The organism is Dryocola sp. LX212 (genome assembly GCA_041504365.1).
Lineage (GTDB): Bacteria > Pseudomonadota > Gammaproteobacteria > Enterobacterales > Enterobacteriaceae > Dryocola.
Genome location: CP167917.1, coordinates 3,622,833 through 3,680,503, shown reverse-complemented (window position 1 = coordinate 3,680,503; position 57,671 = coordinate 3,622,833). Strand labels below are relative to the sequence as shown.

General features: G+C 55.7%; 48 protein-coding genes and 3 tRNA genes (2 of these 51 cut by a window edge). 32 read left to right on the top strand and 19 right to left on the bottom strand.

The genetic code is table 11. From position 1 onward, the window contains the following. Window positions 1-519: the 5' portion of an HTH-type transcriptional regulator GalR gene (gene galR / locus ACA108_17665; protein ID XEX95156.1), read on the bottom strand. Its footprint begins 489 nt before the window's first position; only the first 519 of its 1,008 coding nucleotides appear in the window; the start codon lies at window positions 517-519; the stop codon falls past the left edge of the window. Between the two features lie 487 nt (window positions 520-1,006). On the opposite strand from galR, the gene aas reads away from it, so the two are divergent. Both aas and lplT read left to right on the top strand, forming a co-directional pair. Then, on the top strand, window positions 1,007-3,157 hold the full coding sequence (aas, locus tag ACA108_17660; protein ID XEX95155.1) for a bifunctional acyl-ACP--phospholipid O-acyltransferase/long-chain-fatty-acid--ACP ligase: 2,151 nt from the start codon (window positions 1,007-1,009) through the stop codon (window positions 3,155-3,157). Next, window positions 3,150-4,358 carry a lysophospholipid transporter LplT gene (lplT, locus tag ACA108_17655; GenBank protein ID XEX95154.1) on the top strand — a complete coding sequence of 403 codons (1,209 nt, stop codon included), beginning with the start codon at window positions 3,150-3,152 and terminating at the stop codon, window positions 4,356-4,358. Before aas ends, lplT begins: the two co-directional genes overlap by 8 nt. Window positions 4,359-4,442: 84 nt before the next feature. On the opposite strand, the gene ACA108_17650 is transcribed toward lplT, so the two are convergent. The 4 genes from ACA108_17650 to mutH form a co-directional block, all read right to left on the bottom strand. Continuing rightward, window positions 4,443-5,483, bottom strand: coding sequence for an NADP(H)-dependent aldo-keto reductase (locus tag ACA108_17650; protein XEX95153.1), 1,041 nt, complete (start codon window positions 5,481-5,483; stop codon window positions 4,443-4,445). A 144-nt stretch (window positions 5,484-5,627) separates the two neighbouring features. Continuing rightward, window positions 5,628-5,846: a YgdI/YgdR family lipoprotein gene (locus ACA108_17645; protein ID XEX95152.1), complete on the bottom strand. Its 219-nt coding sequence runs from the start codon at window positions 5,844-5,846 to the stop codon at window positions 5,628-5,630. A gap of 127 nt (window positions 5,847-5,973) precedes the next feature. Continuing rightward, window positions 5,974-6,684, bottom strand: a complete 711-nt coding sequence (locus ACA108_17640) for a TerC family protein (protein ID XEX95151.1) — start codon at window positions 6,682-6,684, stop codon at window positions 5,974-5,976. Between the two features lie 73 nt (window positions 6,685-6,757). Beyond that, window positions 6,758-7,444 carry a DNA mismatch repair endonuclease MutH gene (gene mutH, locus ACA108_17635; GenBank protein ID XEX95150.1) on the bottom strand — a complete coding sequence of 229 codons (687 nt, stop codon included), beginning with the start codon at window positions 7,442-7,444 and terminating at the stop codon, window positions 6,758-6,760. Window positions 7,445-8,130: 686 nt separating this feature from the next. Between mutH and rppH the strand changes: the two genes are divergently transcribed. The 12 genes from rppH to recD all read left to right on the top strand — a co-directional run bounded on the left by rppH (window position 8,131) and on the right by recD (window position 26,517). Continuing rightward, window positions 8,131-8,661 (top strand): RNA pyrophosphohydrolase, encoded by a 531-nt coding sequence (gene rppH, locus ACA108_17630; GenBank protein XEX95149.1) that lies wholly within the window; start codon window positions 8,131-8,133, stop codon window positions 8,659-8,661. A gap of 12 nt (window positions 8,662-8,673) precedes the next feature. Next, on the top strand, window positions 8,674-10,920 hold the full coding sequence (ptsP, locus tag ACA108_17625) for a phosphoenolpyruvate--protein phosphotransferase (GenBank protein ID XEX95148.1): 2,247 nt from the start codon (window positions 8,674-8,676) through the stop codon (window positions 10,918-10,920). Between the two features lie 171 nt (window positions 10,921-11,091). Next, window positions 11,092-11,967, top strand: a complete 876-nt coding sequence (gene lgt, locus ACA108_17620) for a prolipoprotein diacylglyceryl transferase (protein XEX95147.1) — start codon at window positions 11,092-11,094, stop codon at window positions 11,965-11,967. Window positions 11,968-11,973: 6 nt separating this feature from the next. Next, window positions 11,974-12,768: a thymidylate synthase gene (gene thyA, locus ACA108_17615; protein ID XEX95146.1), complete on the top strand. Its 795-nt coding sequence runs from the start codon at window positions 11,974-11,976 to the stop codon at window positions 12,766-12,768. 176 nt (window positions 12,769-12,944) lie between these two features. Further along, a complete protein-coding gene (locus ACA108_17610) occupies window positions 12,945-13,415 on the top strand; it encodes a prepilin peptidase-dependent protein (protein XEX95145.1) in 471 nt (156 codons plus the stop codon). Next, window positions 13,406-13,966: a prepilin peptidase-dependent protein gene (locus ACA108_17605; protein ID XEX95144.1), complete on the top strand. Its 561-nt coding sequence runs from the start codon at window positions 13,406-13,408 to the stop codon at window positions 13,964-13,966. Before ACA108_17610 ends, ACA108_17605 begins: the two co-directional genes overlap by 10 nt. After that, on the top strand, window positions 13,963-14,394 hold the full coding sequence (locus ACA108_17600) for a DUF2509 family protein (protein ID XEX95143.1): 432 nt from the start codon (window positions 13,963-13,965) through the stop codon (window positions 14,392-14,394). The genes ACA108_17605 and ACA108_17600 overlap by 4 nt, the downstream gene beginning before the upstream one ends. Continuing rightward, window positions 14,376-14,696, top strand: a complete 321-nt coding sequence (locus ACA108_17595; GenBank protein XEX95142.1) for a prepilin-type N-terminal cleavage/methylation domain-containing protein — start codon at window positions 14,376-14,378, stop codon at window positions 14,694-14,696. Before ACA108_17600 ends, ACA108_17595 begins: the two co-directional genes overlap by 19 nt. Before the next feature lie 23 nt (window positions 14,697-14,719). Beyond that, window positions 14,720-18,094: an exodeoxyribonuclease V subunit gamma gene (recC, locus tag ACA108_17590; protein XEX95141.1), complete on the top strand. Its 3,375-nt coding sequence runs from the start codon at window positions 14,720-14,722 to the stop codon at window positions 18,092-18,094. A 154-nt stretch (window positions 18,095-18,248) separates the two neighbouring features. After that, window positions 18,249-21,134, top strand: a complete 2,886-nt coding sequence (gene ptrA, locus ACA108_17585) for a pitrilysin (protein XEX95140.1) — start codon at window positions 18,249-18,251, stop codon at window positions 21,132-21,134. Between the two features lie 11 nt (window positions 21,135-21,145). After that, window positions 21,146-24,688, top strand: a complete 3,543-nt coding sequence (recB, locus tag ACA108_17580; GenBank protein ID XEX95139.1) for an exodeoxyribonuclease V subunit beta — start codon at window positions 21,146-21,148, stop codon at window positions 24,686-24,688. Continuing rightward, entirely contained in the window at window positions 24,685-26,517 is a 1,833-nt protein-coding gene (gene recD / locus ACA108_17575) for an exodeoxyribonuclease V subunit alpha (protein XEX95138.1), read from the top strand. Before recB ends, recD begins: the two co-directional genes overlap by 4 nt. 50 nt (window positions 26,518-26,567) lie before the next feature. On the opposite strand, the gene argA is transcribed toward recD, so the two are convergent. After that, window positions 26,568-27,899 carry an amino-acid N-acetyltransferase gene (gene argA / locus ACA108_17570; GenBank protein XEX95137.1) on the bottom strand — a complete coding sequence of 444 codons (1,332 nt, stop codon included), beginning with the start codon at window positions 27,897-27,899 and terminating at the stop codon, window positions 26,568-26,570. Window positions 27,900-28,134: 235 nt separating this feature from the next. Between argA and amiC the strand changes: the two genes are divergently transcribed. Next, window positions 28,135-29,385, top strand: a complete 1,251-nt coding sequence (amiC, locus tag ACA108_17565; protein XEX95136.1) for an N-acetylmuramoyl-L-alanine amidase AmiC — start codon at window positions 28,135-28,137, stop codon at window positions 29,383-29,385. Between the two features lie 189 nt (window positions 29,386-29,574). Here amiC and ACA108_17560 read toward each other — a convergent pair. From ACA108_17560 to ACA108_17550, 3 genes are all read right to left on the bottom strand, one after another. Beyond that, window positions 29,575-29,651: transfer RNA gene (locus ACA108_17560), tRNA-Met, on the bottom strand. Between the two features lie 61 nt (window positions 29,652-29,712). Beyond that, window positions 29,713-29,789: transfer RNA gene (locus ACA108_17555), tRNA-Met, on the bottom strand. A gap of 61 nt (window positions 29,790-29,850) precedes the next feature. After that, window positions 29,851-29,927 (bottom strand) — tRNA-Met (locus ACA108_17550). Window positions 29,928-30,135: 208 nt separating this feature from the next. Here ACA108_17550 and mltA point away from each other — a divergent pair. Next, complete coding sequence (gene mltA / locus ACA108_17545; GenBank protein ID XEX98150.1) at window positions 30,136-31,236, top strand: murein transglycosylase A; 1,101 nt, start codon at window positions 30,136-30,138, stop codon at window positions 31,234-31,236. Between the two features lie 104 nt (window positions 31,237-31,340). Continuing rightward, window positions 31,341-32,153, top strand: a complete 813-nt coding sequence (gene tcdA, locus ACA108_17540; protein XEX95135.1) for a tRNA cyclic N6-threonylcarbamoyladenosine(37) synthase TcdA — start codon at window positions 31,341-31,343, stop codon at window positions 32,151-32,153. 26 nt (window positions 32,154-32,179) lie between these two features. Here tcdA and csdE read toward each other — a convergent pair whose 3' ends face one another. Both csdE and csdA read right to left on the bottom strand, forming a co-directional pair. Continuing rightward, on the bottom strand, window positions 32,180-32,620 hold the full coding sequence (gene csdE, locus ACA108_17535; protein XEX95134.1) for a cysteine desulfurase sulfur acceptor subunit CsdE: 441 nt from the start codon (window positions 32,618-32,620) through the stop codon (window positions 32,180-32,182). After that, a complete protein-coding gene (gene csdA, locus ACA108_17530) occupies window positions 32,621-33,826 on the bottom strand; it encodes a cysteine desulfurase CsdA (GenBank protein ID XEX95133.1) in 1,206 nt (401 codons plus the stop codon). Window positions 33,827-34,022: 196 nt separating this feature from the next. Between csdA and ACA108_17525 the strand changes: the two genes are divergently transcribed. The 4 genes from ACA108_17525 to rlmM all read left to right on the top strand — a co-directional run bounded on the left by ACA108_17525 (window position 34,023) and on the right by rlmM (window position 37,052). Beyond that, window positions 34,023-34,250 (top strand): YgdI/YgdR family lipoprotein, encoded by a 228-nt coding sequence (locus ACA108_17525; GenBank protein ID XEX95132.1) that lies wholly within the window; start codon window positions 34,023-34,025, stop codon window positions 34,248-34,250. A gap of 343 nt (window positions 34,251-34,593) precedes the next feature. Further along, complete coding sequence (gene gcvA, locus ACA108_17520; GenBank protein XEX95131.1) at window positions 34,594-35,511, top strand: glycine cleavage system transcriptional regulator GcvA; 918 nt, start codon at window positions 34,594-34,596, stop codon at window positions 35,509-35,511. Window positions 35,512-35,560: 49 nt separating this feature from the next. Continuing rightward, window positions 35,561-35,956 (top strand): DUF423 domain-containing protein, encoded by a 396-nt coding sequence (locus ACA108_17515; GenBank protein ID XEX95130.1) that lies wholly within the window; start codon window positions 35,561-35,563, stop codon window positions 35,954-35,956. Beyond that, on the top strand, window positions 35,949-37,052 hold the full coding sequence (rlmM, locus tag ACA108_17510; protein XEX95129.1) for a 23S rRNA (cytidine(2498)-2'-O)-methyltransferase RlmM: 1,104 nt from the start codon (window positions 35,949-35,951) through the stop codon (window positions 37,050-37,052). The genes ACA108_17515 and rlmM overlap by 8 nt, the downstream gene beginning before the upstream one ends. A gap of 77 nt (window positions 37,053-37,129) precedes the next feature. On the opposite strand, the gene xni is transcribed toward rlmM, so the two are convergent. Further along, the gene (gene xni, locus ACA108_17505; protein ID XEX95128.1) at window positions 37,130-37,900 is read right to left on the bottom strand and encodes a flap endonuclease Xni; all 771 of its coding nucleotides are present in this window, start codon (window positions 37,898-37,900) and stop codon (window positions 37,130-37,132) included. A gap of 186 nt (window positions 37,901-38,086) precedes the next feature. Here xni and ACA108_17500 point away from each other — a divergent pair, with 186 nt between their 5' ends. Further along, window positions 38,087-39,271 (top strand): PLP-dependent aminotransferase family protein, encoded by a 1,185-nt coding sequence (locus tag ACA108_17500; GenBank protein ID XEX95127.1) that lies wholly within the window; start codon window positions 38,087-38,089, stop codon window positions 39,269-39,271. Window positions 39,272-39,468: 197 nt separating this feature from the next. On the opposite strand, the gene kdgT is transcribed toward ACA108_17500, so the two are convergent. Next, a complete protein-coding gene (gene kdgT, locus ACA108_17495; protein XEX95126.1) occupies window positions 39,469-40,458 on the bottom strand; it encodes a 2-keto-3-deoxygluconate transporter in 990 nt (329 codons plus the stop codon). Window positions 40,459-40,815: 357 nt separating this feature from the next. Between kdgT and kduI the strand changes: the two genes are divergently transcribed. Further along, window positions 40,816-41,652 (top strand): 5-dehydro-4-deoxy-D-glucuronate isomerase, encoded by an 837-nt coding sequence (gene kduI, locus ACA108_17490; protein XEX95125.1) that lies wholly within the window; start codon window positions 40,816-40,818, stop codon window positions 41,650-41,652. Between the two features lie 96 nt (window positions 41,653-41,748). Here the strand turns inward: kduI and ACA108_17485 are convergent, their stop codons facing one another. From ACA108_17485 to queF, 4 genes are all read right to left on the bottom strand, one after another. Beyond that, window positions 41,749-43,113, bottom strand: coding sequence for an L-serine ammonia-lyase (locus ACA108_17485; protein ID XEX95124.1), 1,365 nt, complete (start codon window positions 43,111-43,113; stop codon window positions 41,749-41,751). A gap of 70 nt (window positions 43,114-43,183) precedes the next feature. Beyond that, a complete protein-coding gene (locus ACA108_17480; protein XEX95123.1) occupies window positions 43,184-44,473 on the bottom strand; it encodes an HAAAP family serine/threonine permease in 1,290 nt (429 codons plus the stop codon). 460 nt (window positions 44,474-44,933) lie between these two features. Beyond that, window positions 44,934-46,298 carry a nucleotide 5'-monophosphate nucleosidase PpnN gene (ppnN, locus tag ACA108_17475; GenBank protein ID XEX95122.1) on the bottom strand — a complete coding sequence of 455 codons (1,365 nt, stop codon included), beginning with the start codon at window positions 46,296-46,298 and terminating at the stop codon, window positions 44,934-44,936. A 115-nt stretch (window positions 46,299-46,413) separates the two neighbouring features. Beyond that, on the bottom strand, window positions 46,414-47,256 hold the full coding sequence (gene queF, locus ACA108_17470; protein XEX95121.1) for an NADPH-dependent 7-cyano-7-deazaguanine reductase QueF: 843 nt from the start codon (window positions 47,254-47,256) through the stop codon (window positions 46,414-46,416). Between the two features lie 68 nt (window positions 47,257-47,324). Here queF and syd point away from each other — a divergent pair, with 68 nt between their 5' ends. From syd to ACA108_17430, 8 genes are all read left to right on the top strand, one after another. Then, window positions 47,325-47,873 (top strand): SecY-interacting protein, encoded by a 549-nt coding sequence (syd, locus tag ACA108_17465; GenBank protein XEX98149.1) that lies wholly within the window; start codon window positions 47,325-47,327, stop codon window positions 47,871-47,873. A 658-nt stretch (window positions 47,874-48,531) separates the two neighbouring features. After that, the gene (locus tag ACA108_17460) at window positions 48,532-48,861 is read left to right on the top strand and encodes a YqcC family protein (protein XEX95120.1); all 330 of its coding nucleotides are present in this window, start codon (window positions 48,532-48,534) and stop codon (window positions 48,859-48,861) included. After that, window positions 48,861-49,643, top strand: coding sequence for a tRNA pseudouridine(65) synthase TruC (truC, locus tag ACA108_17455; protein XEX95119.1), 783 nt, complete (start codon window positions 48,861-48,863; stop codon window positions 49,641-49,643). Before ACA108_17460 ends, truC begins: the two co-directional genes overlap by 1 nt. Window positions 49,644-49,659: 16 nt before the next feature. Then, a complete protein-coding gene (locus ACA108_17450) occupies window positions 49,660-50,109 on the top strand; it encodes a flavodoxin (protein XEX95118.1) in 450 nt (149 codons plus the stop codon). Window positions 50,110-50,428: 319 nt separating this feature from the next. Next, window positions 50,429-51,790, top strand: a complete 1,362-nt coding sequence (locus tag ACA108_17445; GenBank protein ID XEX95117.1) for an MFS transporter — start codon at window positions 50,429-50,431, stop codon at window positions 51,788-51,790. Next, window positions 51,787-53,127 carry an enolase C-terminal domain-like protein gene (locus ACA108_17440; protein XEX95116.1) on the top strand — a complete coding sequence of 447 codons (1,341 nt, stop codon included), beginning with the start codon at window positions 51,787-51,789 and terminating at the stop codon, window positions 53,125-53,127. Before ACA108_17445 ends, ACA108_17440 begins: the two co-directional genes overlap by 4 nt. Window positions 53,128-53,154: 27 nt before the next feature. Then, window positions 53,155-54,495 (top strand): glucarate dehydratase, encoded by a 1,341-nt coding sequence (gene gudD, locus ACA108_17435; protein XEX95115.1) that lies wholly within the window; start codon window positions 53,155-53,157, stop codon window positions 54,493-54,495. Window positions 54,496-54,554: 59 nt separating this feature from the next. Further along, window positions 54,555-55,694, top strand: a complete 1,140-nt coding sequence (locus tag ACA108_17430) for a glycerate kinase (GenBank protein ID XEX95114.1) — start codon at window positions 54,555-54,557, stop codon at window positions 55,692-55,694. 23 nt (window positions 55,695-55,717) lie between these two features. Here ACA108_17430 and ACA108_17425 read toward each other — a convergent pair whose 3' ends face one another. Next, the gene (locus ACA108_17425; GenBank protein ID XEX95113.1) at window positions 55,718-56,059 is read right to left on the bottom strand and encodes a helix-turn-helix domain-containing protein; all 342 of its coding nucleotides are present in this window, start codon (window positions 56,057-56,059) and stop codon (window positions 55,718-55,720) included. Between the two features lie 192 nt (window positions 56,060-56,251). Between ACA108_17425 and ACA108_17420 the strand changes: the two genes are divergently transcribed. Then, a complete protein-coding gene (locus ACA108_17420) occupies window positions 56,252-56,824 on the top strand; it encodes a TetR/AcrR family transcriptional regulator (GenBank protein XEX95112.1) in 573 nt (190 codons plus the stop codon). On the opposite strand, the gene barA is transcribed toward ACA108_17420, so the two are convergent. Continuing rightward, window positions 56,808-57,671: the 3' end of a two-component sensor histidine kinase BarA gene (gene barA / locus ACA108_17415; GenBank protein XEX95111.1), read on the bottom strand. Its footprint extends 1,908 nt past the window's final position; only the last 864 of its 2,772 coding nucleotides appear in the window; its start codon lies off the right edge, out of view — the gene reads right to left on this strand; it ends in the stop codon at window positions 56,808-56,810. The two genes, ACA108_17420 and barA, sit on opposite strands and share 17 nt — an antisense overlap.

Here is a 57,671-nt window from a genome sequence, read left to right as displayed (position 1 = left end):
CTGGATAAGGTGACGGGTGGCAAGCCACGCGCCGTAGCGGTCGTCCAGCGCCACGCAGCGCTTTTCAAAGCCCGGCAGCGTGCGGTTAATCAGCACCATGCCCGGCATTTGCTGCATCAACGAGATTAAATCGGCATCCGGGATCTTCTTTGCATGGACTACCAGCGCGGCGCAGCGGTGGCGGATAAGCTGCTCAATGGCCTGACGCTCTTTTTGCTCGTTATGATAGCCGTTGCCGATAAGTAAAAAGTTGCCGGTGTGATAGGCGACCTGCTCGACGGCTTTTGCCATCGCGCCAAAAAAGGGGTCCGAGACGTCGCCGACGACAAGGCCAATTGTTTCCGTCGTTTGCTGGGCAAGCGCGCGGGCATTGGCGTTAGGATGGTAGTTCAGCTCTTCCATGGCGCTGTTGACCGCAAGTCTTGAGGCGTCGCTGGCTTTTGGAGAACTATTAATGACACGGGACACCGTGGCGACAGAGACCCCCGCCAGTCGTGCTACATCCTTAATCGTCGCCATAGAGAATATTCCTGTGAGGGTAAACGTTTACACAGGCTTAAGTGTTACGGAAAAACCGCGCCACTTCAAGGGCGCAACTGTCGTCGCGCTCGCAAAGCGAATGAAAATATGCGGCGCTATAGCCCGTAAGTTACACAGGCGTTTACTTGAAAATGAGACGCAGCGGCAGGAAGCGGCATGTTGAGGATTTTTAATGATTTCAGGCTAAATCTTTGCTTACAGTTTGCAGTGCGCTGTTGCGATTTCGCCATGGCGTACCTGGCCTGACGACTGCTACATTTTAAGTCCCAGAGGTATTGATTGGTGAGAATTCTTCGTGCGCTTGCGTACAAATCTTCTTGCACCGACCTGCGCAGATGCGCAGGTTTTTTTTGCCTTTTTTTCAGGCTTATCCTCTCTCCGTCCTCTCGCTCCCTGAAAGCTAGTCGTGTAATCTGCAGCCACTACACTTAAGTGTCTGAGCTGATTAATGACAAAGGGAGTTGATATGGTTTTAAGTTTCTTCCGCTGGCTGTTTCGCGTGTTGTTCCGGGTGCGCCTGTATGGCGACACGAATGCGCTTAACCTGCCACGTGTGCTGATTGTCCCCAACCATGTCTCGTTTATTGATGGTATTCTGCTGGCGCTGTTTCTACCTATTCGCCCGGTGTTCGCTGTCTATTCATCCATTAGCCAGCGCTGGTATATGCGTTGGCTTAAGCCGATCATTGATTTTGTGCCGCTCGACCCGACCAAACCCATGTCGATAAAAAATCTGGTGCGGCTGGTGGAGCAGGGGCGTCCGGTGGTTATCTTCCCGGAAGGGCGCATTTCCGTTTCCGGTTCGCTGATGAAAATCTACGAAGGGGCGGCGTTTGTGGCCGCAAAAGCCAATGCCACCGTCGTGCCGGTGCGCATTGAAGGTGCGGAGCTGACTTTCTTTAGCCGCCTCAAAGGGCTGGTTAAACAGCGGCTCTTTCCGCGCATCACACTGCATCTTCTTCCGCCAACGTCTATTGCAATGCCGGATGCGCCACGCGCCCGTGACCGCCGTAAAATAACCGGCGAAATGCTTCATCAGATTATGATGGAAGCCCGTATGGCGGTACGCCCGCGTGAGACTTTGTACGAAGCTTTGCTCTCGGCACAGTATCGCTACGGCGAGCGTAAAAACTGCATCGAAGATATTAACTTCAAGCCTGATACCTACCGCTCTTTGCTGACCAAAACGCTGTTCGTTGGCCGTATTCTCGATAAGTACAGCGCTGCCGGGGAGACAATCGGCCTGATGTTACCGAATGCGGGCATCAGCGCGGCGGTGATCTTTGGTGCCTCGTCCCGTGGACGGATCCCGGCGATGATGAACTATACGGCGGGCGTCAAAGGGCTGACGAGCGCGATTACCGCCGCGCAGATCAAAACGGTATTCACCTCCCGGCAGTTCCTCGATAAGGGCAAGCTTTGGCACCTGCCCGAGCAGCTCACCCAGGTTCGCTGGGTTTTCCTTGAAGATCTTAAAGGCGATGTCACCCTCAAAGATAAGCTGTGGATCTTCGCCCACCTGTTAGCACCTCACCTGGCGCAGGTTAAACAGAAGCCGGAAGATGCCGCGATGGTGCTGTTTACCTCCGGTTCGGAAGGAAACCCGAAAGGCGTAGTGCACAGCCACAAAAGCCTGCTGGCAAACGTCGAGCAGATCCGCACCATCGCCGACTTTACCGCTAACGATCGCTTTATGTCGGCGCTGCCGCTGTTCCACTCCTTTGGCCTGACGGTGGGCCTGTTCACGCCGCTGCTGACCGGGGCGGAAGTGTTCCTCTACCCAAGCCCGCTGCATTACCGCGTGGTGCCGGAGCTGGTCTATGACCGCAACTGTACAGTGCTGTTCGGGACTTCGACCTTCCTCGGCAACTATGCGCGCTTCGCCAATCCTTACGACTTCTTCCGCCTGCGCTACGTGGTGGCCGGGGCAGAAAAACTCCAGGAGAGCACGAAACAGATCTGGCAGGACAAGTTCGGCCTACGCATCCTTGAGGGCTACGGGGTAACGGAGTGCGCGCCGGTGGTGTCGATTAACGTGCCCATGGCGGCGAAGCCAGGCACCGTAGGCCGCATTCTCCCGGCAATGGATGCGCGCCTGATGGCGGTGCCGGGCATTGAAGAGGGCGGGCGTTTGCAACTGAAAGGGCCAAACATCATGAACGGCTATCTGCGCGTTGAAAACCCTGGCGTTCTGGAAGTGCCGACGGCGGAAAATGCCCAGGGCGAAATGGAAAATGGCTGGTATGACACGGGCGATATCGTCAGGTTTGATGAGCAGGGCTACTGCATTATCCAGGGCCGCGCAAAACGCTTTGCCAAAATCGCGGGCGAAATGGTGTCGCTGGAAATGGTCGAGCAGCTGGCGCTGAGCGTGTCGCCGGACAAAATGCACGCCACCGTTATTAAGAGCGATGCGTCGAAAGGTGAAGCGCTGGTGCTGTACACCACCGACAGCGAACTGAACCGCGAGAAGCTGCTGCGCTACGCCCGCGAGCACGGCGTGCCGGAGCTAGCGGTCCCACGGGACATCCGTTTTATGAAGCAGCTGCCGCTGCTGGGCAGCGGCAAACCTGATTTCATCACCCTTAAAGCACAGATGGAGAGCGAGAATGCATGATAACGCGCTAAACGATACCTCCCTGTGGTCAAAGGGGATGAAGGCGGTGACGGCGGCGCAGTTTTTGTCCGCCTTCGGCGATAACGCTTTGCTGTTCGCCACCCTTGCCGTACTTAAACAGCAGTTTTATCCCGACTGGAGCCAGCCGGTGCTGCAGATGGTGTTCGTTGGCGCATATATCCTCTTTGCCCCGTTCGTGGGCCAAATTGCGGACAGCTTCGCGAAGGGACGCGTGATGATGTTCGCCAACAGCCTGAAGCTGGTGGGGGCGGCGGTCATCTGCTTCGGCCTGAATCCTTTTGTGGGCTACACGCTGGTAGGCGTGGGCGCAGCGGCCTACTCGCCAGCTAAATACGGCATTCTGGGCGAGCTGACAACCGGCGATCGTCTGGTGAAGGCCAACGGCATCATGGAGTCTTCGACCATTGCGGCGATTTTGCTGGGGTCGATGGCGGGGGGCGTGCTTGCTGACTGGCGCGTCATAGCCGCGCTTGCTGTCTGCGTACTGGTTTATGCGGGGGCCGTTGTCGCTAACTTCTACATTCCTAAGCTTGCTCCGGCACGCCCCGGCCAGTCCTGGCGCATTACGCCAATGACCCGCAGCTTCTTCTCGGCCTGCCGCACGCTGTGGAATAACGGCGAAACGCGCTTCTCGCTGGTTGGCACCAGCCTATTCTGGGGCGCTGGGGTGACCCTGCGTTTTCTGCTGGTGCTGTGGGTGCCGGTTGCTTTGGGGATTGTGGATAATGCGACGCCAACCTATCTTAACGCAATGGTAGCCGTAGGGATTGTCGTTGGCGCAGGCGCAGCTGCGAAGCTGGTGACGCTGGAAACGGTGGCGCGCTGCATGCCCGCAGGCATACTTATCGGCGTGGGCGTTCTGTTCTTTGCAATGCAGCACGCGCTGCTGCCGGCTTACGGGTTACTTCTGCTGATTGGCGTTCTCGGCGGCTTCTTCGTGGTGCCGCTCAACGCGCTGCTCCAGGATCGCGGCAAGCGCAGCGTCGGAGCGGGTAACGCGATTGCGGTACAAAACCTGGGCGAGAACACCGCAATGCTGCTGATGCTCGGACTGTATTCGCTGGCGGTTAAAACCGGCGCGTCGATTATCGGCATCGGCATCGGTTTTGGCGTGGTGTTCGCGCTGGCGATTAGCGCACTGTGGATCTGGCAGATTCGGGGCAGGGCGGCAGCGCGTTAGTCTTAACTCACTGGCGGATGACGCCGCTGGCCGCGTAGCGCGGATCAGCGCAGCGTCATTCGCCATTTTTACCTCATCTGAATTTTAAGGCGCCGGGTAGGTATAAACCCGGTTCACCGCTTCAATCTCCTCAAGCACATCTTCGCTCAGATCCAGATGCAGGCTCTCCAGGTTGGTTTTCAGCTGTTCCATGGTGGTTGCGCCCAGCAGAGTGCTGGCAACGAACGGCTGGCGGCGAACGAACGCCAGCGCCATCTGGGCCGGATCAAGATTGTGGCGTTTCGCGATATCCACATAGGCGGCCACTGCCAGGTTGGTTTGCTCGCCGCTGTAGCGCGTAAAGCGACTGAACAGGGTATTACGCGCGCCGGCTGGTTTAGCGCCGTTCAGATATTTCCCCGTTAACGTCCCGAACGCCAGGCAGGAATAGGCGAGCAGCTCAACGCCTTCGCGCTGGGTTATCTCTGCCAGTCCCACTTCAAAGCTGCGGTTAACCAGGCTGTATGGATTCTGGATTGTCACGATGCGTGGCAGGTCATGCTTTTCTGCCAGCTGAAGATAGCGCATCACGCCCCACGGCGTTTCGTTCGACACGCCGATATAGCGGATTTTCCCGGCGCGCTGATGTTCTGACAGCGCCTCCAGCGTTTCCAGAAGCGTCACCGGCACCGCGTTATCGGTCCAGGTATACCCCAGCTTGCCGAAGCAGTTGGTAGCGCGCTGCGGCCAGTGCACCTGATACAGATCGAGGTAATCGGTTTGCAGACGCTTAAGGCTGGCATCCAGCGCGTCGCGGATATTTTTGCGGTCGAGATTTTGATTCGGGCGGATGCCGGCGTCGTTATTACGAGTCGGGCCGCTAACTTTGGAGGCGACAATAAGTTTGTCCCGATTGCCGCTTTGCTTAAGCCAGTTTCCCACGTAGGTTTCTGTCAAACCCTGGGTTTCCGGGCGTGGAGGGACGGGATACATCTCTGCGACGTCAATCAGGTTAACGCCCTGGCTAATGGCGTAATCGAGCTGGGCGTGGGCATCGGCTTCACTGTTTTGTTCACCAAATGTCATGGTTCCCAGCCCGAGGGTGCTGATTTCGAGCGAGCTATGGGGGATACGATGATAGTGCATTGCCGGCTTCCTTATTCTTATAACAGACCACATCAGGCAGGAGCCCGATAAAAAACGGACTATTAACATGGCAGAGGGGAAGCAAAAGCGAAAGGGGGACGTTAAGAAAAGTATTCAGGCCAGCAGGGCGCTGACCCTCAGGGGCTAGCGTTCAATGATCTGTGACACGTCGTCGCGGTTGATTTGCATCTCGTTGCCCTGGTTGTCGCGATAGCTCACCAGACCCGTTTCGTCATCAACCTTCGGTTTGCCGTCGGTCAGGATCATGCGGCCATCTTTGGTCGCCATCACATAGTCGCTGCTGCAGCCGGAAACGGCAAAGGCCAGTCCCACAGCGGAAATTACAACGGCCCATTTTTTCATCGTTATCTGCCTCGTCAGGAATGGAATGACATATATAGTTTAGTAATACTCTGAAAAAGGCGAGAGGGTAAGCAGGAAATTCTTAAAATAAATCAGAGGAAAGCGTGTAAGCCCTCCCCTGATTGGGTCAGAGAGGATTCTTTTTGTTGCGGATAAGATTCAGGCTTTCTACCGCAATGGAGAAGAACATAGCGAAATAGATATAGCCTTTCGGCACGTGAACGTCGAAGCTTTCGAGGATCAACGTGAAGCCCACCAGCAGCAGGAAGGCCAGCGCCAGCATTTTCACAGACGGATGTCTGTCCACAAAGTCGCCGATCGCGCCGGCGGCGAACATCATCACCCCAACGGCAATAATCACCGCCGCCATCATGATAAACAGATGATCTGAAAGGCCGACGGCGGTAATCACTGAGTCGAGGCTGAAAATGATATCCAGCAGCATAATCTGCACGATGGCGCCGAAGAAGGAGTGAACGTTAGTTTTTATCCCTTCTTCTTCACCTTCTATGGATTCGTGGATCTCTTTGCTCGCCTTCCAGATTAGGAACAGCCCTCCTAACAGCAAAATCAGATCCCTGGCAGAAATCTCGTTGCCCATCACGGTGAACAGCGGTGCGGTTAAGCGAATCACCCACGCGATGGAAGCCAGCAGCGCCAGACGCATAATCATGGCGGCGCCCAGGCCAAGGCGACGGGCTTTCTGCTGCTGAGCTTTCGGGAGCTTTGCAACAACCAGAGAGAGGAAAATTATGTTGTCGATGCCCAAAACGATTTCCAGAATCGTTAGCGTACCTAACGCCATCCACGCATTGGGGTCGGATATCCATGCAAACATCTAAAAGGTCCTGCCAAAAAAAGAAAACGCAATTATAAACGCCAGCCGGAAAGGGAGTACAAGAAAATTGCGCTCAGATGTGGAAATGGCGCGCCAGCAGGGCTGCGGTGAAGTTCTTTTTTAGATAAAACCCACGTGGCAGCGTGAGTATGCGGCTGCCGTCAGCGCCAATAGCTTCGGTGAGCGCTTTGCTGTTAGCCGCTTTCGGGCGCAGTTGCAACACTTCACCGTGGCGAGCGGTGATTCGCTCAACCTGACCCAGCACGATCAAATCCATCAGCTCTTCCCAGTCGAGCCTCAGCTGCAGCTCCTCTTCAGGCGACGGCTCCCACAGCAGCGGTGAGCCGACCCGGCGATCCGCCAGGGGAATTTGCCGCTCGCCTTCAACGGGGACCCACAGCACGCGCCTGAGCTTGTGGCGCACGTGGCTGGTTTCCCAGACTACGCCCGTGTTCCCCGTAAGCGGCGCAACGCAGACGAAGGTTGTTTCCAGCGGACGACCCAGACGATCGATCGGGATCGTTTTCAGCTCTATTCCCAGGGCGGAAAAATCCTGTTCCGGCTTGCTGCCTGCGCTGGCGCCCAGCCACAGCTCCAGCAAAATTCCAATCCAGCCTTTATCTCGTTTTAGATCGGGTGGCACAGGAAGGCCCGCGATGGCGGCCAGTTCCCCAAGGGAATAGCCCGCCAGATTCTGAGCCTGAGCAAGCAAAATCTGTTCGTCAGGCGGTGGCTGAAGGAGGGGTCTGATCGAATGCATAACGGATGATTGCCATGTGGTTAAAAAATAGCCGTGGTTTACCCACAATGAGGAAATAGTTTAGCGTGCCGAGAGGGGGAATATCAATTTCATGATTTGTAATGACTTTTTGTGCGTTTCCTCGCATATTAAATCCGAAGAAAAAATCTTTTCCAATTCTGGTCACTGACAATGAACAGGATCTTACACCGGGTTATCCACAGAAAAATGGGATAACTGGTAAAAACCGTCAATACTGGTTCTATTTACAGCCTTGACGGAGGGGTAAAACACATTTTTTCAGCGATATGTGACCAAGTTGTTTGCACAATCTGTGGATAAAAACGGCGTTGCTCGATCTTTCGACAATGTGCGATCTTCTCATGAGACTTCGATCACATTATGAAAGTTATGAACAGCATTCCAATCGGTAATCATATGAAATGCAAATGTTATTTAATATTTGTGGAATGCTCTTATTTTGAGTTATCTAAAGTTGTCCCGAGAGTATCCGACAGTTTTTCACAGTGATATCCACAGAAAAAGTGAATAAAAGCGCGATGAAATTTCCTCATCTGTTTATAACTCGGGTTAAATTTGTGAGTTATTCAAATGTTATTCGTCAAGGTTGCCTGTTAAGAGTGGTTTACCGCCTGAGGCTTGTATGAAACAATCGCTGCAATCCAGGTTTTAATTGAGGTAGTCCGGTGATCGATGATGATGGCTACCGCCCGAATGTTGGTATCGTAATTTGTAATCGGCAAGGGCAGGTGATGTGGGCCAGGCGTTTCGGCCAGCACTCCTGGCAGTTTCCGCAGGGTGGCATCAATCCTGGCGAATCTCCTGAGCAGGCAATGTACCGCGAGCTCTTTGAGGAAGTGGGGCTGCAGCGCAAAGATGTGCGCATTCTCGCCTCGACCCGCAACTGGCTGCGTTACAAGTTACCGAAACGTTTGGTGCGTTGGGACACAAAGCCGGTATGTATCGGCCAGAAACAAAAATGGTTCCTTTTGCAGTTGATAAGCTCTGATAACGACATCAATATGCAAACCAGCAGCACCCCGGAGTTTGACGGCTGGCGTTGGGTCAGTTACTGGTATCCCGTGCGTCAGGTTGTCTCCTTTAAGCGTGATGTTTATCGGCGGGTGATGAAAGAGTTTGCCAGTGTTGTTATGCCGCTGCAGGAAGTTACGCCACCCCGCAATAACGCGCCCGCATGGCGACGTAAAAGAGGTTAAGTCACGCAGAAAATGCTCACCCGTTTGCGAGAAATAGTCGAAAAGGTTGCCAGCGCCCCGCGCCTCAATGAGGCGCTGGATATCCTGGTGACAGATATCTGCCTTGCGATGGATACCGAGGTATGCTCGGTTTATCTCGCAGATCATGACCGTCGCTGCTTCTATCTGATGGCAACGAAGGGGCTGAAAAAGCCTCGTGGGCGCACCATTACCCTCGCATTTGATGAAGGCATCGTTGGCCTTGTTGGGCGTCTTGCCGAACCTATCAACCTTGCGGATGCCCAAAAACACCCGAGCTTTAAATACGTGCCCGCGGTGAAAGAAGAGCGTTTTCGAGCTTTTCTTGGGGTGCCGATCATTCAGCGCCGCCAGCTGCTCGGCGTGCTTGTTGTTCAGCAGCGTGAACACCGTCAGTACGATGAAAGCGAGGAGTCCTTCCTCGTTACGCTAGCCACACAAATGGCAGCCATTCTCTCCCAGTCACAGCTTGCCGCTCTCTTCGGGCAATACCGCCAGACGCGTATTCGTGCCTTACCCGCATCACCCGGCGTTGCAATAGCCGAAGGCTGGATGGACTCTACGCTGCCCCTGATGGAGCAAGTATCCGAAGCCTCTACCCTCGATACCTCCCTTGAGCGCGAGCGTCTGACCGCCGCACTTGAAGAGGCTTCGAACGAATTCCGCCGCTACAGTAAACGCTTTGCGGCAGGCGCGCAGAAAGAAACCGCCGCCATCTTTGACCTTTACTCTCACCTGTTGACCGATGCCCGGCTGCGCCGTGAGTTATACGGCGAGGTCGATAAAGGCTCCGTGGCAGAATGGGCGGTTAAAAAGGTCGTTGAGAAATTTGCTGAACAGTTTGCCAGCCTGAGCGACACCTACCTTAAAGAGCGGGCAGGGGATTTACGCACGCTCGGCCAGCGGCTGCTGTTCCACCTTGATGACACCATCCAGGGGCCAAATACCTGGCCGGAACGCTTTATCCTGGTGGCCGACGAACTTTCCGCCGCCACGCTTGCCGAACTGCCGCAAAACCGTCTGGTCGGCGTTGTGGTGCGAGACGGTGCCGCAAACTCCCACGCCGCCATTATGGTCCGTGCGCTGGGTATTCCTACTGTCATGGGGGCGGATATTCAGCCCTCGGTGCTGCACCGCCGCACGTTGGTGGTGGACGGCTATCGCGGCGAAATTCTGGTCGATCCTGAGCCGATCCTGCTGCAGGAATACCAGCGGCTTATCAGCGAAGAAAATGAGCTGAGCCGCATTGCAGAAGACGATGTGGATCTTCCTGCTGCGCTGAAAAGCGGCGAACGGGTGCAGGTCATGCTCAACGCCGGACTGAGCCCGGAACACGAAGAAAAACTCGGCAGCCGCATTGACGGTATTGGGCTTTATCGCACTGAAATTCCTTTCATGCTGCAAAGTGGCTTCCCGTCAGAAGAGGAGCAGGTTGCTCAGTATCAGGGCATGCTGCAGATGTTCAACGAAAAGCCCGTCACGCTGCGTACGCTGGACGTGGGGGCGGACAAACAGCTGCCGTACATGCCGATCAGCGAAGAGAACCCGTGTCTGGGCTGGCGTGGTATTCGCATAACGCTCGACCAGCCGGAGATCTTCCTGGTGCAGGTTCGCGCCATGCTGCGCGCTAACGCCGCGACCGGTAACTTAAGTATCCTGCTGCCGATGATCACCAGCCTGGATGAGGTCGATGAAGCAAGACGCCTGATCGACCGTGCCGGGCGCGAGGTGGAAGAGGTGCTGGGCTATCCGCTGCCAAAACCTCGTATCGGCGTCATGGTCGAAGTCCCGTCCATGGTCTTTATGCTCGGCCAGCTTGCCAGCCGGGTCGATTTTATCTCCGTCGGCACCAATGACCTGACGCAGTATCTCCTCGCCGTCGACCGTAACAACACCCGTGTCGCCAGCCTGTACGACAGCCTGCACCCAGCTATGTTAAGAGCGCTAAGGATGATCGCCAGCGAAGCAAAAAGATACGGCATCGATCTGTGCCTGTGCGGTGAAATGGCCGGTGACCCTATGTGCGTGGTGCTGCTGGTGGGCATGGGGTATCGGCATCTCTCCATGAACGGACGCTCGGTTGCGCGTGTTAAATACCTTCTTCGCCATATCACTCTTGAAGAAGCGCAAATGCTGGCAGAGCGCAGCCTTGAAGCGCAGCTGGCAACGGAAGTTCGCCACCAGGTCGCCTCGTTTATGGAGCGGCGCGGCATGGGCGGTTTAATTCGCGGCGGGCGCTAGAGCGCCTGCAGCACCGTATTCCCTGCGGCATTACATATCTTTTACAACTTCGCGAACTTAATCAGACCTCCCTTTGTGCTATGATTCGCGGCTTTCGGAGCGCGCCCGCCCGGGTGCGTATTTGCAACCTGCCGTGTTTTTCGGTGGGGTAACAAAGGTTTGTGGTGACAGATGAATAGTGGCTATCTGCATTTCCCTGAATTTGACCCGGTGATTTTCTCCGTCGGGCCGGTTTCCCTGCACTGGTACGGGATGATGTACCTGGTTGGGTTCGTGTTTGCCATGTGGCTTGCCGGACGTCGCGCCAATAAACCAGGCAGCGGCTGGACCAAAAACGAAGTTGAAAACCTGCTCTATGCGGGCTTCCTGGGCGTGTTCCTCGGTGGTCGTCTGGGCTATGTCTTCTTCTACAACCTGCCACTCTTTATGGCCGATCCGCTTTACCTGTTTAAAGTCTGGGATGGCGGTATGTCGTTCCACGGCGGTCTGGTTGGGGTGATCTGCGTGATGATCTGGTTTGCGCGCCGCACGAAGCGCAGCTTCTTCCAGGTCTCTGATTTTATTGCGCCGCTGATACCATTTGGCCTGGGTGCAGGGCGCCTTGGTAACTTTATCAACGGCGAACTGTGGGGCCGGGTCGACCCGAACTTCCGCTGGGCAATGCTTTTCCCAGGCTCCCGCGGCGAAGATATCGGCCTGCTGGTAACGCACCCGGAATGGCAGTCGCTGTTCAATACCTACGGTGTCCTGCCGCGCCATCCTTCCCAGCTATATGAACTGGCGCTGGAAGGTATCGTTCTGTTTATCATCCTGAATCTGTACATCCGTAAGCCACGGCCAATGGGCGCGGTTTCTGGCCTGTTCCTCATCGGCTACGGCGCGTTCCGTATCATCGTAGAGTTCTTCCGCCAGCCGGATGCCCAGTTTACCGGGGAGTGGGTGCAGTACATCAGCATGGGGCAGATCCTCTCGATTCCGATGATCGTGGCCGGTGTTATCATGATGGTCTGGGCCTACCGTCGTCGCCCACAGCAGCAGCTTTCGTGAGGAAACATGCAACAGTATCTTGATTTGATGAAAAAAGTGCTTGAAGAAGGCACCCCTAAAAATGACCGCACCGGCACCGGCACGCTGTCGATTTTCGGGCATCAGATGCGTTTTAACCTGCAGGAAGGTTTTCCGCTGGTCACCACTAAACGTTGTCATTTGCGCTCCATCATCCATGAACTGCTGTGGTTCTTAAAAGGTGACACCAACGTTGCTTATCTGCATGAAAATAACGTCTCTATCTGGGACGAATGGGCAGATGAGAACGGCGATCTCGGGCCGGTTTATGGTAAACAGTGGCGCTCATGGGCAACGCCTGATGGCCGTCACGTCGATCAGCTCACCACCGTGCTGAACCAGCTGAAAAACGACCCGGACTCACGCCGTATCATCGTTTCAGCCTGGAACGTTGGCGAACTGGATAAAATGGCGCTGGCGCCTTGCCATGCCTTCTTCCAGTTCTACGTGGCGGACGGCAAGCTCTCCTGCCAGCTCTACCAGCGCTCCTGCGATATCTTCCTTGGCCTGCCGTTTAACATCGCCAGCTATGCGCTGCTGGTGCACATGATGGCGCAGCAGTGTGACCTGGAAGTGGGGGATTTTGTCTGGACGGGCGGCGATACCCACCTGTACAGCAACCACCTGGAGCAGACTGCTCTGCAGCTGACCCGCGAACCGCGTCCGTTGCCGAAGCTGGTTATCAAGCGTAAGCCTGAATCCCTGTTTGACTACCGCTTCGAAGACTTCGACATTGAAGGCTACGATCCGCATCCGGCGATAAAAGCCCCTGTCGCCATTTAGGTGACGGCAGCCGGCGCCTTAGTGCGCCGGTTTTTTTTTTGCTCTGAGTTTAATTCTTCGAGGCTCCTTCCAGACCTTCTGCGACACCCTGCAAGACCGCATATTTCTTTCGGCATCCCTCGACGAAATCCTCCTTAACGCTGGCGAGCTTTTTTGGGCGACAGCACACTCCCTGCATGAACAGAAAGCAAAGTGGTTTTAGCCTGGTAGAAGTGCTGATCGTGATGACCATCATTGTGGCATTAAGCGCGGGTGGGCTGTACGGCTGGCAGCAATGGCAGCAGCAGCAGCGGCTATGGATAACAGTTCAACAGGTACGAAACCTGCTTGAGCGGCTGCGCAGTGACGCCAGCTGGCATAACCAGGATCGGCTACTGGCGTTGAGCCAGACGGGGGCGGAATGGTGTCTGGGTCTCGCCGGGCCGCAATCTGGATGCGGGAGCGCCGGACAATGGCAGCTCAGGCAGCCATTTGCCGATGTCCGTATCGCTGAAATGACCGCCGGGCTGGGTTTTTACGGGCTTCGTAATACGGCCTGGCCTGGACATATCACCCTTAGCAGCCCTGCCGGTACGTGGCAGGTCATCGTCTCGGCATGGGGACGTATTCGAATCTGCGCTACAGATGAGGCCACAAGATGCCTGTAAAACAGCATGGTTTCACGCTGCTGGAAACGCTAATCGCCCTCGCGCTAAGCAGTGCGGTCCTGGTCGGCGCGGGAAGGCTGTTCCCCGCTTTACAGCGTGGTGTGCTGGGGCAGTATCAGCAGGAAGCGTTGCATGAGTCACTCTGGCAGCTGGCCTTCGGTATCGGCAAGCATCTTCGCCGCGCTGGCTACTGCAACGGGCAATGCGCAGGGGCAGGGCTTGCGATAACCAACGGTGGGCAATGCGTCATCATCCGCTGGGATACCAACAGCAATGGCCTGTGGGAGCCTACGGGGCACCAGGACGCTGAGGCAACGGGGTTCCGGCTGCGGGACGGTAGCCTGGAAACCTTAAAAGGAGCGACGCAGTGCGAAGGCGGCGACTGGCAAAAAATTTCCGATCCGACTCTGATGGCTATCCGAAACTTTACCGTTACCCGCCTGAACCGACGTGACATTCCGCCGTTACTGGAAATCAATCTGAGTGCTTTTCATAAGCAGAGCCGCCGGATTGTCACTGTGCGACACCGCGTGGTGGGATACAACCAATGAATCGTCATCATCAGCAGGGCAGCAGTTCGCTGGCATTCGTGCTGCTGCTTTTTTCCTTAGGCATGCTGATGCTAAGTGGGCTGCAGCAACAGCTTCAGGGGCAGCGCACGGCTGTAGCGGGGGAGGTGAGATATTTGAAAGAGTATGCCACCGCGACGTCTGCCCTGGCCTGGGGAGGCCAGCAGAGCTGGCAGGGTAAAAATCACTGGCAGTGTCAGCAGCAGATAACAAGCTGGCGCGCCTGCGTGCGGATACTAAAAAATGGAAAAGTGATTATGGCTGCGCAGGGCGTTTACCCGAAAGAGAGCCCCCCGGTTACGCTCTGGCGCTGGGGAACCCTGAAGAACGGACGTTGGGAAGCGGCCCCGCACGGCTGGGCCGATTTTTGTCCTTTGCCGGAGGTGGATGCATGTCTGTTGCCAAAGTAGGGAGGAAACAAAAAGGCTTTAGCCTGCCGGAAGTTCTGTGTTCGCTCGTGCTCTTCGCCGTGGTGATGACTGTACTGCTCGGCTACCACCGGGTCCTGCTGCAAGGATTTCAGGCGCAGTGGCAGCTTCGTCAGCTCTGGCGACTCGCGGTGGAGCTGACCGAGCCCCAAAGCCCGGCAGCGCCAGTAGAGTGGAAAGTCATCCGACAGCAGACAACGGCAGCAGGATGTGTCAGCATCGCCGTTAACATTACCAGTCCGTCGGGCCGCAGCGGGCAGCTTTCCCGCCTGCACTGCCCGTAGGAAAAGTCAGGAGTAGCGATATTATGTTGCGTGTTTACCATTCCAACCGCCTCGATGTACTGGAAACGCTGATGGAATACATCGTGGAAGGGCAGCCTTTACCCGATCCGTTCCAGCCGGAAGTGGTTCTGGTACAGAGCACCGGTATGGCGCAATGGCTGCAAATGACGCTGGCGCAAAAGTTTGGTATTGCCGCCAACATAGAATTTCCGCTGCCGGCTAGCTTCATCTGGGACATGTTTGTTCGCGTGCTGCCTGCTATTCCAGAAGAGAGCGCATTCAATAAACAAAGCATGAGCTGGAAGCTGATGAAGCTCATTCCCGGTATGCTGGACAGGCCCGAATTCGCCTTGCTACAGAATTACCTCAGCGAAGACGACAACGGCAGAAAGCTGTTCCAGCTGGCTTCGCGTATTGCCGATCTCTATGACCAGTACCTGGTTTATCGCCCGGGCTGGTTAAGCACATGGGAGAAGGGGGAACGGGTGGATAACGCCGGAGAGGCTCAGCTCTGGCAGGCGCCGCTGTGGGCGGCTCTGGTACAGCACACCCGTGAGCTTGAGCAGCCTGAATGGCACCGCGCAAACCTCTACCAGCGTTTTATCCATCAGCTTGAAAACAGCGATGAATGTCCGGCGGGCCTGCCGCCACGGGTTTTTATCTGCGGCATCTCAGCCCTTCCGCCCGTCTATTTGCAGGCGTTGCAGGCGCTGGGCAAGCATATCGACGTGCATCTGTTGTTTACCAACCCCTGCCGCTACTACTGGGGAGATATCAAAGATCCCGCTTATCTGGCCAGGCTGATTAGCCGCCGCCGTCGCAGCCACTACCAGGCGGGGGAATCTCTACCGTTATTTAAGGATAACCAGTCTGCAACCACGCTATTTAACGATGACGGCGAGCAGGACATTGGCAACCCGATGCTGGCCTCCTGGGGCAAACTGGGACGCGATTACACCTTCCTGCTGGCGGAGCTTGAGCAGTTCGAAGAGATTGATGTGTTCGTCGACATCGAGCCGGATAACCTGCTGCACAGCCTGCAGTACGATCTTCTGGAACTGCAAAACAACGCGGTAGCAGGGCTGACGGAAGAAGATTATCTGCAGAGCCACAGCAAACGAAGGCTGGATCCCGGCGATCGCTCCATGACCTTCCACGAGTGCCACAGCCCGCAACGGGAAGTGGAAGTGCTGCATGACCAGCTGCTGGCGATGCTGGATGCCGATCCCGATCTCACTCCGCGAGACATCATCGTGATGGTGGCAGACATTGACAACTATAGCCCGTTTATTCAGGCTGTTTTCGGTAATGCCTCCCCGGACCGCTGGCTGCCCTTTGCGATATCCGATCGGCGGGCAAGTCAGGCTCATCCGGCATTACAGGCTTTTATCGATCTGCTTTCACTACCGGACAGCCGGTTTATGGCAGAAGACGTTCTGGCTTTGCTTGAGGTGCCTGCCCTTGCGGCGCGATTTGCCATCAGTGAAGAGGGCCTGCGCTATCTGCGCCTGTGGGTAAACGAATCCGGGGTGCGCTGGGGGATTGATGACGACAACGTGCGGGAATTCGATCTTCCTGCCACCGGGCAGCACACCTGGCGCTTTGGCTTAACGAGGATGCTGCTGGGCTACGCCATGGACAGCAAGGCGGGGGAGTGGCAGTCGGTGCTTCCCTACGACGAGTCCAGCGGCCTGATAGCCGAACTTGTCGGCCAGCTTGCTGAACTCTTGATGCAGCTAAGCCGCTGGCGTCAGGCTCTTTCTTCCCCCAGAACGCTGGCGGAGTGGGTGCCGGTCTGTCGCGAAATGCTCGACGGCTTCTTCCTACCGGATCGGGATACCGAAGCAGCACTGGCGCTTATCGAGAAGCAGTGGCAGGAGATGATCAAACACGGCCTGGACGCCCATTACCAGCAGGCGGTACCGCTTACCTTATTACATGACGAGCTGGCGCAGCGCCTTGATCAGGAGCGCATCAGCCAGCGGTTCCTCGCAGGCCCGGTTAACTTCTGTACCCTGATGCCCATGCGCTCTATTCCCTTTAAAGTGGTTTGCCTGCTGGGCATGAACGACGGCGTCTATCCAAGGACCCTTGCACCGCTGGGCTTCGATCTGATGAGCCAGAAACCGCAGCGCGGTGACCGAAGCCGCCGCGACGATGACCGCTATCTGTTCCTGGAAGCGCTGAACTCGGCGCAGCAGTGCTTGTATATCAGCTATATTGGCCGATCTATTCAGGATAACAGCCGCCGTTATCCGTCCGTTCTGGTGGAAGAGCTTCTTGATTACATCGCGCAAAGTCACTGCCTGCCGGACGACTGCGCGCTAACCTGCGACGAAAGCGGAGAGGCGGTAAAAGCCCACCTCATCTATCAGCATAGCCGTACGCCTTTTGACGCCAATAACTTTCTGCCGACAAGCCTTGAGCAAAGCTATGCCAGCGAGTGGCTGCCAGCTGCTGGCGAGCAGGGCGAAGCCCATGCGCCCTTTATCCAGGTGCTACAGCACAAGGTGCCCGAAGAAATTACGCTGGAGCAGCTCCTGCGCTTCTGGCGTCATCCTGTGCGGGCCTTCTTCCAGATACGGCTGGGGATTAACTTCTGGCTTGAGGACAGCGAGCTGCCGGACGCCGAGCCTTTTACGCTCGACAGCCTCGAGCGTTTTCAGATGAACCAGCAGCTGCTCAATACCCTCGTTCAGGGAGGCGATCCGCAGCTCCTGTTCCGCCGCTATCGTGCCGCAGGCGCGCTGCCCTACGGCGCGTTTGGTGAAATAGTCTGGGAAAAACAGTTAGCGGAAATGGAAGAGCTGGCCACAAAAGTGAGCGCTGAGCGACAAAATAGCGCAAGCGTTGAGGTTGATATAACGATCGCGGGAACCAGGCTGATAGGGTGGCTGTCGGATGTTCAGCCCGATGGCCTGCTGCGCTGGCGGCCTTCCGTATTGAACGTGGCCCACGGTATGCAGCTCTGGGCCGAGCACATTGTCTGCTGCGCGTCAGGCGGCCAGGGAAGCAGTCGGGTTTATGGTCGTAAAAATTCGGCATGGATTTTCCCGCCGATGGACCGTGAACAGGCGCGGACATATTTACAGCAGCTTATTGAAGGTTATCAGGAAGGTTTAAGCCAGCCGCTTCTGTTACTCCCAAATAGTGGGGGGGCGTGGATAAAAGCCTGTTATGACCAGGCAAATGATGCCATTTTATGGGATGAGCAGACGCAGCAGAAAGCCAGAGCTAAGCTGTTGGCGGCCTGGGAAGGTAATCAGATGGTCGAAGGTGAAGGTGCAGATGTCTGGCTCCAGCGCCTGTATCGCACGCTGGATAACGACTATTACGAGGCGGTTATTCATGAAGCCGAGCGATACCTGCTGCCGCTGTTCCGCTTTAATCAGCCATAAAGTACTGTATAAAAATTGCACAGCCTGGCAAGTTCCTCTATGATGCGCATCTTGCTCAGGGCTGGCGAAAAAAGTAACAACTACGGTAGCGAATTAATTGAAAAGTTGTTAATGATGAGTGAGTTAGGAAGTTTCGTGATAAAGAGGTTCGTGAATGCCTAAATGCAGCACCTGGTTTACACCGCTTTTCTTGTTCGTTGCTCTTTGGGCACCATTAAGTCAGGCAGACACGGGTTGGCACCCTATTCAGGAAACCATTCGCAAAAGCGATAAAGACAGCCGCCAGTATCAGGCTATCCGTCTTGATAACGATATGACCGTACTGCTGGTCTCCGATCCGCAGGCGGTGAAGTCGTTGTCCGCGCTGGTGGTTCCTGTGGGGTCGCTGGAAGATCCGGACGCGCATCTTGGGTTGGCCCACTATCTCGAGCACATGTCGCTGATGGGCTCTAAGAAATACCCGGAGCCGGACAGCCTATCCGAATTCCTTAAAAAGCACGGTGGTAGCCACAACGCCAGCACTGCGACTTACCGCACCGCCTATTATATGGAGGTCGAGAACGATGCCCTGATGGGGGCCGTTGACCGCCTTGCTGATGCCATTGCCGAACCGAATCTATCCCCAGAATATGCCGATCGCGAGCGCAATGCCGTCAATGCAGAGCTGACGTTAGCGCGCTCTCGTGACGGTATGCGTATGGCCCAGGTCGGCGCGGAAACGTTGAACCCGGCGCACCCGGGCTCGCGTTTTTCCGGCGGTAATCTGGAAACCTTGCGCGATAAACCCGGCAGCAAGCTGCTGGATTCGCTGATCGCCTTCCGTGACAAATACTATTCGGCGAACCTGATGAAAGCCGTTATCTACAGCAACAAACCGTTGCCCGATCTGGCGAAGATTGCTGTGGACACTTACGGGCGCGTGCCAAACAAAAACATTGAGAAACCGGCCATCACCACTCCCGTGGTCACGGATGCGCAAAAAGGCATCATCATTCATTACGTTCCGGCTCTGCCTCGTAAAGTGCTGCGCGTTGAGTTCCGCATCGATAACAACAGCGATAAATTCCGCAGCAAAACCGATGAGCTTATCGGCTATCTGATTGGCAACCGTAGCGATAACACCCTCTCCGACTGGCTGCAGAAGCAGGGGCTGGCGGACAGCATTCGTGCCGATTCCGATCCGCTGGTCAACGGTAACAGCGGGGTGTTCGCCATCTCCGTTTCCCTGACCGACAAAGGCCTCGCTAATCGCGATGAGGTCGTTGCCGCCGTCTTTAGCTATCTGAATACTCTGCGCCAGAACGGCGTCGATAAACGTTATTTTGACGAGCTGGCCCACGTGCTGGATCTGGATTTCCGCTATCCTTCTATCACCAGGGATATGGACTACGTTGAGTGGCTGGCGGACACCATGCTTCGCGTGCCCGTGGAGCACACGCTGGATGCCGTCAATATTGCTGACCAGTACGATCCGGCGGCCATTAAAGCCCGTCTGGACATGATGACCCCGCAGAATGCCCGCGTCTGGTACATCAGCCCGAAAGAGCCGCACAACAAAATGGCTTATTTCGTGAACGCCCCCTATCAGGTAGACAAAATAGGTAAGCCAACCTTTGACAGCTGGCAGCAGAAGGCTGAGGCAATTCATCTGACGCTGCCGGAGCTGAATCCGTACATCCCGGATGATTTCACCCTGATCAAACAGGATAAGCGTTACGCCCATCCTGAACTGCTTGTCAAAGAGCCCGGCCTGCGCGTCCTCTACATGCCGAGCAAATATTTTGCCAGCGAACCGAAAGCGGACGTGACCATGGTGCTGCGTAACCCGCAGGCGATGGACAGTGCAAAAAATCAGGTTCTCTTTGCCATCAATGACTACCTGGCGGGGATCGCGCTGGACGAGCTGAGCAATCAGGCGGCAATAGGTGGGATTAGCTTCTCGACTAACGCTAACAGCGGCCTGATGGTCAATGCCAACGGCTACACCCAGCGTCTGCCGCAGCTGTTCGAAGCGCTGCTGGCGGGCTACTTCTCCTATACCCCGACCCAAGAGCAGCTCGAGCAGGCGAAGTCCTGGTACGCGCAGATGATGGATTCGGCGGAGAAAGGCAAGGCCTACGATCAGGCGATAATGCCGATTCAGATGGTCTCCCAGGTGCCTTATTTCCAGCGCGATGAGCGGCGGGCCCTGCTGCCTACGCTGACGCTGAAAGACGTCGTTGATTACCGTGATGCACTGAAAACCAATGCCAAACCAGAGTTCCTGGTGCTGGGGAATATGCCCCCGGAGCAGGCGAAGGATCTGGCGCATCAGGTGCAGAGCCAGCTGGGAACCAAAGGCAACGAGTGGTGCCGCAATAAAGACGTGCTGGTGGATAAACAAACGCTCGCCATGTTCGAGAAAGCCGGTAGCAGCACGGATTCCGCCCTGGCTGCGGTCTATGTCCCAAAAGGCTATGACGAGCTGGTAAGTACAGCCTACAGCACCATGCTTGGACAGATTATTCAGCCCTGGTTCTACAACCAGCTGCGTACCCAGGAGCAGCTCGGCTATGCCGTCTTTGCCTTCCCGATGTCCGTTGGTCGCCAGTGGGGCATCAGCTTCCTGCTGCAAAGCAGCGACAAGCAGCCGGGCCAGCTGTATGAACGCTTTAAGGCGTTTTATCCTACGGCGGAACAAAAGCTGCGCGCGATGAGCCCGGAAGATTTTGCTCAGATCCAGCAGGGTGTGGTGGGTGAAATCATGCAGGCGCCACAAACGCTGTCGCAGGAAGCCTCGCAGCTGAGCAAAGATTTCGACAGAGGAAACCTGGCGTTTGATTCGCGTGCTAAAGTAGTCGCCGAAATCAAGAAGCTGACGCCACAGAAGCTGGCCGATTTCTTCCATCAGGCGGTGATTGATCCTCAGGGGGCAGCGCTGCTGTCGCAGGTCTCCGGCAGCCAGAACGGCAAGGCGGGCTATGCGGCACCAGAAGGATGGAAGACATGGGAAGGCGTCAGCAACCTGCAGCAAACGCTGCCGCTCGTCGACGACAAATAAAGTGAGAAACAATGACCGGAACCGCACAGCCCCTTGATCCTCTTAGCCTGCCGCTGACGGGCGAGCGACTAATTGAAGCTTCTGCCGGAACCGGAAAAACATTTACCATCGCCGCGCTCTACCTGAGGCTGCTGCTGGGATTAGGGGGAAATGCAGCGTTTCCCCGCCCGCTCGGCGTAGAAGAGCTGCTGGTGGTCACTTTTACCGAAGCGGCCACGGAAGAACTTCGTGGTCGTATTCGTGCCAATATTCATGAACTGTGCATCGCCTGCGTGCGCAACAGAACCGACCATCCTCTTTTCAAAAGCCTGCTTAAACAAATCCCCGATCTTCACCAGGCCGCACAGATCCTCCGTCTGGCCGAACAGCAAATGGATGAAGCCGCTATCTTCACCATCCACGGCTTCTGCCAGCGAATGCTTAGCCTTAACGCTTTTGAATCGGGCATGCTGTTTGAGCAGCGGTTAATCGAAGACGAATCCCTGCTGCGCCGCCATGCCTGTGCGGACTTCTGGCGTCGCCATTGCTACCCGCTGCCGAAGCCCGTGGCTCAGGCGATGAGCGAGCAGTGGGCCGGACCAGAAGAGCTGCTGCGGGATATCTACAGCTGGCTACAGGGAGAACAGCCTTCGCTGAAGCAGGCTCCGCCGGATAACGAAACGCTGGTTGCCCGCCATGAAAAGATCGTCACGGCTATCGACAGCGTCAAAGCAGGCTGGCAGGCAGCGTCAGGAGAGATCGCCGCTATTGTTGAGCAGTCCGGCGTCGATCGCCGCAGCTACAGCAGTAAAAACCTGCCTAACTGGCTCAGTCTGGTGGGCGCATGGGCGCAAACCGAAACCACAAGCTACCAGCTGCCGGACGCGCTAAGCCGTTTCTCCCAGACGGTGCTGGAAGATAAAACCAAAAAAGGTGAGGTGCCACGCCACCCGCTTTTCAGCGAAATTGCCGCGCTGCTGGCAGAGCCGCTCACACTCCGGGACCTGGTGATTGCCCGCGCGATGGCGGAGATTCGCTTTATTGTGCAGCAGGAGAAACGGCGCCGCGGTGAGCTGGGCTTCGACGATATGCTAAGCCGTCTCGACGACGCGCTACACCAGCCGGGCGGCGATGCCCTGGCCGAAGCGATACGCGGTCGTTTTCCGGCAGCAATGATAGATGAATTTCAGGATACCGACCCGCAGCAGTACCGGATCTTCCGCCGTCTGTATATCAACCAGCCCGGGACCGCGCTGTTATTGATCGGTGACCCCAAGCAGGCCATCTACGCCTTCCGCGGGGCGGACATCTTCACCTACATGAAAGCGCGGCATGAAGTGAGCGATCACTATACGCTGGATACCAACTGGCGTTCGTCTCCAGCGATGATTACCGGCGTTAACAGGCTGTTTGAACAGCTCGATAACCCCTTCCTGTTTCGTCAGATACCTTTCCTGTCGGTGAAATCAGCCCCGAAAAACAGCGGCCTGCGTTTTACGGTTAAAGGACAGACCCAGTCGGCGATGTCGCTGTGGCTGCAGCCGGGAGAAGGCTGCGGAGTCAGTGATTACCAACAAGCCATGGCATTGCAGTGTGCGCAGCAGATCCGCGACTGGCTCGCCGCGGGCCAGCGGGGCGATGCGCTGCTCTGGAAGGGCGAGATCTCGCGGCCGGTGCAGGCATCCGACATCACGATCCTCGTGCGCAGCCGGGGTGAAGCTTCGGTGATCCGTGACGCGCTGGGCGGTCTGAATATTCCTTCCGTGTATCTCTCTAACCGTGATTCCGTTTTCGCCACGCCGGAAGCGCGCGAAATGCTGTGGATTTTACAGGCGGTGCTGGCACCGGAAATAGAGTCAGCTTTGCGCAGCGCCATAGCGACCAGCGTGCTGGGCCTGGACGCCAGACGTATAGAAGCGCTGAACGAAGATGAAGAAGCCTGGGACCGGCTGGTCGAGGAGTTTTCAGGCTACCGACAAATCTGGCTTCGTCGTGGCGTAATGCCGATGCTGCGCGCGTTAATGTCAGCGCGGCAAATAGCGGAAAACCTGCTTGCCATGCCCGGCGGGGAAAGACGATTAACCGATATTTTGCACATCAGCGAGCTGTTACAGGAGGCGGCGGCGAAAGCGGACAGCGAACACGCTCTGGTGCGCTGGCTTGCCCAGCAGGTTGCCGAACCGGACAGCAACGCGGCAAGCCAGCAGCTGCGCCTGGAAAGTGACAAACATCTTGTGCAGGTGGTGACCATCCACAAATCGAAAGGGCTGGAGTACCCCCTGGTCTGGCTGCCGTTTATTGCTAATTTCCGACCGCAGAATAACGCCCTGTATCACGACCGAACGACTTTCGCCTCGCTGCTGGACTTAAGCAACGATGAAGAGAGCCTGAGCCTTGCTGAAGAAGAGCGGCTGGGGGAAGATTTACGTCTGCTGTACGTGGCGCTGACGCGTTCGATATGGCATTGCAGTCTCGGCGTTGCGCCGCTGTTCCGTGGAACCCGGGCGAAAAAGGGGACCAGCGACCTGCATATGGGCGCGCTGGGCTATCTGCTGCAAAAAGGCGAAGCGCAGGACGCCGCCGGGTTACAGGCGTGTCTCGACGAGCTGGCCTGCGAGGCCATCAGTATCAACTCGCTGCTGCCTGTTGACCCACAGCCCTGGCAGCCTGCAACGCCGGAACAGCCTGAGCTGAGCGCGCGGATCATGCAGCGTCGCGTCTCTGACAGCTGGCGCGTCACCAGCTATTCCGGGCTGCAGCAGCACGGGCAGAGCCAGGCGCTGGATCTCATTCCGCGTCTGGACGTCGATGGTGCAGGCGTTGAACAGGAGCAAAGTGAGCCATCACTTACCCCGCACGCTTTCCCACGCGGTGCGGCACCGGGAACATTTCTGCATAGTCTGTTTGAGGACATCGATTTTACCCGGCCGCTGGATGAAGAGTGGATAGCGCAGCAGCTGACTTTGCAGGGCTTTAGCGAGCAGTGGCAGCCGGTGCTGAGCGAATGGTTAGCGAAGATTTTACAGGCGCCGCTTAATGAAACGGCCGTGTCGCTTAACCAGCTGGCAGCAACGGAAAAGCAGGTTGAGCTGGAGTTCTATCTGCCCATTGAAACCGACCTCCAGGCGGAGCAGCTGGATACTCTGATTCGCCGTTATGACCCTCTTTCGGCGGGCTGCCCACCTCTCAATTTCCGTCAGGTGCGTGGCATGCTGAAGGGCTTTATCGATCTGGTTTTCCGCTGGCAGGGGCGCTACTACCTGCTGGACTACAAATCAAACTGGCTGGGTGAAGACAGCCAGGCCTATACCCAGGATGCCATGGCCGGTGCGATGCAATCCCATCGCTACGATTTGCAATATCAGCTCTATACCCTGGCGCTGCACCGCTATCTGCGCCACCGTATTCGCGACTATGACTATGAAAGCCATTTCGGCGGCGTGATTTATCTCTTCCTGCGCGGCGTGGAAGGTAACGGTTCAAGCCAGGGGATTTTCTCAACCCGCCCGGATGCTGGGTTAATTTCGCGAATGGACGCGCTGTTCGCAGGCAGCAAGGAAGAGGTGACGCTATGAAAATGTCAGAGCTGCTGCAGCAGGCCGTGGTCCTGAAGCTGCTGCGTCCGCTGGACGCACAGTTTGCCATGATGCTGGCAAACGACGACGAGCCTGGGGTTATGCTGGCCGCAGCGCTGGTCAGCCACGATGCGGGGGAAGGGCATGTCTGCCTGCCGCTGAGCCGCTTAAGTCCGGAATATTGCTTTGTCGGGCGGCAGCCTGAACTGGCTGAGCAGCTGTTTGCGGTCGTCGGCGGAGCAGAGTGGGCTCCGGCGCTGCTGGCTTCGGCTGCCGTCAGCGATAACGACGAGCCGACGCCGCTAAAGCTGATTGGTGAAAGGCTCTACCTTAACCGCATGTGGGGTAACGAGCAGGCCGTCGCGAAATTTTTTGGGGCGCATAACCGGGCAATGACGGTTGATGAACAGCAGCTGAAGGACGTGCTCAACGGGCTCTTTGAAGCAACGGCGGACACCGACTGGCAAAAGGTGGCGGCGGCGGTTGCGCTAACCCGGAGGATCTCCGTGATTTCCGGCGGGCCGGGCACCGGCAAAACCACAACGGTGGCAAAATTGCTTGCCGCGCTGGTCCAGCTTTCCGGAGATGCGCCATTACGCATCCAGCTGGCGGCTCCTACAGGCAAAGCAGCTGCTCGTTTGACGGAGTCAATTGGGGCGGCGCTGCGCCGCCTGCCGCTGTCGGACAAACAAAAAGAGGTGCTGCCGGACGATGCCTGTACGCTACACCGCCTGCTGGGTGCCCAGCCAAACAGCCAGCGTCTGCGTTATCACGCCGGTAACCCTCTGCATCTGGATGTGCTGGTGGTCGATGAAGCCTCGATGGTGGATTTACCGATGATGGCCAAGGTCATTGATGCCCTGCCAGAACATGGCCGCGTGATTTTTCTGGGGGACCGCGATCAGCTTGCGTCCGTTGAAGCCGGGGCGGTGCTCGGGGATATCTGTCACTACGTCAGCTCGGGTTATTCCGCTGCCAGGGCGCAGGAGCTTAGCCGCATAACAGGGTATTCGCTCCCGTCAGGCCAGGGCGAGCATGCCAGCGCGCTACGCGACGGGTTATGTTTACTGCAAAAGAGCTACCGTTTTGACAGCCAGTCCGGCATTGGCCAGCTTGCCTTCGCGGTAAACGCCAGCGATGCCCGCAGAGCACAGGAAACATTTACCCTCAATTACACCGATATCAGCAAACGTCCCCTGCGCGAGAGCGAAGACTATGCGCTGATGATGGCGGATGCGGTGGAGGGCTACCGGGCTTATCTTGAACTTATCCGTCAGCAGGCCGCGCCGGAGCAAATACTGCAGGCTTTCGGGCAGTATCAGCTGCTGTGCGCGCTGCGGGAAGGGCCGTTTGGCGTAAGCGGGCTGAACGAGCGCATCGAACAGGCGCTGATCCAAAAGCGTCTTATCGCGCGTCCTGCACCTGCGCTGTCGCGCTGGTATAACGGCCGCCCCATTATGATTTCCCGCAACGACAGCACGCTCGGGCTGTTCAATGGCGATATCGGCATTGCGCTGGAAAGCGAAGGGGGGCTGCGCGTCTGGTTTGCCATGCCGGACGGGACGGTTAAATCCGTGCAGCCCAGTCGTCTGCCGGGCCACGACACCGCCTATGCTATGACGGTGCATAAATCCCAGGGGTCTGAGTTTGATCATGCGGCGCTGGTACTGCCTAACCAGTTCACGCCGGTGGTGACGCGTGAGCTTGTCTATACCGCTATCACGCGCGCGCGCAGCCGCCTGTCCCTGTATGCCGACGATCGGGTGTTTGAGAGAGCAATTATGACACGCACGGAACGGCGCAGCGGGCTGATCGATATCTTTAAATGATTTCACCCTCGCCCCTCAGGGGAGAGGGACGGGGTGAAGGGAGGATGGCTTTACGCCAGGTCCGCCATCAAAATCTTGGAGCGGCGCTGGTAGTTGTACATCTCTTTCTTGCTCTCCGGCAGCAGATCCACGTCTACCGGCGTGAAGCCACGCTCCTGGAACCAATGTATGCTGCGGGTGGTGAGCACGAACAACTTGTTCAGCCCCATCTGCCGCGCCTGGGTTGCAATGCGCTGCAGCAGCACTTCGCCGCGCGACGAGCTGCGGTAGTCCGGATGAACCGCCACGCAGGCCATTTCGCCAATCCCTTCTTCCTGGAACGGGTAGAGCGCCGCACAGGCGATGGTCAGGTTATCCCGCTGGATGATGGTGAACTTATCGATTTCCATCTCCAGCTGCTCGCGAGAGCGGCGCACCAGAATGCCCTGCTGTTCCAGCGGGCGAATCAGCTCCAGAATGCCGCCGATATCGTTGATGGTGGCGCGGCGGATTTGCTCGGCGCTCTCCATCACAATCTGCGTGCCTATCCCGTCGCGGGAGAAGAGTTCCTGAAGCAGCGCTCCGTCTTCCTGGTAGCTGATCAGGTGGCTGCGACGCACGCCGCTGCGGCAGGCTTTTACCGCCCCGCGCAGGAAGCGGACGGTGCCGGAATGGTAATCTCCGGCGCTCTCCAGCTCTTCAATACGCTTTTGAGCGTCGTTCGGGAACAGCTCAGAGATGATGTTTCCCGAATCGTCGATCACACCCTGCGAGGAGCAGAAGCCAATCATTTTCTCGGCCTTCAGCTTCACCGCAAGCTGGGTGGCCACTTCTTCTGAAGTCAGGTTAAAGCTCTCACCGGTGACTGAAACAGCCACTGGCCCCAGCAGCACGATGGCACCGTTATCCAGTTGCCGATGAATCGCCTCTTCGTCGATGCGGCGAATACGCCCGCTGTGGCAGTAGTCCATACCGTCGTCCACGCCCAGCGGCTGGGCAATGATAAAGTTGCCGCTAACCACGTTGATATGCGCCCCCTGCAGCGGCGTATTGCCGAGGCTCATGGACAGGCGCGCGGTAATGTCCAGCTGCAAAAGACCCGCAGCCTGCTTCACCAGCTCCAGAGTTTTGGCATCCGTCACGCGGGTGTATTTATGGTAAATCGGTTCATGGTTGTGGGCGGCCAGATTGGCGTCGATTTGCGGGCGGGCGCCATACACCACCACCAGGCGGATACCCAGACTATGCAGCAGGCCAATATCGTTGACGATACTGGAAAAGTTCTCATGCTCGATGGCCTCGCCGCCCAGCATAATGACAAACGTTTTTCCCCGATGGGCATTTATATAGGGAACAGAATGGCGGAATCCCTGTACCAGTTCGGTTCTACGTTCCTTCACCACGGCATACCCTCATTGCATGGTTATTCGTTATTTGTGTATTTTTATTCTTTTATTGGCCGGCGTGCAAGCAGCAATTTTGGCAAAGTGAATATTTCTTCTTTACGTGACCCTCCTATACATTTCGGAATGTATACCGATTTTAGGATGACAGTAAGGGCGTGATTCGCTAAAGTTTTCGCCTAAAAAATAGAAGCCATGATTCGTTATTCATCAAAAGCAGTTGTCCAGGAGAGGCATGTCAGATTCCAGTCCCCTTATTAGCCGCCGCCGTTTACTTCAGGGCGCGGGTGCCATGTGGTTGTTGAGCGTAAGCCAGGTAGGCCACGCCGCTTCAAGCCAGGTGGTTGCCGTGCGCGTCTGGCCGGCCTCGTCTTATACTCGCGTGACGGTGGAATCGAACAAGATGCTTAAATATAAGCAGTTCGCTTTAAGCAATCCTGAGCGCGTCGTGGTGGATATCGAAGGGGTCAATCTGAACTCAGTGCTTAAGGGCGTGGGCAACCAGATCCGCGTTGACGATCCTTTTATTAAGTCAGCGCGCGTCGGGCAATTTGACCCAAACACCGTGCGTATGGTTTTTGAACTGAAACAAAATGTTACGCCGCACCTGTTTGCGCTGGCGCCGGTTGCTAAGTTTAAAGAGCGCCTGGTGATAGATCTCTATCCGGCAAATATGAATAGCGAGCAGGATCCGCTGCTGGCGCTGCTGGAAGATTACAACAACGGCAAGCTGGACAATAAGATGCCTGCCGAGCAGGGGCCGAAGCCCGGCAAAGCTGGGCGCGACAGACCGATTGTCATCATGCTCGATCCTGGGCACGGCGGGGAAGATCCGGGAGCCATTGGGCCAAACAAAACGCGTGAAAAAGATATCGTGCTGAAAATAGCGCGGCGCCTGAAGGCGCTAATCGATAAAGAAAGTAATATGAAGGCCTACATGACGCGCAACGAGGATGTTTTTATCCCGCTAAAAGTGCGCGTCGCCAAAGCCCAGAAGCAGCGTGCCGACCTGTTCGTATCAATTCATGCCGATGCGTTTACTTCAGGTGCCGCCCGCGGCTCGTCAGTTTTCGCTCTCTCCACTAAAGGCGCGACCAGTACGGCTGCGAAGTTCCTCGCCCAGACCCAGAACGCCGCGGACTTAATCGGCGGCGTAAGCAAGAGCGGGGACAAATATCTCGACCATACGATATTCGACATGGTGCAGTCGCTGACCATCAACGACAGCCTGAAGTTCGGCAAAGAAGTCCTGAACAGGCTGGGCAAGGTCAACAAGCTGCATAAGAACAGCGTCGACCAGGCAGGGTTTGCGGTGCTCAAAGCCCCGGACATCCCGTCAATCCTTGTAGAAACGGCGTTCCTGAGCAACAGGGAAGAGGAGCGCAAGCTGCGCACGGCGACGTTCCAGCAGGAGGTAGCGGAGTCTATTCTGGCAGGGATTAAGGCGTATTTCGCGGATGGCGCGACGCTGGCACGGCGCGGATAATATCCACGTCATTCTTCAAGCGGCAGGGGTGTTGGCTGCACTCCCTCACCCCAGTCACTAATTAATATAAACTTCTGGGGATGAGCTCCTGGGCCGCCTGGCTGCAACTTGAATTATTTAGGGGATAGCGAACTGAGGTGGCTTAGTGAATTTCAGATACAAAAAAACACCCGTTAAGGTGTTTAATGTTGGTTGCGGGGGCCAGATTTGAACTGACGACCTTCGGGTTATGAGCCCGACGAGCTACCAGGCTGCTCCACCCCGCGTCCGATGACTGCTTTGTTTCCCAAATGGTTTTCACCATTGCGCGATATTCAGCGACTTAGTTGGTTGCGGGGGCCAGATTTGAACTGACGACCTTCGGGTTATGAGCCCGACGAGCTACCAGGCTGCTCCACCCCGCGTCCGGATACTTCCTTACTTTTAATGATTTTACGTCATTACGCAAGTAATCAGCGTTTTAATTGGTTGCGGGGGCCAGATTTGAACTGACGACCTTCGGGTTATGAGCCCGACGAGCTACCAGGCTGCTCCACCCCGCGTCCGTGGATGCGCACTATACTCTGCTGGACTTTTGATGCAACCCTTTTTTTAAAAAATCCCTTATTTATCACAGGTTGTTGAAAATTCCTGCTTTCTGCTCAGAATTTACACATCATGGTTATTGCTCAGGCGCAACGCATTTTAATCTGACGCCACGTTTGCTATCTTCCCGTGGCGTGTAGCGGCATAAACCAGGTAGAGGCAGTGATGAAAGGACGTTGGACAAAATATGCAGTAACAGGTGTGATGGTCATGGCTCTGGCGGCTTGTTCGTCAAAACCGACGGATAAAGGCCAGCAGTATAAAGATGGCAAGTTCACCCAGCCTTTCTCGCTGGTCAATCAGCCTGAAGCGGTCGGTGCGCCTATTAATGGTGGCGATTTCGCCGAGCAGGTGAATCAGATCCGCTCTGCTTCTCCAAGACTCTACAACAGCAAAAGCAATGTTTACGGCGCGGTGCAGCAGTGGCTTCGTGCGGGCGGCGACACCCGCACCTTAAGCCAGTACGGACTTGACGCCTGGCAGATGGAAGGCGCGGACAACTACGGCAACGTGCAGTTCACCGGTTATTACACGCCGGTAGTCCAGGCGCGCCATACCCGACAGGGTGAATTCCAGTATCCCATTTACCGTATGCCGCCAAAACGTGGCCGTCTGCCGTCCCGTGCCGAGATCTATCGCGGCGCGCTCAGCGACAGTTACATTATTGCCTACAGTAATTCCCTGATGGATAACTTCATCATGGATGTGCAGGGCAGCGGCTACATCGATTTCGGCGATGGTCGTCCACTGACGTTCTTCGGCTACGCCGGGAAAAACGGCCACGCGTACCGCAGCATCGGCAAGGTGCTTATCGATCGCGGGGAAGTAAAGAAGGAAGATATGTCGATGCAGGCGATTCGCCACTGGGGTGAAACCCACAGCGAGGCTGAAGTGCAGGAGCTACTGGAGCAGAACCCATCTTTCGTCTTCTTCAAGCCTGCCAGCTACGCGCCAGTGAAAGGCGCAAGCGCCGTGCCGCTGATTGGTCGCGCGTCCGTTGCTGCTGACCGCTCAATCGTTCCTGCGGGCACGACCCTTCTTGCAGAGGTTCCGCTGCTGGATAATAACGGCAAGTTCAACGGGCAGTACGAACTGCGTGTGATGGTGGCGCTGGACGTTGGCGGCGCGATTAAAGGCCAGCACTTCGATATTTATCAGGGGATTGGTGCGGATGCCGGTCATCGCGCCGGATGGTACAACCACTACGGTCGCGTCTGGGTGTTGAAAAACGCTCCCGGTGCCGGTGGTAATGTCTTCAGCGGCTAATCGCCGTTTCCCTTCTTTGTCAGCAATCAACGCGGGCTGTATAATCAGCCCGCTGTTTCATGCAAAACTTCGTACCCCGCAAAGATCCACCCGAGGAAAACGTCATGTCTGTAGTTCTCTCCGATGCCTGGCTGCAACGCTTTGGCGGCACTGCTCGTCTGTACGGGCGCGATGCGCTGCACCTCTTTGCCGATGCGCATGTTTGCGTCATTGGTATTGGAGGCGTGGGCTCTTGGGCTGCAGAAGCGCTGGCCCGCACCGGGATCGGTGCGATTACCCTGATCGATATGGACGACGTGTGCGTGACCAACACTAACCGGCAGATCCATGCCCTGCGTGATAACGTCGGCCAGGCGAAAACAGAGGTGATGGCGGCGCGCATTCGTGAAATTAATCCGGAATGTCGCGTGACGGTGGTTGACGATTTTATAACGGCGGATAACGCCGCGCAGCTGCTGAGTCAGGGCTACAGCTATGTGGTTGATGCTATCGACAGCGTGCGTCCGAAAGCGGCGCTGATCTCGTACTGCCGTCGCAATAAGATCCCGCTGGTCACGACGGGCGGCGCGGGCGGGCAAATCGATCCCACGCAGATCCAGGTAGCCGATTTGGCGAAAACGATTCAAGATCCGCTGGCGGCGAAGCTACGTGAAAGGCTGAAGAGCGATTTTGGCGTGGTGAAGAACAGTAAAGGCAAGCTGGGCGTGGACTGTGTGTTTTCCACCGAAGCGCTGGTTTACCCGCAGGCGGACGGCTCAGTGTGTGCCGCGAAGAGTACGGCGGACGGCCCGAAACGGATGGATTGTGCATCCGGCTTTGGCGCGGCAACTATGGTCACCGCCAGCTTTGGCTTTGTGGCGGTTTCCCACGTTTTGAAGAAGATGATGGCAAAGGCCCGACGTATCGACGTTCAGTAGGGTGGATAAGCGCCATCCACCCGATATTACGCGTTTGCCGCCTGTCTAACCGCATCGGCCAACGCCGCAAGCCCGCTGCTGCGCGACGCGCTTAGCTGATTACGCAAACCCAGCTCATCAAACAGCGCCAGCGGGTCAGCATTCCGCAGCGCTTCCGGCGTTTTTCCCTCTACCGCCGTCAATAGTACGGCCAGCAAGCCCCGTACGATGCGGCCTTCACTGTCGCCATAGAAGTGCAGCGTGCCGTTTGCTTCGCGTTCGTGCCCAAGCCAGACGCGGTTTTCACAACCGGCAATTTCTATCTCGTCGCGTTTTAAATCCGCGGGCAGGGCAGGCAACTGTTTACCGAGCAGAATAAGCTGGCGGTATTTGTCTTCCCACTGCTGGAGCGGCACGAATGTCGCCCGCAGCATTTCCGGGGTGATGGCGTGGCCAAACGGGTGGCCGGCTAAGAATCCACTTGTCATTTAATCCACCAGAATTGCCAGCGCGTGGTCGATGGCTTTCACCAGCGCTTCCACGTCGCTTTGCGTGTTGTAAGGGGCAAAAGAGGCGCGCAGGGTACCGCTTACCCCAAGCGCTGTGAGCAGCGGCTGGGCGCAGTGCTGCCCCGCGCGTAATGCGATGCCGGATTCGGCCAGTAGGGTGACCAGATCGCTGTGGTGAACGCCCGCAAAATCGAAGGCCAGCAGGCTTGAGTCCTGACAGCGGAAGCTGCGAAAGCCTGGGCGCTTAGCCAGCTCTGCTTCTGCAAGCGTCGCCAGCCCGCGGCTATAAGTTTCAGCCTCGGCAATATTAATCTGAGAAAGCCACTCCAGGGCAGCGCTCAGGCCAATCACGCCGGCAACGTTCGGCGTTCCCGCTTCAAATCGGTAAGGCACAGCCTGGATTTTGAAGCCGTCAAACGAGACGTGAGTAATCATTTTACCGCCGCCAAGCCACGGTGACATTTCTGCTAACAGGTCGGTTTTGCCGTACAGCGCGCCGATACCCGTTGGCCCGTATAGCTTGTGGGCGGAGAAAGCATAGAAATCGATACCCAGCGCCTGAACGTCCGGTGGGGAGTGCACGACGCCCTGAGCACCATCTATCATGACCACTGCACCAGCGTTGTGTGCAAGGCCAACAGCCTTCGCAAGATCGGGACAGCCGCCTGTAACGTTTGACATCTGGCCAAGGGCGAGAATTTTGCTGCGTTCGTTCAGCAACGAAGGAAGCTGGCTAAGATCGGGAAGGTAATCTTTGCCAATCGGCAGCCTAACGATTTTAGCGCCGGTTTGCTCCGCCACCATCAGCCACGGCACAAAGTTGGCATGATGTTCCGCCTCGCTAACGATGATTTCATCGCCGGGTTGCAGGCGGGGGCGGGCATAGCACTGGGCTACAATATTAATTGCTTCGGTGGTGCCTCGCGTCCAGACGATATCTTTGCCGGAAGGGGCGTTCAGCAGCGCAGCCACCGCGTCACGCGCCGCTTCGTAGCGGGCGGTAAGGCGCTGCGCCGTTGGAAACTGGCTGCGGTGTACGTTTCCTGCGCTGAGGCTATAAAACTGCTGGCTGGCTTCAATCACCGCCTGGGGTTTTAACGCGGTCGCCGCGCTGTCGAGATAGACGCCCGCATCCGCCAGGGCCGGAAACTGGCTGCGAAAAGCGGCGGGATTAAATGCTTTCATGGTTATCCTCGTTTCTGTCCTTCGATCGTGGCGCATTTTTTGGGAACAAACAAGAAATGTGTAACCCTCGGAATTTTCTGCTTAACCTGGCAAAGTCACAAAAGAGGGTTATGCTAATTATTGTTAGGCTAAGGTTTCAGCCTGTAAGCATAAGAGCTTTAATTAGCATTAAAATCTACATACAAGGAGAAGAAGTATGAATAAGGCAGCCGCAATCGTATCTGCATGTCTGATGACTTTTACACTGGCAGCATGTTCCAGCCCAAACTACGTAATGCACACTAACGATGGTCGTACCATCGTGGCCGACGGTAAGCCGCAGACCGATAATGAGACCGGGATGATCAGCTACAAAGATGCCAACGGCAACAAGCAGCAGATCAACCGTACCGACGTGAAAGAGATGGTTGAGCTCGACCAGTAAATTTTGGGCAAAAAAAAGCACCGCTTAAGGCGGTGCTACATTAATCACTATGGACAGACAGGGTAAATGTACAGGAAGTGAAAAAGGGGTAGCTTAGCTACCGGGGTCTGGAATGCCAGACCAATTGCAAACACAACAACACAACATCACAACCGTAAGCCAAAAGCCCTCCGAAACACGCATTCCAGATAACTTTTCGTTCCGGCTCAGGAAGTGCCGCCACTATAGGTATTTGCTGGTGCATCCTCAACGGACAATTTATAATGGCTCAGATAAAAAAAACTAATAGGTTAATATAAATAACCTGTTTGTTAACAGCCATTAACATTTAAGCCTGTCAACTATGTCCAAGCGCTTGCCACCTCTGAATGCTTTACGCGTTTTTGATGCCGCCGCACGTCACCTGAGTTTTACCAAAGCGGCCGAAGAGTTATTTGTCACTCAGGCGGCAGTTAGCCACCAGATTAAGTCCTTAGAGGACTTTTTAGGGCTAAAACTGTTCCGTCGCCGTAACCGCTCCCTGCTGTTAACTGAGGAAGGGCAGAGCTATTATCTCGATATTAAAGAGATTTTTTCTCAGCTCACCGAGGCCACGCGTAAGCTTCAGGCTCGAAGTGCAAAAGGCGCATTAACGGTAAGTTTATTGCCCAGTTTTGCCATTCACTGGCTGGTGCCTCGCCTCACAAGCTTTAACTCAGCTTATCCGGGAATCGACGTTCGTATCCAGGCCGTGGACCGTCAGGAAGATAAACTTTCTGATGACGTGGACGTGGCGATTTTCTACGGTCGCGGTAACTGGCCGGGACTGAGGGTCGAAAAACTTTATGCCGAATACCTGCTGCCGGTTTGCTCGCCTATGCTGCTTACGGGCGACAGGCCAATCAAAACGCCGGAAGACCTTGCGCAACATACTTTATTGCACGATGCCTCGCGTCGGGACTGGCAGACATATACTCGTCAGCTGGGTGTAAGCCATATCAATGTGCAGCAGGGGCCGATATTCAGCCACAGCGCGATGGTGCTGCAGGCCGCGATTCACGGCCAGGGCATTGCGCTGGCGAACAACGTGATGGCGCAAACGGAAATCGAAGCCGGGCGTCTGGTCTGTCCGTTTAATGACGTACTGGTGAGTAAAAATGCCTTTTATCTGGTTTGTCATGACAGTCAGGCAGAACTCGGTAAAATAGCGGCATTCCGGCAGTGGATCCTGGCAAAAGCTGCCAGCGAACAAGAAAAATTTCGCTTCCGCTACGATCAATAATGCATACGATGCGCGGTAGTGCACCGCGCCCTACTTTTAGGGTTACACAATGACCAGCCGTTTCATGCTGATTTTTACCGCGATTAGTGGATTTATCTTCGTTGCGCTCGGTGCCTTTGGGGCCCATGTGTTAAGCAAGTCTCTCGGCGTGACGGAGATGGGGTGGATTCATACCGGCCTTGAATATCAGGCGTTTCACACGCTGGCTATATTCGGCCTCGCGGTGGCCATGCAGCGCCGCATTAGCATCTGGTTTTACTGGAGCAGCCTGTTTATGGCGCTCGGTACCGTACTCTTCAGCGGCAGCCTTTACTGCCTGGCGCTGTCGCATTTACGCCTGTGGGCGTTTGTTACACCGGTCGGTGGCGTCTGTTTCCTCGCCGGTTGGATATTGATGTTGATTGGTGCAATGCGCCTGAAACGTAAGGGCGTAAGCCATGAATAACAAAGTGATTTTGTACTGCCGCCAGGGCTTCGAGAAAGAGTGCGCGGCAGAGATTACCGATAAAGCCGGTCAGCGCGGTGTTTACGGTTTTGCCCGCGTTAAAGATAACAGCGGCTATGTTGTTTTCGAATGCTACCAAATGGAAGATGCCGATAAGCTGGCCCGCGAGCTGCCGTTTAGCGATCTGATCTTTGCCCGCCAGATGATCGTCGCCGGTGAGCTGCTAAAAGATCTTCCTCCGGAAGATCGTATTACGCCGATCACCGGCATGCTGCAGGGCGTGGTAGAGAAGGGCGGCGATCTGCGCGTTGAAGTGGCGGATACCAACGAGAGCAAAGAGCTGATGAAGTTCTGCCGTAAGCTGACGGTACCGCTGCGTTCCAGCCTGCGCGAAGCAGGCGTGCTGACCAACTATGAAACGCCGAAGCGTCCGGTTGTTCATGTGTTCTTTATTGCACCGGGCTGTTGTTACACGGGATATTCTTACACCAACAATAACTCCCCATGGTATATGGGCATCCCGCGTCTGAAATTCCCTTCCGATGCGCCAAGCCGTTCAACGCTCAAGCTGGAAGAAGCTTTCCATGTGTTCATCCCCGCCGATGAGTGGGACGAACGTCTGGCAAACGGCATGTACGCGGTGGATCTGGGGGCTTGCCCCGGCGGCTGGACCTATCAGCTCGTACAGCGCAACATGTGGGTCTCTTCTGTGGATAACGGCCCAATGGCGCAGAGCCTGATGGATACCGGACAGGTGACCTGGCTGCGTGAAGACGGTTTTAAATATAAGCCAACGCGTAGCAACATTTCGTGGATGGTCTGCGACATGGTCGAGAAACCGGCGAAGGTCGCCAGCCTGATGGCAACGTGGCTGGTCAACGGCTGGTGCCGGGAAACCATCTTCAACCTTAAGCTGCCGATGAAAAAGCGTTATGAAGAAGTCTCTCAGAACCTCGCGCAGATCCGCGAGAAGCTGGAAGAAAACGGCATCAGCGCACAAATCCAGGCGCGCCAGCTCTATCATGACCGCGAAGAAGTGACCGTGCACGTGCGCCGCATGTGGGCTGCCGTTGGTGGCCGTCGCGACGAGCGCTAATTTTCCTTAGCAAGCCAGACGTACGCGTCGTCCACCGGTAATGCTGTTTATCGGCGGATGGCGCAAGCTCATCCGCCCTACGTTGGCAATGACGACTGCGTCAATCTTAACTGCTGCAAATTCCCCTCAAGGTTCAAATCCGTCTGCAATCTGGCTACCTGGCGGCAGATAAACGCGCTCTCTTTGTGCTGCTCCAGCTTCCTGCGCCATTTCTCCGGCACTTCTTCAAGTCTTTCATAGAGCGCTTCGAGCGTTGAAAACTGATGAATCAGCTGGGTCGCGCTTTTTGGACCAATGCCCGCGACACCCGGAATCTTACTGCTGCTTATACCCGCCAGCCCCCAGAAGTCCGGCAGCTGTTCCGGCAGCACGCCATACTCTTTGGCAATAAAAGGCGCATCCAGCCAGCGCTTCTGGAAATAATCTCTGATCTGAATTGTCGGTGCCAGCAGCTGGCAAAAACCCTTATCCGTGGAAACGATGGTGGCCTGGTGCCCGCTGACGGCGAGCTTTGCGGCAAGCGTTGCTGCTAAATCATCCGCTTCATTACCCGGCGAGTGCCAGCAGGCCACCCCACGGCGGATAAAAGCTTCCCTTATGGCGGGCATTTCCTGCTCCAGGGACTCTGGCATGGGGGCACGGCCCGCTTTGTAGTCCGGCAAAACTTGGTGGCGCCAGCCGTCTCGCCTGTCCTCGTCGTCAAAGACCGCCACGGCGTGGGTCGGCTGGCTGTGGCTGATGAGCTGGCCAAGAGCATGCAGGCAGGTATCGGCACACGGCGAACCCTGCACCGCGTGGATACGGCGGATGAGGTTCAGGGCGTCAACGATAAGTAGATGAATGCTCATGATTTTATAACCAGAAAAGTGATCTGCGCCCACTTTAACATTTCGTAGCGGCGCGGGCTAACCCGTGAATTCAATTCGGGAAAGCGCCTCGCAAAAAAATGATTCCGCAATCGCCAGGAAAAGGCATTGCTTATTAATTTGGTTGCTATGTATATTTTATCGGAATAAAAAAACAGAGATAACTACATGAGCAAGAGCAGCCACCTCGCAGATCGTATCCAGAACCTCCAGCCTTCCGCCATTCGTGAGCTGTTGAAGCACAGCAAAATGCCCGGCGTCATCTCCCTTGCCGGGGGCATTCCCTCAGGCGAGCTGTTCGATAAAGAAGGGCTGGCCCAGGCCACTCAGATCGTGGTGGAGCAGAATTTTAACGATGCGTTTCAGTACGGACTAACGGAAGGGAACGTCGAGCTGCGCCAGCAGCTTGTTGGCCTTTGCCAGGAGCGCGGTATTACGACCACGCCTGAGCAGATGCTGATCACCTCCGGCTCCCAGCAGGCGCTTGATTTATTAATTCGGGCGCTGGCAAACCCCGGCGACGTGTTTGTTGTTGAACGACCCACTTACCTCGCCACGCTGCAAATTCTGAGCCTTACGGAAGCGACCGTTAAGTCGGTTGGCGGCGACGAACACGGCATGATTGTGGACGAGCTGGAAGCCCTGCTTAAAACAACCCGTATTAAAGGTGTTTACCTGGTGCCGACATTCGGCAACCCAAGTGGTACAACGCTGAGCGCTGAGCGCCGCGAAAAGCTGGTTAAGCTGGCTATCGAGCATGATTTCGTCATTATTGAAGATGACCCGTATGGCGCCATCAGCTTCACCGAAAACCGCGAGAAGACTCTCTTCCAGGTGGCGGCGGAAATGGGCAATCACGAAAACGTCGTTTATACCTCGACCTTCTCCAAAATTCTGGCGCCTGGCCTGCGCGTGGGCTGGATCCTGATGCCGGACTGGATGAAGCATAAAGTGGCGATTATCAAACAGGCTACCGATCTGCACGCCAACTCCTTTAGCCAGTCGCTGGTGTCGGCTTATCTGTCGCTGAACCGACTGAATCCGCAGATTGCCCTGATTCGTGAAGCCTATAAGCAGAAATGCCAGAGCCTGTCACGCTACCTGCAGGATGAGCTGGGCGACCATATCAGCTTCAACCAGCCGCAGGGCGGTATGTTCCTGTGGGCGAAATTCCGCTATAAGTTCGACACCACGAAGTGGCTGGAGCAAACGCTGGCGAAAGGCGTAGTTTACGTACCAGGGGAGTTCTTCTTCAGCGACAATGCCGATAAGAAAACGCTGCGTTTCTCTTATGCGACGGCGTCGGATGAGCAGCTTTTTGAAGCGGTGAAGCGCCTTAAATCGGCGCTCTGATCCCACAAACTGACAACCTTTTCGTAGGCCGGATAAGCGTTAGCGTCATCCGGCACAGCAACCTTCAATGGTGGATGGCGCAGCCGCTTATCCCCCCTACAAACTGACAACTTTTTGTAGGTCGGATAAGCTTGCGTCATCCGACGCAATCTTATCTCCCCAACGCGACTAAAAAGGAGCCTTTCGGCTCCTTTTGTTTAGTGATGTTGTACTTCCTGGACTAAGGCTTTTTCTTTCACCTTGCCGCCCACACGCCGTGAGTAGATTGCGGTAAGGATAGGCACCAGAATCGCCGTCACAATGACGCTTGCGGCCACCAGTGCCGTAGCCGAAGCGGCGACTGGCTCAAACGCCGGGTTAATCTGCGCGATAATCACCGGGTTTGCCACTGCGGCACCCGCTGCAGACGAGGCTGCAATTCCTGCCGTACCGTTACCGCCGCCGATAAATTTGTCTGCCAGAATCAGCGGGATACCCGTCACTACGATAACGGCTACGCCTAGCATGATGCCCAGCAGGCCGGTATCCATAATTACGTTCAGATTGATGGTATTGCCCAGCGCGAAGCCGAAGAACGGAATCAGCGTTGGCGTCGCTTTGCTGAAGAAGGCGCGGAAATCATGATCCAGGTTACCGAGAGTGAAACCGATCAGGAACGGCAGAACGGCCCCGATAAAGTGGTGTGCCTCAAAGGAGGCGAGGCCAGCAGAACCCAGAATCACCATAGTCATCAGCGGGCCTGATTCAAGAGACATCAGGACAAATGCGCCCGATTCTTCTTTGGTGCCATACTGGTTCATCAGGCTGGCATACAGGCCGCCGTTTGTCATATCCATCGCAGAAACCAGCGCCAGTACGGAAAGGCCGGCGAACATCCCCGTCTGAATACCTTCATCGGGAATGAAGGAGGCGGCTATCATCGCCACCACCCACGCAACGGCAATCTTAGTGATAACCAGCGTTCCGGACTTGCGCAGTACCGTGCCGGTAGCGCGCAGATCGATGGAGGCACCAATGCAGAAGAACCAGACGGCCAGGATTGGCACCGTGCCGCTAATCATTCCTTTGGTGAATGAGCCGAAGTAAGCCCCGGTCTGCGGTGCGAAGGTGTTGAGCATGGCCCCTAATAACAGTGGGATCAGCATCATGCCGCCCGGAATACGTTCAATCGTTGCTTTGATTTTCATTTAAATACTCTCCATTCTTTTATATCCCTGCGGCGTTAGCCGAAAAAGGGATGCAGAGGTCCGCAATAAAAAGTTATTCCTTTTTATTGAGTTAGCTAAATTTCGCCTGAGTGGCTGACAAGCCGCTCCTGTTTCGCTGCTGTGAAAGACTTAAGCTGGGTAACCGTGCTCCAACATAAACTTTATAGCCGGTACTATCTATTGATTGGAATTATGATTCAATGAAATTGAAACGATATTTCAATTTAGATCACATTATTTCGCCAGAGCCACTGCTAAACTATTTAGTAAGTCAGTTAAATGTAAATTTTGTGTAATTAACTTGAGTATTTAATTCGTATTTAATGAGGAGAAGTCATGGATATTCGTCAAAGCATTCATAGCGATCATGCTAAAACGCTCGATACGGCAGGCCTGCGCAAAGAGTTCCTGGTCGAGACCATTTTTACCGCCGATCGGTACACCATGACCTACAGCCATATCGACCGCATTATTGTGGGCGGTGTGATGCCGGTGACACGTTCCGTGAGCGTAGGGGGAGAAGTAGGCAAGCAGCTGGGCGTGAGCTATTTCCTGGAGCGCCGCGAGCTGGGCGTGATTAACATCGGCGGGCCGGGGACGATTACCGTTGATGGCACCTGTTATGAAATTGGCCATCGCGATGCTTTATATGTAGGAAAAGGCGCGAAAGAAGTGGTGTTTGAAAGTGTAGATGCTGCTAAACCTGCGCGTTTCTACTATAACTGCGCGCCAGCCCATACGACTTACCCGACTAAGCGCGTTACTCCTGCTGACGTATCGCCAGTTTCGCTGGGCGAAGACGTTACCAGCAACCGCCGTACCATCAATAAATACTTTGTGCCGGACGTGCTGGAAACCTGCCAGCTGAGCATGGGCCTCACCGAACTGGCACCGGGCAACCTGTGGAACACCATGCCGTGCCACACTCACGAACGCCGCATGGAAGTCTATTTCTATTTCGGTCTGGAAGAGAACAGCTGCGTATTCCACATGATGGGCCAGCCGCAGGAGACGCGTCACATTGTGGTGCAGAACGAGCAGGCGGTGATTTCACCAAGCTGGTCGATTCACTCCGGTGTGGGAACACGGGCGTACACGTTTATCTGGGGAATGGTCGGTGAGAACCAGGTGTTTGATGATATGGACCACGTGAAGGTGGGTGATTTGCGCTAGTTTATACCCTCGCCCCGCCCCTCTCCCTGAAAGGGAGTAGGAATTCGATCCAGTGCCCTCGCCCCTTTGGGGAGAGGGCCGGGGTGAGGGGCCATATTAATCGCAGGAAACTTTCATCGCCAGTCCACCACGAGAGGTCTCCCGGTATTTGGCATTCATGTCTTTGCCCGTTTCATACATTGTCTCAATAACTTTATCCAGGCTTACCCGTGGTTCGCTGGTGCGGCGCATAGCCATACGCGCGGCATTGACCGCCTTCACGGCCGCAATCGCGTTACGCTCGATGCACGGCACCTGAACCTGTCCCGCAACCGGGTCGCATGTCAGCCCCAGATTGTGCTCCATGCCGATTTCCGCCGCGATGCAAACCTGCGCCGGGCTGCCGCCCAGTAGTTCCGCAAGGCCAGCCGCGGCCATCGAGCAGGCCACGCCGACTTCACCCTGACAGCCTACTTCCGCACCGGAAATCGAGGCGTTCATCTTATAAAGTGAGCCAATGGCCCCGGCGGCCAGGAAGTAGCGCGCGCAGGAGTTTGCATTCACTTCACGGATAAACTTGTCGTAGTAGGCCAGTACCGCAGGAACAATACCGCATGCACCGTTGGTTGGCGCAGTGACGACACGGCCACCGGCTGCGTTCTCTTCGTTTACCGCCAGCGCGAACATGTTGATCCAGTCAACAACCGCCATGGGGTCTGAGTTGTTCTTGTCGCTGCTTACCAGCATTCTGCGCAGTGCCGCTGCCCTGCGAGGAACGCGCATTTTTCCCGGAAGAACACCTTCGGTGGTGATACCGCGCTCGATGCCGCTGCGCATAACGTTCCAGACGTTCGCGAAGTGCGCGTCTATTTCCGCCTGCGTGTGCATCGCGCATTCGTTCTGCAACATCAGCCCTGACAGGGAAAGCCCTGTCACATCGCAGTGTTTGCGCAGGTCGACCGCGTTTTTATACGGGTATGGCACCGCAATTTTTTGTGTATCTTCCACCCCAAAATGCGCTTCATCTACGATAAAGCCACCGCCGATGGAGTAGTAAGTCTGACTATAAAGAACCGTATCGCCAGCGACTGCCGTGATACGCATGCCATTCTCATGCAGCGACAGGTTGTCGGCGTGGAAATTCATGCAGCTATCAACCGGGAACTCAACTTCGTGCGCGCCGTTGGCCAGCAGCAGGCGGCTGTGGGTATTCACATCCTGGATAAAATGCGGAATGGAATCGATATCCACCGTGTCCGGCAGATTACCTGCCAGCCCCATAATAATCGCTATATCGGTGTGGTGGCCTTTGCCGGTCAACGACAGGGAACCATAAACGTCAACAATTACGCGGGTAACATCGTGCAAAATCCCTTGCGCGATTAAGTCATCAGCGAACTGTTTGCCGGCCTTCATCGGGCCGACGGTATGCGAGCTGGAAGGCCCGATGCCAATTTTAAAAATGTCGAATACGCTAATCATGTTGCGTCCATTGCGAGAGTGACTTGAAGGGGGGAAGAACCGCCCGCAGAGAGCAGGCGGTTTAGGGCTATTAGCCGAACAGAGAGTAGAAGATTGCAGAGATAGCAATCAGGCCCATTACCACAACAAATACGTTGCTGATGTGACCGCTGTATTTGCGCATGGCCGGGACTTTCTGAATCGCGTACATCGGCATCAGGAAGAGGATCATTGCGATAACCGGGCCGCCCAGGGTTTCAATCATCCCCAGGATACTTGGGTTCAGCGTCGCCACAATCCAGGTGGTGACCAGCATGAAGATGGCGGTGATGCGGTTCAGCTTGTTGATCTCAATGCTTTTGCCTTTGCCGCGCAGCGATTTGATAATCAGACCGTTGAAGCCTTCACGGGCACCTAAGTAGTGGCCGAGGAAGGATTTAGTGATCGCTACCATCGCGATGATGGGTGCCATCCAGGCGATAACTGGCGCGTTAAAATGGTTAGCCAGGTAAGACAGAATGGAGATGTTCTGCGCTTTCGCTTCTGCCAGGTTAGCAGGAGAAAGGCTCAGCACGCAGCTGAACACAAAGAACATGACGGTCAGCACCATCATGATGTGTGCGAAAGCCAGAATGCGGGAACATTTTTTCTCAGCGCCATCGCCGTACTCTTCACGTTTGGCTACCGCGAAGGAAGAGATGATCGGTGAGTGGTTGAAGGAGAAGACCATGACCGGAATTGCCAGCCACAGGGTCATCCACAGGCCGCTGCCGGTTGCCGGCGTGCTGCTGAAGGAGAGGGTGTCGAACACCGCACCGGTCCAGTTAGGGATCAGGTACAGGGCCAGCAGCATCAGCGCGATAACGAACGGGAACACCAGGATGCTCATCGCCTTAACGATCATCTGCTCGCCGAAACGAACGATGGTCATCATGCCGACAATAAGGATCAGGGACAGGATGAAACGCGGTGGTGACACCATGCCCAGCTGGTGGGTGATGAAGCTGTCCACTGTATTGGTGATGGCTACGCTGTAAACCAGCAGAATTGGGTAGATAGCGAAGAAGTAGAGCAGGGTAATAATTTTACCCGCGCCAACGCCGAAGTGCTCTTCAACAACTTCAGTGATGTCTTCGCCCGGATTTTTACCCGACAGCACGAAGCGGGTCAGGCCGCGGTGTGCGAAGTAGGTCATTGGGAAAGCAAGGACGGCCATGATCAGCAGCGGGATCAGGCCACCCACGCCGGCGTTAATTGGTAAGAACAGCACGCCAGCACCAATTGCGGTGCCGTACAGGCCGAGCATCCACATGGTATCCGATTTGCGCCAGGAACTTTTTGTCTCGACAGAGGCGATACTGCCGGTTTGTGTGGTATCCATCAACTTCTCCAGAAGGAACTTATTGTGCGAAATTTCAGTCAATGACGAGGTTTTTCGTTTGACTGATGAAACTAAATTCTGTGCCAGGGCGTTTTTCTAGTAATTTTGACCTGAAACTATTGGCGGGCGGAAAGATACATTTATGTTATCAATCTATCAGTGATCGCGATCCCAAATGCAAGAATCCACTACTAACGTAATGGTTGCTGGTATTTCATTCTGGATGAGATCGGCCTCGCCAAATTTAAGCGCGCAAAGACTATCATTTGCCATAGATGCGATAAATTAAACGGCATTAAATACATGGCGTTGAACTGTAAAAAACTGCATTAGCAGCGTTTTATGGAAGGGATTGCTTAAAAGTCGTGATGATTAACGGCGGAATGGGCTACGCAATCGGTTGGCTATATAAGATAGGTGAATGAAAGGAAGGGCGACGACAGCGTCGCCCCTGGGTCTATCAAGAGCAGATTTCGTAGCAGGGAATATAGGCGCTACCCGGTAACTTCATACGGTGCTGGGCGACAAAGCCCTGCAGCAAATCATCCATGCGTTTCATCATCTGCGCGTCGCCGTGGATTTTGTACGGGCCGTATTTCTCAATGGCTTGAATACCACCTTCTTTTACGTTACCCGCAACAATGCCCGAGAAGGCCCTGCGCAGCGAAGCGGCCAGCTCTTCTGCCGGCCGATCGGGAAAGAGTTTGAGATTCGCCATATTTTCATGGGTTGGCTCAAACGGCATTTGCAGATCCGGCGCGATACGAATCGACCAGTTGAAGCTGTAAGCATCGCCGGTTTCGCGGCGGTACTCTTTCACCTGCGGCATTGCTTTTTTCATCAGGCGCGCCACTTCCGGCGCATCATCGATAATGATTTTGTAATGACGGCGGGCCTGTTCGCCCACGGTGTTGACGATAAACTCATCCAGCACCCGGAAGTAGTCCGCGCTCTCTTTCGGGCCGGTCAGAATCAACGGCAGCACCTGGTCGTGGTTATGTGGGTTCATCAGAATGCCCAGCAGATAAAGCAGCTCTTCAGCCGTACCCACGCCGCCGGGGAAGATAATGATGCCGTGGGCGATACGGACAAACGCTTCAAGACGCTTTTCAATATCCGGCATGATGATCAGCTCGTTAACCAGCGGGTTAGGTGGCTCGGCGGCAATAATAGAGGGTTCGGTCAGACCGATGAAACGGCCTTCTCTGAAACGCTGTTGTGCCTGGCCTACGGCTGCACCCTTCATTGGCGCTTCCATGGCGCCAGGGCCACAGCCCGTACAGATGTTCAGTTCGCGCAGGCCCAGCTGGGTGCCGACACGACGGGCGTACAGATATTCGTTTTCGTTGATTGAGTGGCCGCCCCAGCAGACAACGAGGTTTGGCGCTTCGCCGACGTGTAACGCGCGGGCGTTACGCAAAATGGAAAACACCATGTTGGTGATATTAGCGGGATCTTCCAGGTCGAGATTCTGGAAGCGACCGGCGCTGGAGAGTTGGCCGTTAACAAAGAGGATGTCGCGGAGCACTGCGAACAGGTTAGCCTGCAGAGCCCGGATGATACGGCCATCGACAAAGGCTTCTTCCGGCGGGTTTATTAACTCCAGTTTGACGCCGCGTTCACGTCGCAGCACGTTGATATCAAAGTTTTCGTAGCGTGAGAGAAGTTCTTTACTGCTGTCGGTCTGGCTTCCTGAGTTAAGTACGGCAAGTGAACAGTTACGGAACAGTTGGTAAATGTCGCTGCTGGCCGTGCGTTTAAGCATATCGACTTCCAGCTGCGACAACATATCCATTGAGCCAAGCGGGCTAATATGTGTAATCAAGTTAACTCCTTACGGGACGAAAAGTGCCGCTCCCAGTGATTACAATAGCCCTGCCGTCTTAACTTTAACAACCCGAAAACATGATTCCCTGCGCGCCGTGCGAAGCATTTCGCATTTATTGACGAACCAGGCGGCCAAATGCCGGATGGAAATCGGTGTTAGTGCGCCACGGGTTGATATCCAGCCCACCACGACGGGTGTAACGGGCATAGACGCTGAGCGACTCGGGCTGACAAAACTTCTGAATATCATTGAAGATGCGCTCAACGCACTGCTCGTGGAATTCGTTGTGGTGGCGAAAGGACACCAGATAGCGCAGCAGCTTCTCACGGTCGATACGCGCGCCGCGGTAGCGGATCTGCACGGAGCCCCAGTCCGGCTGGTGGGTAATTAGGCAGTTGGATTTCAGCAGATGGCTGACCAGCGTCTCTTCGACAATATCTTCTCCGGCGGCTCCGTCCAGGTAATCAGCGTTGAATTCGTAGCTGTTAATTACGATGTCCTGCTCGTCGATGCATTCGCCGGTGAACGCTGCGATTTCCTGGCCTTCCAGCTCGTGCAGGCGGAACAGCACCACGCTAACTTCACCCTGGGCGCAGGCGCTCAAATCACGCTTTAACGTTTCTTGCACCGCTTCCCAGTCGCTGAAACGTGTCTGGTTAAAACTGTTCAGATAGAGCTTAAAGCTTTTAGATTCCACCAGATTAACGCTGTTTGCATCAAGCTGAACATGCCCGACAGCAACCTGTGGCAGGCCGTTGTCGTTAAGCCAGGAAAGCTCGTACAGCGTCCAGATATCGCCGCCGCTAAAGGGCAGGGCATCCGCGTGAAGACCCAGCGGATCGCGATTGAGGCTGCGTGGCACGGCCTGCAGCAGGGCCGGTTCATAGTTATCCTGGTAGGCCGTAGGTTTACCCAGCGTCAGGCCGCTCAGCGCCTGGTGTTTTTCATAAGACATGTGTCACCGATAGAATGCAGGTACAATTAGCCTCTATTGTACCGCAGCCTTATGAGAGTGAGAAATTGATGGATAACGACGTGCGTCAGGCGCTGGAAGCTTTCACGGAACGTTTTTGTACCGCATGGCGTGAGCAGACCGGGGGCTGGCCCGCAAGCGAAGAGCTGTATGGGGTTCCGTCACCGTGTATCGTCACCACTACCGGAAGCGATGTGCGCTGGCAGCCGCAGCCTTTTACCCTCGGGGCCGATCTTAGTGCGGTTGAACGCGCGATGGATATCGCTCTCCAGCCTGCGGCCCATCAGTTCTACACCACGCAGTTTGCGGGCGATATGCCTGCAAAGTCTGGGGATGTTGCGTTAACGCTTTTGCAGGCCTGGAGCGAAGATGATTTTCAGCGTGTGCAGGAAAATCTCATTGGTCACCTGGTAACGCAGAAACGCCTTAAGCTGTCGCCGACGCTGTTCCTGGCAACGACCCAGGATGAGATGGAAGTGGTGTCGTTTTGCAACCTCAGCGGTGAAGTGGTGCTGGAAAAAATTGGCACCAAAGCCCGCTCCACGCTTGCGCCTTCGCTGGCGATGTTCCTGCAGGATCTCCAGCCTCAGGTCGTTTAACCCTTATCCGCTGAGCGGCGTCTGTGAGAGATCTCTTACAAATGCTGTAAGAGATCGCTAACTTTTTGTGGGTTGTTGGCTGACTTAATTCCCTTCAAATATTGATAAATCAATGCATTAGCTTGGCTTGCGATCATCTTCGAATGAAAGTTGTCTGGAACTTTCTCGTCGGGTGCCTTGTCATACGGTGCCAAATATAAGATCCTATGTTCATCGACAGGGAGTCGGGTAGTGAAGGAGATGTCAGGATGATGTCACTTTGCGAAGAAGCGGATGACACCAGGACGGTGTGGCACGGAAGGCTTCATGATGAAGCAAGGAACACTCAGGAAGAGTAAAGGACACCTCCAGGATGGAGAATGAGAGCCGAATCTGGACGATCGGTGGGTCTGGAAGACTAAAGGATAAAAGCATCAGGATGATGCAGGACACCAGCAGGATGTTGGTTGCAGGAAGCGCGTACGATGGATTGTAGGTCAGGAGACCGTTGGACAAAGTTGTCACGGATGAGCAGGGAGCACCAAAAGTAGCCGGATTAGCTGCGAAACGAACCGGGAGCACTGTGTAAAAACAGTGCTCCCTTTTTTTATGCCTTTTTTCCGCGCGGCCGATAAGTGGTATGCTTGCCCGCAAATTTTGACTGACGTTTGAGGTTTCCATGGAACGCCATGCGCTGGTGCGCCAGCATTTACTCGCAATCGAACAGGTCCTGCGCGATCACCATCTGTGGCAGGGCGTTGCTCCGGCCCCGGTGGCCTTTGAAAGTGACCAGCCTTTTTGTATGGATACGCTGGAACCCCACGAGTGGCTTCAGTGGGTGCTTATCCCCCGGATGCACGCCTTGATTGACAGCGCGCAGCCGTTGCCCTCGTCTTTTGCCGTTGCGCCTTATTATGAAATGGCGCTGGATGCGGCGCATATCGGTCGTGAGCCGCTGCTGGCCGCGCTGCAGGAACTGGATGTCCTGTTCGCGGGCAATGCCGACTGATGCTGGAAATTATCTATCAGGACGAGTGGCTGGTCGCGGTAAATAAACCGTCAGGCTGGCTGGTTCACCGCAGCTGGCTGGACAGGCACGAGACGGTATTTGTTATGCAGACCGTGCGTGACCAGATCGGTAAACATGTTTTCACCGTGCATCGCCTGGACAGGCCAACTTCTGGCGTGCTGCTGATGGGGCTGTCGAGCGACGTAGGTCGTATGCTCTCACAGCAGTTCGAGAATCATCAGATTCAAAAACGCTACCATGCGGTGGTACGCGGCTGGCTGGAAGAGGACGCCGTGCTGGATTATCCACTTGTTGAAGAGATGGATAAAATCGCCGACAAGCATGCCTCGCAGGATAAAGGCCCGCAGCCTGCGGTGACCCATTATCGCAGTCTGGCAAAGGTAGAGATGCCCGTGCCGGTCAGCCGGTACCCGACGGCGCGCTACAGCCTGGTTGAGCTTGAGCCAAAAACCGGGCGTAAGCATCAGCTTCGTCGCCACATGACCCACCTGCGCCATCCGATTATTGGTGATTCAAAACATGGCGATCTTCGTCAGAATCGCGGTGCGGCTGAACATTTTGGCTGTCAGCGCCTCATGCTGCATGCAAGCCAGCTGGCGTTAATTCATCCCGTTACCGGCGAGCCGCTGACGCTTCGCGCAAAGCTCGACGACACCTGGATGCGCATGATGTCACAGTTTGGCTGGCGTGGAATACTGGGCGACATTGAAAAGGTTGAGTTTGATCCGGGCAACGGTCAGGATGAATCCTCAGAACCGTAATTCAGGGAGTTAACCGATGGCTGAAGTGGGTATTTTTGTTGGCACCATGTATGGCAACGCACTGCTGGTGGCAGAGGAGGCCGAAACGATCCTGAAAGGCAAAGGCCATCAGGCGAAGGTATTTGAAGATCCGGAGCTGTCCGACTGGCAGCCCTATCAGAATCAGTACACGCTGGTCATCACCTCCACTACCGGCCAGGGCGATCTGCCGGACAGTATCGTGCCGTTATTCCGGGCGCTGAAAGATGATGTAGGCTATCAGCCGGAACTGCGTTACGGCGTGATCGCGCTGGGCGACAGCAACTACGACCATTTCTGCGGCGGCGGCAAACAGTTTGACGCGCTGCTACAGGAGCAGGGCGCAACCCGCGTCGGCGAAGTGTTGCTCATCGATGCCAATGATCACCCTGAACCGGAAGCGGCGGCTAACCCCTGGGTTGAGCACTGGGCCACACTGCTTAAATAATTCTCCGGCGGATGGCGCATGCGCTTATCCGCCCTACAAAACTCCCCTCAATCCCATTTTCGTGAAGCATCCCCCAGCACCCTGGACAGACGCCATAAAGTGCTCAAACCCCGCCCGGCAAACTTGTGTCATTGCACGATGAGGCGCGCAGGCTCCCTCCATATACTTCTAGTCGGTTAAAGAATAAACCGCAGATACCCGCTTCACCCTGCGTGTTGCGAAGATAAAAACTGTGGATAAACCGACGCATCATTCTGATTACCCTACAAAAGCTTCTCAGAATGAAATGTAGCCGAAAGCTATCATTCAGGAGTGCAACATGAACACACTTAGCCAAACGGCGAGCGGGGTCGAAAAAAGGACTAACGCCCGCTACTGGATAGTGGTGATGCTGTTTATCGTCACCTCATTTAACTACGGCGACCGTGCCACGCTGTCGATTGCCGGTTCGGAAATGGCAAAGGACATCGGGCTTGATCCGATCGGCATGGGCTACGTTTTCTCGGCGTTCTCCTGGGCCTATGTCATCGGCCAAATCCCCGGCGGCTGGCTGCTGGATCGGTTTGGCTCTAAACGTGTCTATTTCTGGTCAATCTTTATCTGGTCGATGTTCACCCTGCTGCAGGGATTCGTCGACGTCTTCAACGGCTTTGGCATTATCGTTGCGCTATTTACCCTGCGCTTCCTGGTAGGCCTGGCTGAAGCGCCTTCTTTTCCCGGCAACAGTCGAATAGTCGCCGCCTGGTTCCCGGCACAGGAGCGCGGCACGGCAGTTTCAATTTTCAACTCAGCCCAGTATTTCGCGACGGTGATCTTCGCGCCGATCATGGGCTGGTTAACGCATGAGGTGGGCTGGTCGCACGTGTTCTTCTTCATGGGCGGTTTGGGCATTATCATCAGCTTCGTCTGGCTGAAAGTGATCCACGAGCCGAACAATCATCCCGGCGTAAACAAGAAAGAGCTGGAGTACATTGAAGAAGGCGGCGCGCTGATCAACATGGATCAGAAGCAGACCAAAGCGCACGTTCCCTTCTCCCAGAAGTGGGGCCAGATCAAACAGCTCATTGGTTCGCGCATGATGATCGGCATTTATATCGGCCAGTACTGCATCAACGCGCTAACCTACTTCTTTATTACCTGGTTCCCGGTCTATCTGGTGCAGGAAAAGGGGATGTCTATTCTCAAGGCGGGCTTCGTTGCCTCCGTCCCTGCGGTATGCGGATTCGTAGGGGGCGTGCTGGGTGGGGTCATATCCGACTGGCTGATGCGCCGCACCGGCTCCCTGAATATCGCCCGTAAGACGCCAATCGTGCTGGGCATGCTGCTTTCGGTCAGCATGGTGTTTTGTAACTATGTGCAGGCGGAATGGATGGTCGTGGGCTTTATGGCAATGGCCTTCTTCGGCAAGGGCATTGGCGCGCTGGGCTGGGCGGTCATGGCCGACACGGCACCGAAAGAGATAAGCGGCCTGAGCGGTGGCCTGTTCAATATGTTCGGTAACGTCTCCGGCATCGTGACGCCAATCGCTATCGGCTACATCGTCGGGGTTTCCGGCTCGTTTAACGGCGCGCTGATATACGTTGGCATCCACGCGGTGGTCGCGGTGCTGAGCTACCTGATTATCGTCGGCGACATTAAGCGTATTGAACTCAAACCCGTGCTGACAGGACGCGCATCATGACTACTCAGGCAAGCCCGATAGTTACCGATATGAAGGTCATCCCGGTGGCCGGTCACGACAGCATGCTGCTGAATATTGGCGGCGCGCACGGGGCCTACTTCACGCGAAACATCGTGGTGCTGACGGATAATGCAGGAAATACTGGCGTTGGCGAAGCGCCCGGCGGCGAGACGATTTACCAGACGCTGGTGGATGCGATTCCGCAGGTTGTCGGACAGGAAGTTGCCCGCATGAATCGCGTGGTGCAAAACGTCCACAAGGGCAATCAGTCGGCAGATTTCGATACTTTCGGTAAAGGCGCCTGGACGTTTGAACTGCGCGTCAACGCGGTGGCGGCGCTCGAAGCGGCGCTGCTGGATCTGCTCGGCAAGGCGCTGAACGTGCCGGTCTGCGAACTTCTGGGGCCTGGCAAGCAGCGCGACGAAGTCACCGTACTGGGCTATCTGTTCTATATTGGCGACCGGAAGAAAACCGACCTGCCGTATCTGGATGGCAGCAAGGCCAGCCACGCATGGTACGAGCTGCGCCATCAGGAAGCGCTGACCAGCCAGTCAATTGTGCGGCTGGCGGAAGCGGCGCAGGACCGCTACGGTTTCAAAGACTTTAAGCTCAAAGGTGGGGTTTTGCCGGGCGAACAGGAGCTGGACGCCGCCTGCGAGCTGAAAAAACGCTTCCCGGACGCGCGCATTACCGTCGATCCTAACGGTGCATGGCTGTTGGATGAAGCTATAGATCTTTGCAAGGGCATGGGCGATGTTCTGACGTACGCCGAGGATCCATGTGGCGCTGAACAGGGCTATTCCGGGCGCGAGATCATGGCTGAATTCCGCCGTGCCACGGGTCTGCCGGTGGCAACGAATATGATCGCCACCAACTGGCGTGAGATGAACCACGCCGTGATGGTAAATGCGGTGGATATCCCGCTTGCCGATCCGCACTTCTGGACCTTAAGCGGCGCGGTTCGCGTTGCGCAGCTGTGTGACGACTGGGGCCTGACGTGGGGCTGCCACTCAAACAACCATTTTGATATCTCGCTGGCGATGTTTACCCACGTTGGCGCTGCGGCACCGGGCAAGCCTACCGCCATCGATACGCACTGGATCTGGCAGGAAGGCGATCAGCGCCTGACGAAGTCCCCGCTGCAAATCGTCAACGGCAAAATCGCCGTGCCGGACGCCCCGGGCCTTGGCGTTGAGCTGGAATGGGACCAGGTGCAGAAAGCGCATGAGGTTTACAAGTCGCTGCCGGGCGGGTCTCGTAACGACGCCACGGCCATGCAGTACTTAGTGCCCGGCTGGCAGTTTGACCGCAAGCGTCCCGCTTTTGGCCGTGGATAAAACATTTCGATTAAAAAGGAATTAAAGATGATCACTTCAACTTCTACTCCCGTCGTCACCGCCATGCAGGTCATTCCCGTTGCCGGTCACGACAGCATGCTGATGAACCTGAGCGGCGCGCATGCGCCGTTCTTCACCCGCAATATCGTTATTATCAAAGATAATTCCGGGCATACCGGCGTGGGCGAAATTCCCGGCGGCGAAAAAATTCGTAAGACGCTGGAAGATGCCGCTGCGCTGGTGGTTGGCAAAACGCTGGGCGAATACAAAAACATTCTTAATGCCGTACGTCAGCAGTTTGCTGACCGTGATGCCGGTGGCCGTGGCTTACAGACGTTTGACCTGCGTACCACTATTCACGTTGTTACCGGCATTGAAGCCGCCATGCTCGATCTGCTCGGGCAGCACCTCGGGGTAAACGTGGCCAGCCTGCTGGGCGATGGTCAGCAGCGCAGCGAAGTGGAAATGCTGGGCTATCTGTTCTTTGTCGGCAACCGTAAAGCCACGCCTCTGGCCTATCAGAGTCAGCCGGATGAGAAATGCGACTGGTACCGCATTCGCCACGAAGAGGCGATGACGCCGGACAGCGTGGTGCGCCTGGCGGAAGCAGCCTATGAAAAATATGGCTTTAACGATTTCAAACTAAAGGGCGGTGTACTGGCCGGCAGCGAAGAAGCCGAAGCGGTTACCGCGCTGGCAAAACGTTTCCCGCAGGCTCGCGTGACGCTGGATCCAAACGGTGCCTGGTCGCTCGACGAAGCCATCGGGCTTGGCAAACAGCTGCGCGGCGTGCTGGCCTATGCTGAGGATCCCTGTGGCGCAGAGCAGGGCTACTCCGGCCGAGAAGTGATGGCGGAATTCCGTCGCGCGACCGGCCTGCCAACGGCCACCAATATGATCGCCACCGACTGGCGTCAGATGGGGCACACGCTCTCCCTGCAGTCCGTTGACATCCCGCTTGCCGATCCGCACTTCTGGACGATGCAGGGCTCGGTACGCGTGGCGCAGATGTGCCATGATTTTGGCCTCACCTGGGGTTCACACTCTAACAACCACTTTGATATCTCGCTGGCGATGTTCACCCACGTCGCGGCGGCGGCTCCGGGTAAAATCACCGCCATCGACACTCACTGGATTTGGCAGGAAGGCAACCAGCGCCTGACCAAACAGCCGTTCGAAATCAAAGGCGGTATGGTGCAGGTGCCAACGAAGCCGGGCCTCGGCGTCGAGCTGGACATGGATCAGGTGATGAAGGCCCACGAGCTTTATCAGAAGCACGGGCTTGGCGCACGTGATGATGCGATGGCGATGCAGTACCTTATCCCTGAGTGGAAGTTTGATAACAAACGCCCTTGCATGGTGCGTTAAAACGGATCCGGTGCCGTCAGGCGCCGGACACCCCATCCCCACATCGCGACGGACGGCATATGAAGATTGTAATCGCACCAGATTCTTACAAAGAGAGCCTCAGCGCTCTGGAGGTGGCGACACAAATTGAGGCCGGTTTTCGGGAGATTTTCCCGGATGCCAGCTACGTGAAACTGCCCGTTGCTGATGGCGGGGAAGGGACGGTAGAGGCGATGGTTGCCGCAACCGAAGGGAGTATCGTCGAAGTTGAGGTAACCGGCCCGCTGGGAAGACCCGTTGACGCGTTTTATGGGCTGTCCGGGGACGGGAAAAGTGCGTTTATCGAAATGGCGGCGGCAAGCGGCCTGGAGCAGGTCCCCGCCTCGCAGCGTAACCCGCTGCTGACCACCTCATGGGGCACCGGCGAGCTGATTCGCCACGCGCTGGACGGCGGCGTGAAGCACATCATTATTGGCATTGGCGGCAGCGCCACCAATGACGGCGGCATCGGTATGGTGCAGGCGCTGGGCGCTAAACTGCTGGATAAGCAGGGGCAGTCGCTGGGCTACGGCGGCGGCGAGCTTGATAAGCTGGCAAGCATCGACATCGGTGGGCTGGATAAGCGCCTACAGGCGTGTCGTATAGAGGTCGCCTGCGATGTCACCAATCCTTTAACCGGCGAGGACGGGGCTTCCACTGTCTTTGGCCCACAAAAAGGCGCAACGCCGGAAATGGTAAAGCGGCTGGATAAATCTCTCGCGCACTATGCCAGAATTATTGCCCGCGATCTGGATAAGGACGTGCTGACGCTGGACGGTGGCGGCGCGGCGGGCGGCATGGGCGCTGCGCTTTATGCTTTCTGCGGCGCGGAGTTGCGTCAGGGGATAGAAATAGTTACCGAGGCGCTGGATCTGGATGCGCTGGTGCGCGATGCGGATCTGGTTATCACCGGGGAAGGACGAATCGACAGCCAGAGCATTCACGGTAAGGTGCCGGTGGGCGTTGCCCGAGTGGCTAAACGCTACGGGAAGCCGGTTATTGGCATTGGCGGCAGCCTGACGGCGGACTCAGGCGTGGTGCACGAGCATGGCCTGGACGCGGTATTCAGCGTGCTTTACACCATCTGTACGCTGGAAGAGGCGCTGGACAACGCCGGGGCTAACCTGCGCATCGCGGCAAGGAATATCGCCGCGACGATCGCGATAGGGCGTGCTTTGTAACGCTATACTCGTCCTATAAAAAATCAGGCAACCTTTTGCTCGTGCATTTTCCGATAGGCGGAAGGGGAAGTTGTATATTTTTTGCCGAAAATCCGCGTGAACGACTGCTGGGAATCAAAGCCGTAACGCTCAGAGATGTCGACGATACGGTCGTTGGTATTCAGCAAATCGGTCGCCGCCAGCATCAGCTTGCGGTCGCGGATCCAGGTGCCCATGCTTTTTCCCGTGGTGCTGGTAAACATCCTTTGTAAATACCACTTCGAATAACCGGAGTGCTTCGCAACGTCCTCGATCCTCAGCGGTTTATCCATATTTTCTTCAATCCACTCAATCAGGGATTCCATGAAGTTTGCGGGCATAGACATACTTCCTCCGGGTTAATGCGCTTGTCATTGAGTGAGTGAGCACTCATTATAGGAGGTGGTTGTTCACCGTCAATGACATTTTTGTCAGCGAAATGTTAATCGTTGCTTAAGCGCGGACGTTTTAACATAGTTGCTCCGGCGTCAGGGAACATGGTTTAATTTTGAGTAAATTCGCAATATCTGTGAGGAAATGTGGCTCGTCCAAAGAGTGAATGCAAACGAATAGCGCTGCTTGAGGCCGCAAAGTTAGCCGTGGCTGAATTCGGCTTAGGGGCGGCGACGTCTTTGATTGCCAAAAATGCCGGTGTCGCCGAAGGGACGCTGTTTCGTTACTTTGCCACGAAAGATGAGCTGCTGAACGGGCTGTATCTGTACCTGAAAACGAGCCTCGGGGGAACGATGATGCAGAATTTTCAGGCCGACGCCTCGGTAAAAGAGCGGGCGCGTATGGTGTGGAGCAGCTTCATCGACTGGGGGCTTGTTCATCCTCAGGCCAGCAAGGCCATGCGTCAGCTGGCGGTGTCGGATAAGATCACCCAGGAAACCAAAGACAGCGTAGCGCGTGTTCATCCTGAACTGCGTAAGCTTGCAGAAGACTGCATTACTAATGAACTCTTATCCTGCGGACAGTCGGCCTTTGCGGACGCTATTTTTTTCTCGCTCGCGGAAACCACCACCGAATTCGCCTCCCGGGAGCCGGAAAAAGCCCAGCAGTATAAAACCTCTGGCTTTGAGGCGATGTGGCGCGCTATGTCTCGAAGTTAGCCAGCATTTTCTGGGCTTCTTTAGAGACGTTATCCATCTCATCCAGCAGCTCAAGCAGCTCCGGCTCCAGCTCCTGCGGGGCCACGCCGCTGCGCATCTCATGCTCCAGCCTCATACAAATATTTTTTAGTTTCGGTACGCCGCTATAGCCGCAGCTCCCGTGCAGCTTGTGAATAATATCGACCAGCCCTTCAGGATCCTCCCCAACCAGCTGTTCCTCAACGGTGTTGCACACTTCAGGCAGGAAGGCGAGCAGCATTTGCAGCATGTCTCGTGCGAGATCGGGTTTATTGGCCGCCTGCTGTAAAGCCCGCGACCAGTCCAGCGTCTGGCTGGCCTGCAGGCTCTGCGGCGAAATATCCGGGATCATTGCCGGGTGAGAGGCCACAATAGTGCCGGGCTGGTAGCGGGCGAGAAGATTGACCAGCTTCTGTTCCTCAATGGGTTTGGCGAGGTAATCGTTCATGCCGGCGCTCAGCAGTTTTTCTTTCTGACCGGCCATAGCATGGGCCGTGACGGCAATCACCGGCGTCTGCTGGTGATGCGGCATCTGGCGGATCAGCTCGCAGGCGCGTATGCCGTCCATCTCCGGCATCTGGATATCCATCAGGATGATGTCTATCTGCATCTGCCTGGCGCGCTCAATGGCCTGCATGCCGCTGTCGCATAGCACGACGTTCTGCACCTGGTCCTCAAGCAGCGCACCAATCAGCTTCAGGTTTGCCGGGTTATCGTCTACCGCCATGACGGTCATTGGCAGCTTGCCCGATTCGCTGCCGTCCACCGGCGCTGGCGTTTTGCTGAAGGAGCGATCTGCCAGTATCGGCAGCAGTCGGGTGGAGGTAAT

Excerpts from the sequence above, each read along its gene's own strand:
- aas (XEX95155.1), top strand. The coding sequence starts at position 1,007 with ATGGTTTTAAGTTTCTTCCGCTGGCTGTTTCGCGTGTTGTTCCGGGTG.
- lplT (XEX95154.1), top strand. The coding sequence starts at position 3,150 with ATGCATGATAACGCGCTAAACGATACCTCCCTGTGGTCAAAGGGGATG.
- ACA108_17650 (XEX95153.1), bottom strand. The coding sequence starts at position 5,483 with ATGCACTATCATCGTATCCCCCATAGCTCGCTCGAAATCAGCACCCTC.
- ACA108_17645 (XEX95152.1), bottom strand. The coding sequence starts at position 5,846 with ATGAAAAAATGGGCCGTTGTAATTTCCGCTGTGGGACTGGCCTTTGCC.
- ACA108_17640 (XEX95151.1), bottom strand. The coding sequence starts at position 6,684 with ATGTTTGCATGGATATCCGACCCCAATGCGTGGATGGCGTTAGGTACG.
- mutH (XEX95150.1), bottom strand. The coding sequence starts at position 7,444 with ATGCATTCGATCAGACCCCTCCTTCAGCCACCGCCTGACGAACAGATT.
- ptsP (XEX95148.1), top strand. The coding sequence starts at position 8,674 with ATGCTCACCCGTTTGCGAGAAATAGTCGAAAAGGTTGCCAGCGCCCCG.
- lgt (XEX95147.1), top strand. The coding sequence starts at position 11,092 with ATGAATAGTGGCTATCTGCATTTCCCTGAATTTGACCCGGTGATTTTC.
- thyA (XEX95146.1), top strand. The coding sequence starts at position 11,974 with ATGCAACAGTATCTTGATTTGATGAAAAAAGTGCTTGAAGAAGGCACC.
- ACA108_17610 (XEX95145.1), top strand. The coding sequence starts at position 12,945 with ATGAACAGAAAGCAAAGTGGTTTTAGCCTGGTAGAAGTGCTGATCGTG.
- ACA108_17605 (XEX95144.1), top strand. The coding sequence starts at position 13,406 with ATGCCTGTAAAACAGCATGGTTTCACGCTGCTGGAAACGCTAATCGCC.
- ACA108_17600 (XEX95143.1), top strand. The coding sequence starts at position 13,963 with ATGAATCGTCATCATCAGCAGGGCAGCAGTTCGCTGGCATTCGTGCTG.
- ACA108_17595 (XEX95142.1), top strand. The coding sequence starts at position 14,376 with ATGTCTGTTGCCAAAGTAGGGAGGAAACAAAAAGGCTTTAGCCTGCCG.
- recC (XEX95141.1), top strand. The coding sequence starts at position 14,720 with ATGTTGCGTGTTTACCATTCCAACCGCCTCGATGTACTGGAAACGCTG.
- ptrA (XEX95140.1), top strand. The coding sequence starts at position 18,249 with ATGCCTAAATGCAGCACCTGGTTTACACCGCTTTTCTTGTTCGTTGCT.
- recB (XEX95139.1), top strand. The coding sequence starts at position 21,146 with ATGACCGGAACCGCACAGCCCCTTGATCCTCTTAGCCTGCCGCTGACG.
- recD (XEX95138.1), top strand. The coding sequence starts at position 24,685 with ATGAAAATGTCAGAGCTGCTGCAGCAGGCCGTGGTCCTGAAGCTGCTG.
- amiC (XEX95136.1), top strand. The coding sequence starts at position 28,135 with ATGTCAGATTCCAGTCCCCTTATTAGCCGCCGCCGTTTACTTCAGGGC.
- mltA (XEX98150.1), top strand. The coding sequence starts at position 30,136 with ATGAAAGGACGTTGGACAAAATATGCAGTAACAGGTGTGATGGTCATG.
- tcdA (XEX95135.1), top strand. The coding sequence starts at position 31,341 with ATGTCTGTAGTTCTCTCCGATGCCTGGCTGCAACGCTTTGGCGGCACT.
- csdE (XEX95134.1), bottom strand. The coding sequence starts at position 32,620 with ATGACAAGTGGATTCTTAGCCGGCCACCCGTTTGGCCACGCCATCACC.
- csdA (XEX95133.1), bottom strand. The coding sequence starts at position 33,826 with ATGAAAGCATTTAATCCCGCCGCTTTTCGCAGCCAGTTTCCGGCCCTG.
- ACA108_17525 (XEX95132.1), top strand. The coding sequence starts at position 34,023 with ATGAATAAGGCAGCCGCAATCGTATCTGCATGTCTGATGACTTTTACA.
- gcvA (XEX95131.1), top strand. The coding sequence starts at position 34,594 with ATGTCCAAGCGCTTGCCACCTCTGAATGCTTTACGCGTTTTTGATGCC.
- ACA108_17515 (XEX95130.1), top strand. The coding sequence starts at position 35,561 with ATGACCAGCCGTTTCATGCTGATTTTTACCGCGATTAGTGGATTTATC.
- rlmM (XEX95129.1), top strand. The coding sequence starts at position 35,949 with ATGAATAACAAAGTGATTTTGTACTGCCGCCAGGGCTTCGAGAAAGAG.
- xni (XEX95128.1), bottom strand. The coding sequence starts at position 37,900 with ATGAGCATTCATCTACTTATCGTTGACGCCCTGAACCTCATCCGCCGT.
- ACA108_17500 (XEX95127.1), top strand. The coding sequence starts at position 38,087 with ATGAGCAAGAGCAGCCACCTCGCAGATCGTATCCAGAACCTCCAGCCT.
- kdgT (XEX95126.1), bottom strand. The coding sequence starts at position 40,458 with ATGAAAATCAAAGCAACGATTGAACGTATTCCGGGCGGCATGATGCTG.
- kduI (XEX95125.1), top strand. The coding sequence starts at position 40,816 with ATGGATATTCGTCAAAGCATTCATAGCGATCATGCTAAAACGCTCGAT.
- ACA108_17485 (XEX95124.1), bottom strand. The coding sequence starts at position 43,113 with ATGATTAGCGTATTCGACATTTTTAAAATTGGCATCGGGCCTTCCAGC.
- ACA108_17480 (XEX95123.1), bottom strand. The coding sequence starts at position 44,473 with ATGGATACCACACAAACCGGCAGTATCGCCTCTGTCGAGACAAAAAGT.
- queF (XEX95121.1), bottom strand. The coding sequence starts at position 47,256 with ATGTCTTATGAAAAACACCAGGCGCTGAGCGGCCTGACGCTGGGTAAA.
- syd (XEX98149.1), top strand. The coding sequence starts at position 47,325 with ATGGATAACGACGTGCGTCAGGCGCTGGAAGCTTTCACGGAACGTTTT.
- ACA108_17460 (XEX95120.1), top strand. The coding sequence starts at position 48,532 with ATGGAACGCCATGCGCTGGTGCGCCAGCATTTACTCGCAATCGAACAG.
- truC (XEX95119.1), top strand. The coding sequence starts at position 48,861 with ATGCTGGAAATTATCTATCAGGACGAGTGGCTGGTCGCGGTAAATAAA.
- ACA108_17450 (XEX95118.1), top strand. The coding sequence starts at position 49,660 with ATGGCTGAAGTGGGTATTTTTGTTGGCACCATGTATGGCAACGCACTG.
- ACA108_17445 (XEX95117.1), top strand. The coding sequence starts at position 50,429 with ATGAACACACTTAGCCAAACGGCGAGCGGGGTCGAAAAAAGGACTAAC.
- ACA108_17440 (XEX95116.1), top strand. The coding sequence starts at position 51,787 with ATGACTACTCAGGCAAGCCCGATAGTTACCGATATGAAGGTCATCCCG.
- gudD (XEX95115.1), top strand. The coding sequence starts at position 53,155 with ATGATCACTTCAACTTCTACTCCCGTCGTCACCGCCATGCAGGTCATT.
- ACA108_17430 (XEX95114.1), top strand. The coding sequence starts at position 54,555 with ATGAAGATTGTAATCGCACCAGATTCTTACAAAGAGAGCCTCAGCGCT.
- ACA108_17425 (XEX95113.1), bottom strand. The coding sequence starts at position 56,059 with ATGTCTATGCCCGCAAACTTCATGGAATCCCTGATTGAGTGGATTGAA.